General features: G+C 66.7%; 55 protein-coding genes, 1 tRNA gene and 4 pseudogenes (2 of these 60 cut by a window edge). 29 read left to right on the top strand and 31 right to left on the bottom strand.

Features of this window, described 5'->3' with window-relative positions; all coding sequences use genetic code 11:
• A protein-coding gene (locus BMG523DRAFT_RS03430; protein ID WP_023840037.1) for an AMP-binding protein crosses the window boundary here: on the bottom strand, positions 1-1118 show its 5' portion. 592 nt of this gene lie to the left of the window's left edge; 1118 of the gene's 1710 nt are visible here — the first part of the coding sequence; it begins with the start codon at positions 1116-1118; its stop codon lies beyond the left edge, outside the window.
• A 217-nt stretch (positions 1119-1335) separates the two neighbouring features.
• Between BMG523DRAFT_RS03430 and BMG523DRAFT_RS03425 the strand changes: the two genes are divergently transcribed.
• The gene (locus BMG523DRAFT_RS03425; protein WP_023840038.1) at positions 1336-2199 is read left to right on the top strand and encodes a LuxR C-terminal-related transcriptional regulator; all 864 of its coding nucleotides are present in this window, start codon (positions 1336-1338) and stop codon (positions 2197-2199) included.
• 248 nt (positions 2200-2447) lie between these two features.
• On the opposite strand, the gene BMG523DRAFT_RS22595 is transcribed toward BMG523DRAFT_RS03425, so the two are convergent.
• The 3 genes and pseudogenes from BMG523DRAFT_RS22595 to BMG523DRAFT_RS27190 all read right to left on the bottom strand — a co-directional run.
• The gene (locus BMG523DRAFT_RS22595) at positions 2448-3074 is read right to left on the bottom strand and encodes a transposase (protein ID WP_049760999.1); all 627 of its coding nucleotides are present in this window, start codon (positions 3072-3074) and stop codon (positions 2448-2450) included.
• 134 nt (positions 3075-3208) lie between these two features.
• Positions 3209-3409, bottom strand: a pseudogene (locus tag BMG523DRAFT_RS27195) (IS66 family transposase); the annotation flags it as partial.
• Positions 3410-3504: 95 nt separating this feature from the next.
• Positions 3505-3642 (bottom strand): annotated as a pseudogene (locus tag BMG523DRAFT_RS27190) (hypothetical protein); the annotation flags it as partial.
• 236 nt (positions 3643-3878) lie between these two features.
• On the opposite strand from BMG523DRAFT_RS27190, the gene BMG523DRAFT_RS03410 reads away from it, so the two are divergent.
• Both BMG523DRAFT_RS03410 and BMG523DRAFT_RS03405 read left to right on the top strand, forming a co-directional pair.
• Positions 3879-4781, top strand: a complete 903-nt coding sequence (locus tag BMG523DRAFT_RS03410) for a hypothetical protein (protein WP_043590336.1) — start codon at positions 3879-3881, stop codon at positions 4779-4781.
• An 82-nt stretch (positions 4782-4863) separates the two neighbouring features.
• Positions 4864-6357: an antirestriction protein ArdA gene (locus tag BMG523DRAFT_RS03405; RefSeq protein WP_051623751.1), complete on the top strand. Its 1494-nt coding sequence runs from the start codon at positions 4864-4866 to the stop codon at positions 6355-6357.
• 3 nt (positions 6358-6360) lie between these two features.
• On the opposite strand, the gene BMG523DRAFT_RS03400 is transcribed toward BMG523DRAFT_RS03405, so the two are convergent.
• Complete coding sequence (locus tag BMG523DRAFT_RS03400) at positions 6361-6570, bottom strand: hypothetical protein (RefSeq protein WP_043590334.1); 210 nt, start codon at positions 6568-6570, stop codon at positions 6361-6363.
• 145 nt (positions 6571-6715) lie between these two features.
• Between BMG523DRAFT_RS03400 and BMG523DRAFT_RS24165 the strand changes: the two genes are divergently transcribed.
• A complete protein-coding gene (locus BMG523DRAFT_RS24165; RefSeq protein ID WP_152987823.1) occupies positions 6716-8305 on the top strand; it encodes a HEPN domain-containing protein in 1590 nt (529 codons plus the stop codon).
• 42 nt (positions 8306-8347) lie between these two features.
• Here the strand turns inward: BMG523DRAFT_RS24165 and BMG523DRAFT_RS03395 are convergent, their stop codons facing one another.
• Positions 8348-9451, bottom strand: coding sequence for a hypothetical protein (locus BMG523DRAFT_RS03395; protein WP_043590333.1), 1104 nt, complete (start codon positions 9449-9451; stop codon positions 8348-8350).
• Between the two features lie 309 nt (positions 9452-9760).
• Here BMG523DRAFT_RS03395 and BMG523DRAFT_RS03390 point away from each other — a divergent pair, with 309 nt between their 5' ends.
• The gene (locus BMG523DRAFT_RS03390; protein ID WP_043590332.1) at positions 9761-10003 is read left to right on the top strand and encodes a helix-turn-helix domain-containing protein; all 243 of its coding nucleotides are present in this window, start codon (positions 9761-9763) and stop codon (positions 10001-10003) included.
• 1 nt (position 10004) lies between these two features.
• On the opposite strand, the gene BMG523DRAFT_RS24160 is transcribed toward BMG523DRAFT_RS03390, so the two are convergent.
• The 7 genes from BMG523DRAFT_RS24160 to BMG523DRAFT_RS03360 all read right to left on the bottom strand — a co-directional run bounded on the left by BMG523DRAFT_RS24160 (position 10005) and on the right by BMG523DRAFT_RS03360 (position 16090).
• The gene (locus BMG523DRAFT_RS24160; RefSeq protein WP_152987822.1) at positions 10005-10535 is read right to left on the bottom strand and encodes a hypothetical protein; all 531 of its coding nucleotides are present in this window, start codon (positions 10533-10535) and stop codon (positions 10005-10007) included.
• Between the two features lie 11 nt (positions 10536-10546).
• Positions 10547-11323 (bottom strand): hypothetical protein, encoded by a 777-nt coding sequence (locus tag BMG523DRAFT_RS24155; protein WP_152987821.1) that lies wholly within the window; start codon positions 11321-11323, stop codon positions 10547-10549.
• Positions 11324-11691: 368 nt separating this feature from the next.
• Positions 11692-12516 carry an alpha/beta hydrolase gene (locus BMG523DRAFT_RS03380; protein WP_043590328.1) on the bottom strand — a complete coding sequence of 275 codons (825 nt, stop codon included), beginning with the start codon at positions 12514-12516 and terminating at the stop codon, positions 11692-11694.
• An 84-nt stretch (positions 12517-12600) separates the two neighbouring features.
• On the bottom strand, positions 12601-13191 hold the full coding sequence (locus BMG523DRAFT_RS03375) for an ATP-binding protein (RefSeq protein ID WP_083494724.1): 591 nt from the start codon (positions 13189-13191) through the stop codon (positions 12601-12603).
• A gap of 8 nt (positions 13192-13199) precedes the next feature.
• Positions 13200-13547 (bottom strand): recombinase family protein, encoded by a 348-nt coding sequence (locus tag BMG523DRAFT_RS03370; RefSeq protein WP_043590327.1) that lies wholly within the window; start codon positions 13545-13547, stop codon positions 13200-13202.
• 170 nt (positions 13548-13717) lie between these two features.
• Entirely contained in the window at positions 13718-14209 is a 492-nt protein-coding gene (locus BMG523DRAFT_RS03365; RefSeq protein WP_043590326.1) for a hypothetical protein, read from the bottom strand.
• A 384-nt stretch (positions 14210-14593) separates the two neighbouring features.
• Complete coding sequence (locus BMG523DRAFT_RS03360) at positions 14594-16090, bottom strand: helix-turn-helix transcriptional regulator (protein WP_083494722.1); 1497 nt, start codon at positions 16088-16090, stop codon at positions 14594-14596.
• Between the two features lie 249 nt (positions 16091-16339).
• On the opposite strand from BMG523DRAFT_RS03360, the gene BMG523DRAFT_RS03355 reads away from it, so the two are divergent.
• The 4 genes from BMG523DRAFT_RS03355 (at position 16340) to BMG523DRAFT_RS03340 (ending at position 19943) form a co-directional block, all read left to right on the top strand.
• Positions 16340-17020: a hypothetical protein gene (locus BMG523DRAFT_RS03355; RefSeq protein ID WP_083494721.1), complete on the top strand. Its 681-nt coding sequence runs from the start codon at positions 16340-16342 to the stop codon at positions 17018-17020.
• Positions 17017-18159: a radical SAM protein gene (locus BMG523DRAFT_RS03350; protein WP_043590324.1), complete on the top strand. Its 1143-nt coding sequence runs from the start codon at positions 17017-17019 to the stop codon at positions 18157-18159. Before BMG523DRAFT_RS03355 ends, BMG523DRAFT_RS03350 begins: the two co-directional genes overlap by 4 nt.
• Before the next feature lie 13 nt (positions 18160-18172).
• On the top strand, positions 18173-18814 hold the full coding sequence (locus BMG523DRAFT_RS03345; protein WP_043590322.1) for a hypothetical protein: 642 nt from the start codon (positions 18173-18175) through the stop codon (positions 18812-18814).
• 577 nt (positions 18815-19391) lie between these two features.
• A complete protein-coding gene (locus BMG523DRAFT_RS03340; RefSeq protein WP_043590321.1) occupies positions 19392-19943 on the top strand; it encodes a hypothetical protein in 552 nt (183 codons plus the stop codon).
• 157 nt (positions 19944-20100) lie between these two features.
• On the opposite strand, the gene BMG523DRAFT_RS22590 is transcribed toward BMG523DRAFT_RS03340, so the two are convergent.
• From BMG523DRAFT_RS22590 to BMG523DRAFT_RS22585, 5 genes are all read right to left on the bottom strand, one after another.
• Positions 20101-22164, bottom strand: coding sequence for a glycosyl hydrolase family 28-related protein (locus BMG523DRAFT_RS22590; protein ID WP_160323701.1), 2064 nt, complete (start codon positions 22162-22164; stop codon positions 20101-20103).
• Positions 22165-22433: 269 nt separating this feature from the next.
• On the bottom strand, positions 22434-23372 hold the full coding sequence (locus tag BMG523DRAFT_RS03330; RefSeq protein WP_043590315.1) for a carbohydrate kinase family protein: 939 nt from the start codon (positions 23370-23372) through the stop codon (positions 22434-22436).
• 2 nt (positions 23373-23374) lie between these two features.
• Positions 23375-23812, bottom strand: a complete 438-nt coding sequence (locus BMG523DRAFT_RS03325) for an NUDIX domain-containing protein (RefSeq protein WP_043590314.1) — start codon at positions 23810-23812, stop codon at positions 23375-23377.
• Between the two features lie 115 nt (positions 23813-23927).
• Complete coding sequence (locus BMG523DRAFT_RS03320; RefSeq protein ID WP_051623750.1) at positions 23928-24596, bottom strand: YdcF family protein; 669 nt, start codon at positions 24594-24596, stop codon at positions 23928-23930.
• A gap of 95 nt (positions 24597-24691) precedes the next feature.
• Positions 24692-27391, bottom strand: a complete 2700-nt coding sequence (locus BMG523DRAFT_RS22585; RefSeq protein WP_152987819.1) for a tetratricopeptide repeat protein — start codon at positions 27389-27391, stop codon at positions 24692-24694.
• A gap of 66 nt (positions 27392-27457) precedes the next feature.
• On the opposite strand from BMG523DRAFT_RS22585, the gene BMG523DRAFT_RS24150 reads away from it, so the two are divergent.
• The 15 genes and pseudogenes from BMG523DRAFT_RS24150 to BMG523DRAFT_RS27185 all read left to right on the top strand — a co-directional run.
• Complete coding sequence (locus BMG523DRAFT_RS24150; protein WP_152987818.1) at positions 27458-28120, top strand: hypothetical protein; 663 nt, start codon at positions 27458-27460, stop codon at positions 28118-28120.
• A 186-nt stretch (positions 28121-28306) separates the two neighbouring features.
• Positions 28307-28597 (top strand): hypothetical protein, encoded by a 291-nt coding sequence (locus tag BMG523DRAFT_RS03305; protein WP_152987817.1) that lies wholly within the window; start codon positions 28307-28309, stop codon positions 28595-28597.
• Positions 28598-28837, top strand: coding sequence for a hypothetical protein (locus tag BMG523DRAFT_RS03300; RefSeq protein WP_043590306.1), 240 nt, complete (start codon positions 28598-28600; stop codon positions 28835-28837).
• Entirely contained in the window at positions 28834-29142 is a 309-nt protein-coding gene (locus tag BMG523DRAFT_RS03295; RefSeq protein ID WP_043590305.1) for a hypothetical protein, read from the top strand. The genes BMG523DRAFT_RS03300 and BMG523DRAFT_RS03295 overlap by 4 nt, the downstream gene beginning before the upstream one ends.
• Positions 29135-29269: a hypothetical protein gene (locus BMG523DRAFT_RS26965; RefSeq protein ID WP_255353842.1), complete on the top strand. Its 135-nt coding sequence runs from the start codon at positions 29135-29137 to the stop codon at positions 29267-29269. Before BMG523DRAFT_RS03295 ends, BMG523DRAFT_RS26965 begins: the two co-directional genes overlap by 8 nt.
• 2 nt (positions 29270-29271) lie before the next feature.
• Positions 29272-29496 (top strand): hypothetical protein, encoded by a 225-nt coding sequence (locus BMG523DRAFT_RS03290; protein WP_152987816.1) that lies wholly within the window; start codon positions 29272-29274, stop codon positions 29494-29496.
• 129 nt (positions 29497-29625) lie between these two features.
• Entirely contained in the window at positions 29626-30159 is a 534-nt protein-coding gene (locus BMG523DRAFT_RS03285; protein ID WP_051623749.1) for an MT-A70 family methyltransferase, read from the top strand.
• A gap of 43 nt (positions 30160-30202) precedes the next feature.
• Complete coding sequence (locus BMG523DRAFT_RS25160) at positions 30203-30361, top strand: hypothetical protein (RefSeq protein ID WP_160323699.1); 159 nt, start codon at positions 30203-30205, stop codon at positions 30359-30361.
• A 210-nt stretch (positions 30362-30571) separates the two neighbouring features.
• Positions 30572-30748: a hypothetical protein gene (locus BMG523DRAFT_RS25155; RefSeq protein WP_160323698.1), complete on the top strand. Its 177-nt coding sequence runs from the start codon at positions 30572-30574 to the stop codon at positions 30746-30748.
• Positions 30749-30812: 64 nt separating this feature from the next.
• Positions 30813-31532, top strand: coding sequence for a hypothetical protein (locus BMG523DRAFT_RS03280; protein ID WP_083494718.1), 720 nt, complete (start codon positions 30813-30815; stop codon positions 31530-31532).
• A 322-nt stretch (positions 31533-31854) separates the two neighbouring features.
• Positions 31855-34152: a type IV secretory system conjugative DNA transfer family protein gene (locus BMG523DRAFT_RS03275; protein WP_043590301.1), complete on the top strand. Its 2298-nt coding sequence runs from the start codon at positions 31855-31857 to the stop codon at positions 34150-34152.
• Between the two features lie 130 nt (positions 34153-34282).
• Complete coding sequence (locus BMG523DRAFT_RS03270) at positions 34283-35098, top strand: replication-relaxation family protein (RefSeq protein WP_051623748.1); 816 nt, start codon at positions 34283-34285, stop codon at positions 35096-35098.
• An 88-nt stretch (positions 35099-35186) separates the two neighbouring features.
• A complete protein-coding gene (locus tag BMG523DRAFT_RS03265; protein ID WP_051623747.1) occupies positions 35187-35543 on the top strand; it encodes a helix-turn-helix domain-containing protein in 357 nt (118 codons plus the stop codon).
• Between the two features lie 55 nt (positions 35544-35598).
• Complete coding sequence (locus BMG523DRAFT_RS03260) at positions 35599-36270, top strand: ImmA/IrrE family metallo-endopeptidase (RefSeq protein WP_152987815.1); 672 nt, start codon at positions 35599-35601, stop codon at positions 36268-36270.
• 18 nt (positions 36271-36288) lie between these two features.
• A pseudogene (locus BMG523DRAFT_RS27185) lies at positions 36289-37305 on the top strand (recombinase family protein); the annotation flags it as partial.
• Between the two features lie 703 nt (positions 37306-38008).
• Here BMG523DRAFT_RS27185 and BMG523DRAFT_RS03245 read toward each other — a convergent pair.
• Both BMG523DRAFT_RS03245 and BMG523DRAFT_RS25805 read right to left on the bottom strand, forming a co-directional pair.
• Positions 38009-38085, bottom strand: a tRNA-Ala gene (locus BMG523DRAFT_RS03245).
• An 82-nt stretch (positions 38086-38167) separates the two neighbouring features.
• A complete protein-coding gene (locus BMG523DRAFT_RS25805) occupies positions 38168-38713 on the bottom strand; it encodes a hypothetical protein (protein WP_051623746.1) in 546 nt (181 codons plus the stop codon).
• Between the two features lie 894 nt (positions 38714-39607).
• Here BMG523DRAFT_RS25805 and BMG523DRAFT_RS03235 point away from each other — a divergent pair.
• Together BMG523DRAFT_RS03235 and BMG523DRAFT_RS03230 are read left to right on the top strand one after the other, a co-directional pair.
• Positions 39608-40936, top strand: a complete 1329-nt coding sequence (locus BMG523DRAFT_RS03235; protein WP_023840043.1) for a phosphoribosyltransferase family protein — start codon at positions 39608-39610, stop codon at positions 40934-40936.
• 15 nt (positions 40937-40951) lie between these two features.
• Positions 40952-41185: pseudogene (locus BMG523DRAFT_RS03230) on the top strand (DUF1918 domain-containing protein); the annotation flags it as partial.
• Between the two features lie 10 nt (positions 41186-41195).
• On the opposite strand, the gene BMG523DRAFT_RS03225 reads toward BMG523DRAFT_RS03230, so the two are convergent.
• The 3 genes from BMG523DRAFT_RS03225 to BMG523DRAFT_RS03215 all read right to left on the bottom strand — a co-directional run bounded on the left by BMG523DRAFT_RS03225 (position 41196) and on the right by BMG523DRAFT_RS03215 (position 43389).
• Positions 41196-41939 carry an ABC transporter ATP-binding protein gene (locus BMG523DRAFT_RS03225; protein ID WP_043590294.1) on the bottom strand — a complete coding sequence of 248 codons (744 nt, stop codon included), beginning with the start codon at positions 41937-41939 and terminating at the stop codon, positions 41196-41198.
• Positions 41936-42772, bottom strand: coding sequence for an ABC transporter permease (locus BMG523DRAFT_RS03220; RefSeq protein ID WP_023840046.1), 837 nt, complete (start codon positions 42770-42772; stop codon positions 41936-41938). The genes BMG523DRAFT_RS03225 and BMG523DRAFT_RS03220 overlap by 4 nt, the downstream gene beginning before the upstream one ends.
• A 209-nt stretch (positions 42773-42981) precedes the next feature.
• Complete coding sequence (locus BMG523DRAFT_RS03215; protein WP_011438358.1) at positions 42982-43389, bottom strand: molybdopterin-binding protein; 408 nt, start codon at positions 43387-43389, stop codon at positions 42982-42984.
• A gap of 254 nt (positions 43390-43643) precedes the next feature.
• On the opposite strand from BMG523DRAFT_RS03215, the gene BMG523DRAFT_RS03210 reads away from it, so the two are divergent.
• Together BMG523DRAFT_RS03210 and BMG523DRAFT_RS03205 are read left to right on the top strand one after the other, a co-directional pair.
• Complete coding sequence (locus BMG523DRAFT_RS03210; RefSeq protein ID WP_011438357.1) at positions 43644-44129, top strand: NUDIX hydrolase; 486 nt, start codon at positions 43644-43646, stop codon at positions 44127-44129.
• Between the two features lie 260 nt (positions 44130-44389).
• Positions 44390-44956: a hypothetical protein gene (locus BMG523DRAFT_RS03205; RefSeq protein WP_023840047.1), complete on the top strand. Its 567-nt coding sequence runs from the start codon at positions 44390-44392 to the stop codon at positions 44954-44956.
• Positions 44957-44983: 27 nt separating this feature from the next.
• Here BMG523DRAFT_RS03205 and BMG523DRAFT_RS25150 read toward each other — a convergent pair whose 3' ends face one another.
• Together BMG523DRAFT_RS25150 and BMG523DRAFT_RS03195 are read right to left on the bottom strand one after the other, a co-directional pair.
• Positions 44984-47209: a hypothetical protein gene (locus BMG523DRAFT_RS25150; protein WP_043590293.1), complete on the bottom strand. Its 2226-nt coding sequence runs from the start codon at positions 47207-47209 to the stop codon at positions 44984-44986.
• Between the two features lie 236 nt (positions 47210-47445).
• Positions 47446-48204 (bottom strand): TetR/AcrR family transcriptional regulator, encoded by a 759-nt coding sequence (locus BMG523DRAFT_RS03195; RefSeq protein ID WP_232235089.1) that lies wholly within the window; start codon positions 48202-48204, stop codon positions 47446-47448.
• Positions 48205-48402: 198 nt separating this feature from the next.
• Between BMG523DRAFT_RS03195 and BMG523DRAFT_RS03190 the strand changes: the two genes are divergently transcribed.
• Positions 48403-49986: an MFS transporter gene (locus tag BMG523DRAFT_RS03190; RefSeq protein ID WP_011438353.1), complete on the top strand. Its 1584-nt coding sequence runs from the start codon at positions 48403-48405 to the stop codon at positions 49984-49986.
• A gap of 25 nt (positions 49987-50011) precedes the next feature.
• Here BMG523DRAFT_RS03190 and BMG523DRAFT_RS03185 read toward each other — a convergent pair whose 3' ends face one another.
• The 6 genes from BMG523DRAFT_RS03185 to BMG523DRAFT_RS03160 all read right to left on the bottom strand — a co-directional run.
• Positions 50012-50890 carry an acyl-CoA thioesterase II gene (locus tag BMG523DRAFT_RS03185; RefSeq protein ID WP_235462826.1) on the bottom strand — a complete coding sequence of 293 codons (879 nt, stop codon included), beginning with the start codon at positions 50888-50890 and terminating at the stop codon, positions 50012-50014.
• 288 nt (positions 50891-51178) lie between these two features.
• Positions 51179-51583 carry a VOC family protein gene (locus BMG523DRAFT_RS03180; RefSeq protein ID WP_011438351.1) on the bottom strand — a complete coding sequence of 135 codons (405 nt, stop codon included), beginning with the start codon at positions 51581-51583 and terminating at the stop codon, positions 51179-51181.
• Positions 51584-51745: 162 nt separating this feature from the next.
• On the bottom strand, positions 51746-52876 hold the full coding sequence (locus BMG523DRAFT_RS03175) for a family 43 glycosylhydrolase (RefSeq protein ID WP_011438350.1): 1131 nt from the start codon (positions 52874-52876) through the stop codon (positions 51746-51748).
• Between the two features lie 72 nt (positions 52877-52948).
• A complete protein-coding gene (locus BMG523DRAFT_RS03170) occupies positions 52949-54406 on the bottom strand; it encodes a SulP family inorganic anion transporter (protein ID WP_235462833.1) in 1458 nt (485 codons plus the stop codon).
• Positions 54407-54639: 233 nt separating this feature from the next.
• Positions 54640-55455 carry a DUF305 domain-containing protein gene (locus tag BMG523DRAFT_RS03165; RefSeq protein WP_011438348.1) on the bottom strand — a complete coding sequence of 272 codons (816 nt, stop codon included), beginning with the start codon at positions 55453-55455 and terminating at the stop codon, positions 54640-54642.
• A gap of 40 nt (positions 55456-55495) precedes the next feature.
• On the bottom strand, positions 55496-56660 hold the 3' portion of the coding sequence (locus BMG523DRAFT_RS03160; RefSeq protein WP_023840051.1) for an FHA domain-containing protein. It continues 326 nt past the right edge of the window; only the last 1165 of its 1491 coding nucleotides appear in the window; its start codon lies off the right edge, out of view — the gene reads right to left on this strand; its stop codon occupies positions 55496-55498.

The following is a 56660-nucleotide window of genomic DNA, read 5'->3' as shown; positions in this document are numbered from 1 at the left end:
GTGGGCACGCCCGGCAGCGGACGGCCCATCGACCCCGGCTTGACGGCGGCGCCAGGTGAGTTGCCGACCTGGGCGGTCGTCTCGGTTTGGCCGAACCCGTCGCGCAGGGTCAGGCCCCAGTGGGCGCGGACCTGGTCGATGACCTCCGGATTGAGGGGTTCACCGGCCGACAGCACCTCGCGCAGCGCGCCGGGCCCGCCGGAAAGATCGACCTTGATGAGCATGCGCCACACGGTCGGCGGCGCGCACATCGTGGTTACGCCAGCCCGGCGGAGCTGCGCCAGCAGCTTGGCGGGGTCGAACGTGCCGTAGTTGTAGACGAAGATCGTTGCTTCGGCGATCCACGGCACGAAAAACGAGCTCCACGCGTGCTTTGCCCAGCCAGGGGAACTGATGTTGAGATGCACGTCACCGGGTTGCACCCCGGTCCAGTACAGGGTGGACAGGTGCCCGACCGGATAGGACACCTGGCTGTGCTCGACGAGTTTGGGCCGGCTGGTGGTTCCGGAGGTGAAGTAGAACAGCAGCGGATCGGTGGGGGCGGTACGGGATTCGAACCGGTGCACCTCGGTGACGCCGTCGGCCTCGGTGTAGGGGCGCCAGCCGGCGGCCTCGCCACCTACAATGACACCGTTCAGGTTTTTCAGCTTGACCTTCACCGCGTCGGCGGCATTGGCGATCACGCAGGTGGCGCCGCCGCGTTCGATCCGGTCGGCGAGGTCCGTCGGACCGATCGCGGTAGTGGTGGGTATGATTACCGCGCCCAGCTTCATGAGCGCCAGCATCGACTCCCAGAGCTCCACCTGGTTGCCGAGCATGAGGATCACCGGATCGCCCTTGCCGATGCCTAACCCGGCAAGCCAGGTCGCTACCCGGTCCGAGCGACGGGCCATCTCGTCATAGGTGCACCGACGTTCCGAACCATCCTCTTCCACGATCCACAGCGCCACCCGGTCGTTGTTCCGGGCGATTGGGTCAAACCAGTCGATGGCCCAGTTGAACTGGCCTTCGAACCGTGGCCAGCGGAACTCCTCCAGCGCCTTGCCGTAGTCCGTGCGCAAGTTGATCAGAAGATCGCGGGCAGTGCGGTAGGTCTCGGTCGCGGCAGTCGACGTCATCGGCAAACTCCTTCCAACACCGCACAGAGTCGTGCCGAGCCGCCCCCGCCGGCCACCCCCGAAAGTTGGTAGCAGGCGGGGATGGCCACGGGGTGGTAGCGGAGGTAGCCGCGTGATGGTCGCGTGATGGTCACGGGGATGGCCGGTCGACGGCTTGCCTCGGCCGGGTTACTGTGACGTGCACAACATGGCGGTGTGCGCAATGAGGACGGACGCGATGAGTGACACCCGATTACTTCGTCCAGACGACCGCGCGGCCTTGCGGGCCGAGCTGCGCACCATCATCCGGCAGGGCGGAGTCCCGGTGGCATTCGCCGGTGAGGTGGGTGGCAACCGCTTGCGCCTGACGGAGTTCCTGGGCACTCGCACCACCGGCCTGCACAATCTGGAGGTCTGTCCCGGCACGGGACTGGGCGGCCGGGTGATCCTGCAGGGCCGCCCGGTCGGGGTGACCGACTACGCCAGCGCGCGGAGCATCACGCATGACTACGACCGGCCCGTCCTCCGCGAAGGTCTCGCCTCGTTACTCGCGGTTCCCGTTCACGCTGGTGGCCGTTGCCGTGCCGTCCTCTACGGCGCGGTGCGCCAGCCCGCCGCGTTGGGCGACCGGATACGGGACGAGATCGTTGCCGCGGGCCGGCGGCTCGTCCACGAGCTCACCATCCGCGACGAAGTCGATCATCGGTTGGCGATGGCCGAGTCGCTCGCGGCCGTCAGACAGCTCGAGCCCGCGCACGCCGCCACGCTTGAGGAACTTCGTTCGGTGCACTCCGAACTGAGGGCCATCGCGGGAGCCATGTCCGATTCGGCGCTCCAGCGCAGGATCTACGCGGCCGCACAACGTCTCGTCGCCGTCGGCGAGAGCGGGCCGGGAAAGAATTCCAAGGTACGCCTGTCCACCCGTGAGACCGATGTCCTCGCCCAGGTCGCGCTTGGCTGCACCAATGCCGAGGTCGCAAACCGGCTTTCGCTCTCCCGCGAAACGGTCAAGGCATACCTGCAATCCGCCATGCGGAAACTGGACGCGGGCACACGCTACGAAGCCGTCGTCCGCGCCCGCAAGGCGATGCTGATCCCCTGAAATTACCCTGACTTCGCCCGGCGGGGACTTCCGCCCACGGAGAGCCGTGCCCGGTCTTCGTCGCTGAGCTGTTCGGGGCTCTCGTGGGCGTCGTGATGCGCCGAGAACCGCGTCGAGGGTCGGGCCGCCAAGTCGTAAGCATTCACCTGGTTTAGGGATCTTGCTGTAGGTGGCGGTTCGTGGGCGTGGCTGTGGGCCGTGCAGGCGGGGCCGGCGCGGCGGGATCGGTGGGATCGGTGGGGTGCCCGTCAGGTGGGGGCGACGGCGGGTGGTGGCATCCAGGGGGTGCCGCGGAACGCGAGCCGTAGGGCGTGCAGGGCGGAGACGCTGTGTTTGCGGGTGGTGGACAGGTAGCTGGCGATCTGGAGGCGGCAGGCGGCCACGGCCGCGGAGGTGAGCCGTCCGGAGATCTTCTGCTGGGTCTTGAACGGCCGTAGGTCGCCTTCGGACTGGTTGTTCGTCGGCCACACGTCGAGGTCGAAGACGAACCGGAGCATGTCGTCTTGGCGGTCGCGCAGGCACTCGAGTAGGCAGCGGCCGACCGGCTGCTTCGCGCCCTTCTCGGCCGCGGGGACATCCCTGAGCCCGACGCGGACCGCGCCGCGGTACTCGGCGACCAGCGGGTCGCGCAGCGCGGCGGGGACCTCGGCCAGCACGGCCGCGCGGGCGAGGTTGGCCTGGTGGACCAGGCCCCGCAACGCCTGCTGGAGCTGGACCGGCCACACCGCCTCCGGGTAGGTCTCGACGGCGTCCTGGAGGTCACGCAGCAGATGGCTGACACAGAGTTGGTGCAGGAAACCGACGAACTCCTCGGCGTCGTAGAGGGCGTAACGGTCGTGGACGACGACCCCGAGCATCCGGCCGAGCAGGAACACCCAGAAACTCGCCTTGTCGCGCCGCCCAGCATGAACAGCGTGAACAGCAGCGTCGACGCGGACAGCACGTAGCGCTTCTCGCCCTTCGGCCCGACCTTCAGCGGGGTCTCGTCGAACCCGACGACCTTCTCCGCAGCGATCCGCTGTTCGATCGCGTCGACCGGCTCGGCGACCACGTCCGCGCCCAGGGCCAGCAGCGAGCGCAGCCAGCCCGCCGAGACCTCCCCCCCCCACACACACAGCTCGGCGATCGCCTCCCTGGCCCGCTCGACCGGCAGGTGCTGGCGGACCAGGAAGTACAGCGCGAGCGCACGCAACTCCGGCCCGTAAGACACCGGCGCCCCGGACACCCCGCCGGGCCGGGCGGCTTCCGCCCCGGGATCGCGTCGTCCGTGGACGGCGACAACGACGAGTTCCGCGAGTTCCGCGACACCTTCCGCTCCAGGTCAGCGACCTTCGCCGTCAGCTTCGCGATCTCCCTGGCCTGTGTCGCCACCGTCGCCCGCAACTCGGCGATCAACTCCGCCTGCGCGCGGACGAGGGCGATCAACCCCTCCCTACCCGCCATACCTAGCCTAGNCTGACGATGACCTCTGTCTCACATCATCTTGGCAGGTAGGGTGGGGAGGCTGTGTCGCTTCCGGCCGGAGTTCTACGACTGGCGGGGTCAAAGGCAAGCATGGCGACGAGTTCGCTTACTACGTCTGCGGTGGCCGTCATCAGGGCAGAAAGTGCAGCTTGCCGTATCTGCCCGCCCATCACGTGGAAGACAACGTTGTCCGTGGCTGGCCCCTATGGGTGCGGATGCACGAGGTTGACGCCGAAGCGGCAGAGGTCGCCCTCCAAGACAAGTTGAACCTTGGGAGCGCGGACCGCGCGGAGACCCGGCAACGGGCTGCCCGCCAGATGAAGGTCTTGGATGACCAACGGCGCAAGCTTGTCCAGATGGCCTATGCCGACGCCATCCCACTCGACCTCCTGAAGACGGAGCAAGACCGCATCGGCCGGGAGCAGCTGGCCGCCCAGCGGGCTCTTGCCCAAGCCGAAACCGAGCACGAAGACATCTCCGAGACCTTCCGTCAGGCCGTCACCCTGATGCGCCTGGGCCCTGCGATCTACCAGCAGGCCACCCCGGAGATCCGGCGGATGTTGAACCGGGCCTTTTTGGTGCGCATTGAACTTGATGTAAAAGAGACCGGCACGATGCTGGCCCAGCCCTGGGCATCCATGGAACGTGTGGTACGTCACACACGGGAGTTGCGGCTCGCGGATATGGCCGACGTGACATGTATCACAGAAGGGTCGGGACTGGGCCCATCCGAGGGCCCAGAAACGACGGACCCCGGCCATGAAGATCATGACCGGGGTTCGAGTATGAATCCTTTGGTGGACCTCCTTCGGAGATACTCCAACCCCACCTCTGGCTACCTCCGTGATCTTCGGACCCTCTGCACCGTGTTGGACGAGGTCGACACAGCCCCTCAGCCCAGCCTGCTGGGCAAGACCGGCCGCGGACGCCGACCCGCCGTGGGCAAGGTCACAGATCGGCTCTCCCCCGCCGACATCGAGTCCCTGATCGATCTGTACCGGGCCGGCGCGACCGCCCGTGCCTTGGCCGAGAAGTTCTCGATCAGCCCAACCTCCGTAAAGACGCTGCTGCGCGAGCGGGGCGTACGACGGAGCAGCACCCCACTTACAGCAACCTGACCGGCTACGGAAGCCCGGCTGCCCTCATGGCCGCCGGGCTTCCTGCTGCGCCAACAAGGTCAACTAAACAGGAACCACATCCATGGAACACGCACCATCACACGAAAGGATCATCAACCAGGCAGGTAACGAACCCGTCGAGCAGTCGCACGACGAGCGCCTGATCAACCGAGGCGTCGAAGCCGCCACCCAGGAGGAGCGGCCCATCGACGACCGCACCGCGCGCTACATCGCCGGACAGCTCCACGGCGGCCAGGCCAGTGCCCTCTACAGTCTGGCCAGCACCGGCAACATCATCGAGGACACCGTCTACCACGAGCTGTACCAAGACCTCGAAGCCCAGACGCCGGAGGTCGCCTCCTGGGTCGAAGCACTGCGGGCCTACTGCCAGGCCCGGCCCGACAAGGGGCCGGTGAGCGGCTGGGCCGAGCACGCCACTCTCCTTGACCGCATCGAGGCCACGCGGGAGCGCACGCGGATGCTCGGCGGGATTGCCGTCGCCCCAGAACTGCCCGGCGATGAGGAGGGACAGACAAAAGATCACGTCCTGCATCCCGACCGGCTGGAGGAGCTGTTCGGCGAACCGCCGGACGAGGAGATCGGCCGGGTGGATGAGCTGGGCTGGTTCGGTCTGATCGTCGACCACGGCACCGGCGGCGGCACGATCATCTCCCAGGACGAGCAGGGCTTTCGCTACGTCTGGGAGACGACTGACGGCGAAGCCCTCGACCAGCGGTGGCAGGCCGTCCTCCGGGAGTACCGGCGCTACGAAGACACCCTTGTCCAACTCGAACGGCACGAGCAGGACGACCGGCGTGAACGGGTCGGCTACGCCTGCCCGGAGTGCGAAGAACAGATCATCGAACACGTGGTCGGGCTTGACGAGTCCGCCTGGACACACCAGGACGGCGGGCCACTGTGCCCCGTCGTAGGGGGCAACGGCTACGAACCGGCCAAGCCGGGCGTCTGGCGAGACGGCGAAATCGTGCCCTTGGCCGACGAAGCTGACGGCGATGCCTCCTACGGTGATGGACCCCGTATCTACGTCGCCAGCCTCGCCGACTACACCAACGGCGAACTACACGGCCGCTGGATTGCCGCTGATCGTGATGTTGAAGACCTGGAGGGCGCCGTTGCCCGCATCCTGGCGACGTCGCCGGCCCGGCGGTACGGCGAAGCGGCCGAGGAATGGGCCATCCACGACTACGAGGGCTTCGAGGAGGAGGTCACGTCCACGCTGGGCGAGTGGCCGTCGCTCCAGGATCTGAGCAAGGTGGCCAAGGGCATCGCCGAGCACGGGCCGGCCTACGGCGCGTGGGTGGCGTACGTGGGCCGCGCGAGCGATGAGCTGGTGGACCGCTTCGAGGAGTTCTACCGGGGTGAGTGGGGCTCGATCACCGACTACGCCCAGGACTATCTGGAGCAGACCGAGGTCTACAGCCTCCTTGGCGATCTGCCAGAAAGCATCCGGCACTACGTCAGCATCGATGTGGAGCAGTACGCCGAAGACCTGACGAGCACGATGCACGTGGCAGATACGCCGGAGGGCGGCGTGTGGGTGTTCGACGTGGAGTAGAGGTTACGAATCAATTGCCAGCTCGGTGCCGGTGTCATGGGCTACCTGCTTGATCCAGCGCTCGTGGCGGTCGAGCTGGTGGGACATGGCCAGACGTTCGTGTTCTTCGACCTCGTGGTCTTTGGCGAGGGCGTCAAGGGCTCCCAGGATGGCGTCGAAACGAGCGTCCTGCTTGTCGAAGCGAGCTTCGACCTCACTGAAGCGCTGCTCCATGTACTTGAATAGCTTGGTGAATTGATCGTCTGACATAACTGATTAGCAGTATGCGCGCGCCCGATAATTTTGGCAATAGTATTCTCGACTTCGTTCGGGACGGAGCCGTTACAGACGCCCCGTAGGCATGCGCTAAGATTCGAACATGGAAGCACTGCGCAAGATATACGGAGACGACTTCCTAGGGCATGTCTTGAACCTGGATGACCTTGAAGTTCCCGAAGAGTCGCTAAGCGATGGCCAGCGGGAGGCAGTAGCCTGTCTGAGGCTAGCCTCGCGACGAGAGCCGGGCGACAATGATGCTCTCTTCCATTTCAACGTTGCCGCGCGAGTGGGCCACTATATCACCGAAGTCGGGACCAATCTCTGCACGTTTGCCCGCCAGCATAGTACAGGAAAATCGTTGCAGATCGAGGGTGACGATTCGCTTCTCACTCACCTGTGGAATCTCGGTAGCCAGATTTGGCCGATTTTCCTTTTGCCTCGGCAGGGCGAGCGGGAGCCACACCTGATGAGTCTGGGAAGCTTCACCTTCAACCACCCAATCGCCCTAGCGGTCTGGCAGTCCATATTGCGCGACCGGTCGCTGCGCAGACTGTTTAAGCATGCCCCGAGCCGGGTCGATGATATGCGATCCGCAACAGAGATTAGCAGCTGGATCACATATTCCACGGGACATTCAGGAACATTGCAGCTGGTCATGCTGCCTGATGTCATGCTTACCGTTGCGCGCTATCGGCAGCTCTTGCATGGTAGCAACGATCTCGGAAGTTACCTGCAAGAGATTGCAGCAGTGCTGGACGAGGCACGACAACTAAGCCGCAGACAGGATATAAGAGTGCCGTACTTCCTTGGCCTCAGCAATATGCAGCTACCAGCCGACGAGATTGCCTCGACACCTTTCGGCACCATCCGACCTGTACGCGACACCGATCAGACCCTCATATCGATCTCAAACAATGCAGGATCCCATGTCACCGCAGTAATAGAAGCATCCCATCCCTGTAAGATTCTGGAAATCATACCAACTCAGGATGCAGCAGACGATTTCGATCGACTCGAAAGACTACGCGGAACATTCGATGATTGCCGGGAGCAGGCGGAACTGGAGGTCGTAGCTTGCCGACTATCGCTGTTGCTCGCCTCAGATCAGACGATGCTTATCGCTCCGGCTGTTGTTTCAAGGGCGCTTCTTGACACCTTCAATATGTATCCCTTGCAGACTTGGAGATCACAACCACCGCAGCCTTCAGGCGTGAGCTTGCTCGATGCGGCATCGGTCGAGCGCGCGACCGAATGGTCAAAAAGGCTCACCCTCGGTAATGTGCGCAGACTAAAGATCGGAGCAAGACGAATCCTGTCGGCGGCGAGCGATCGAGGAGATCTGCTCGACAGCCTCATTGACGCCGTCATCTGCTGGGAAAACATGTTTGGGAGTACTCCCGATACGGCGTTCCGGATATGCGGGGCTATGGCATGCCTCATGCAACCCGAAGATCGCGACGCGCGCGAAGAACTGTTGCGGAAACTGAAAAGAGTGTACAGCAGGAGAAGTGACATCGTCCACGGTAGGACAGAGCTTCCAGCCTACAAGGTGCAAGAGTATCGTGATACCGCGATCAAATTTGGCCTCGAAGCGCTTCGCCTACTGCTAGTAAATTCGGATCTAATGGCCATTCAGGAATCGTCACTGAGGGCCGAACTGCTATTGCGGGCGGGAGGCTACCTAGACTAAGAGTGATCAACAGGATGGTCTTTCCCGGCCGCGTTACAGAGTTTACCGTAAAGAGCCAAATTCCCGTTCCAGCACCCACGAGAACGCCACCCCGCTCTTCGGGAAGACCCAGCCGTCATACCGGACGCTGACGGTGGGCGGGCTGGCATCCGCTGGGCTGCGGGAGACTCTCGTGGGCTGGGAGCCAGCGATGAAGTCCAAGACGTTCACGTGCCGGATGCCGCAGCCTCCGTAGCTGAAGTCGACATCGATGCCCTTGCAGGGTGCGCCGAAGTCCAGGTAGAGCAGGTGGCCGTGCTGTTGGACAAGGACGCGGTAGGTGTAGGTGATTTCCACTTCACGTGGGGAGCCGGGCTCGACGTCCAAGGTCACGGTAAAGGACTGGCCGCCGGAGCGTTTGCTCCGGCGGGTCGACCGCGGCCGACCGTCCACGGTGAACTGGAGCAGCTCGAAGGCGTCGGGCGAGGCAGCGTCGATGCCGGCAACCGGCTCGAAGTACCAGGCTTCGGCGTTCGTAGGGTCGAGGAGCGACTCGCGGTACTCGTCCGGGTCGGACGTGCAGGCGAAGCGGCGGGTTGCCTCGGTCAGCGTGACGCGGTACTCCCTGCGGATGGTCGCCACGAACATGCTGCCCTCGCCGGACGCCGGCCCCTTGGGCCACGGCGCGAGATTGACGGTGACCCGCATGTCCTGGCGGCGTTCGGTCGATGCTGTGACCTGGTGGCGAAGGTCGGAGTAGAGATCGTGAGCAAGGGCTTGGTCGCCGAGCTGTATGGCCAGGGTGTTGCGGACCACCCGGTCAAGGGTCTCCGGAGAGGCCACGTCTACCAAGGCGTCCGGAGCGAAGGCGAAGCCGTCGATCACGGCATCCCGGATGGCCGGCGCCTCCTCCTTGAGCACCTTCCGGAGACGTTCGTTGGCCCGCTCTTCTGCATCCCGTTCGTCGATGTACTGAAAGGCCACGACGATCAGGCCGCTGCCGAAGAGGGTCGAGCCGAGCTCGGAGAGCGGCAACCAGGCCAGCCATGGAGCGACGATCACTAGATCATCGTGCTGGCCGAGCACCAAGAGCAGGACGCCGAGAGCCGTGAGGATCACGGCCAGGAGGGTCAGCTTGGTGCGGTAGAGGCGTTGGAGCGGCGACATAGGTACAAGATCAGTGTAGCACATTGCTGATCTTGCTCGGGAACGTGGACGGCGCGGCACCTCCGAGGAGACGGAGGTGCCGCGCCGTGGACGACGGACAGAGGGTGCCTCAGCGGCCGGTACCCCCGCCGCCTCCGCCGTCGCCGCCACGGGCGCGCACGCGAGTCGCCATGATCATCACCTCCCCGCAAGTCTCGCCGGCCGGACGCCGGATCACACTCAGACTAGGTGCGAAGTCATGGGACGTATATGCATGGGATGTATGTTCTCTGGGCGCAGAGGCGCTAGACATATGGGGTTGGGGTCGTCATGGCGACCCCTCCGCTGTCCGCAGCCACCCAGGTGTTCGGGGAACGGGTGCGTGCCCGGCGGCACCAGCTGGGTCTGAGCCAGGAGCAGCTGGCCGACGAGTGCGGCTTGCACTGGACGTTCGTCGGCCAGGTGGAGCGGGGCAAGCGGAACATCTCGCTGCACAACATCCTGAAGCTGGCCGAGGCGCTGAAGATCGATCCTGGGGAGCTGGTGCGGGGGCTGCGGGCACCGAGTGGGTGAGTCACCGGAGATCAGACAACTTCACGGGTGACGGTGTCGGCAAGACGAGCCCTGAAAGATCAACCGTTCCCGTGTCGGATACCGCCACGATACCGTTACTACCTTCGATGGGAACCCAGTCGGTGCCGTCGCGGCCGCCCATGAACACCACGACGTTGAGTGGCATTTTCGGGTACCAGTCGTTCGTTAGTGCAAGGTCGTAACAGATCGGCAGAACAGCGCCCAAAAGGCGCTTGTCACCCTTGATGATCCGGTCGGCGCGCACCTGAACGGGAGCAGGTCCGGGTGCGTTGCGCTTAGAAAGAACGCCAAATACGACGGCGGTGCTGTCGTCGACAAGCTGCGATACCGTTGCATAGCCTGGTGCCCATATGGCATCGTGTTCAAGCCGGACTTGTTCGGCGCAAGTGACGGTACTTTCCTCCGAAGTACTAGTCCTCGGATGCTTAGCGAGCCAAGCGCCCAGGCTGACTCCAACAGCAGCGATGCCCAGCATAACTACTATTCCGGCTATGAAATTCTTTTTGCGCATTCATTCTTGCATCAGCCCGTAGGTAGGCCGTACAATTCCTCCAGATTGAGTTTATCATAGTACTGAGGCGTCACGGTCGTCCATTTAGGAACGTCCGTTCCACCGGAGTGCATGATGCTCGGCGCGGTGACCGCACAGGGCGATACGTTGCTGTGCGCTAGGCCAAGCGTGTGGCCGAGTTCGTGTGCGAGGGCAGCCGTCTTATGTGGATCATCGAGGGCCTCCATCCACGTCTGGTTAACCAGAACGTGGATCACTGTGGGCTCGATTGGAGCAGGAGGCACGATGGCCTGGTCCCGCTGCCCTGGAGGCATGACGGCAGCCGCGAAAGTTTTGGTTGGACTAGCAACGTCGTCAAACACGACGTTGCCGGTCTTACCACTCGCTGCTGGAACGATCGTGATCCCCGTTCCAAGATCGGTCCAGTCTTTTGCGGCCTGCCAAGCATTACCATAATAGCGGTGGCTGCCGGAATATGAGAACGTCAGATTGGTTGATGCCCACCGAAAGTTGTTAGTACATGGCGCGACCCTCGGCGGGAAGTTGTTGACACACTCCGGCACCCCTGCATCTTTATCGTTCGCATTCTTTCCGTCGTTGATGTAGTGGGCGTTTAGCATGCCCTGGTTAGGCGCGCCATAATTTGTCGTTGGTCGCGAGCGGTTTACGACATAGTACCAGAGTGAATCATGGTACGGTCCGACCGCCTGCCCGAATGCGTAGCACTCCAGCTGGACCCGCTCATTGGCATTGACGCCGAGGCCGGTTACCCGAGCAGTGTCGTTCACGTTTGGCGAGTTCCGAAAGTAGACGCCGTCCGGTGGTGTCTCGCTTGTATTCATGACTGTGAAAACCGGCCATGATGCAGCCTGAGATGCGGACGCCGAGGCGACAAGCGAACCTCCGCAGGTCACGACTACTGTCGCTGCCGCGATCAGCGTACGCGAAAGCCGCCCCGACTTAAGCACGATTTCCCCCGTTTGACAGGATTGATGCGACGTTCGGTCTCGATTCGGACTATATCTGGCACGATGCGTGACGGCCAGCCTGCGATCCGCAGCAGGCCGAGTTCAGTCCCCATCCGGGTACTGGGCGGCGCGAAGCGCTCACGACCGGTTGAGCTGACAGGCGCTCTGGCCCGGTAAGCAGGCCACACCTATGCCCCGCCGGTCACCCACTCCACCACCGTCCGGATCACGAACGCCTGCCACTCCTGGCTCTGCGGCTGGAGGTACTGCGGGTCGTCGTGGACGGCGAAGCCGTGCTGACAGCCTTCCACCTCCACCAGCTGGGCCTCGGCCGTGAACTTCTCCAGGGCGCCGCGTGTCGACTCGATGGGCACCAGCGTGTCCTTGGTGCCGTGCACGAGCAGCGTGGGTGCGGCGATTTCCCCGATGGCCTCGTCCGGCCGCAGCCAGAAGACCTCGTTGAGGATGGGGCGGCCGTGCTTGAGGGTCGGCGTGAAGGTGATCGCCCCGTCGTCGTTCAGCGTCCGGGCGGCCTCGTCGTCGATGCGGTCGTCGTGCCAGTACGGCCGGCTGTCGATCGTGCGCCACTTGTAGTTGAACTGCGGGTTGAGCAGCACCAGCCGGGCGACGTCCGCCGGACGCTTGGCGGCGTAGTAGCCACAGATGCCGCCGCCAAAGCTCGCGCCGAGCAGGCTAACGTGATCGGTCCCCGTGGCCTCGCGTACCGAGGTCAGGGCGACCCGGATGTCGTTGAGGATCGACGACATCGTCAGCTCGTCCTGGCGGCCCTCGCTCTCCCCGTGCCCACGGAGATCAAAGCGCAGCGATGCCACGCCGGCCTCAGCCAACCCGGCCGCCAAGCGGGTGAAGAAGCCGCCCTCCTCACGGGTGACGCCACCACCGTGGACCAGGACCGCGGCGCGTTCGGGGGTCACGTCCGGCGTCACCAGGGTCGCTGCGAGGTGCAACCCGTCGAGCGTGCGGAGCGAGGTCACGGTCTCGTGCGCGGGCATGGCACTCCTTCTGGCGTCGCGGGGGGTCGGCCACGGCCATCCTCTGGCGAACGGTCAGCCTTGACCAGAGCTACAGCCTGGCAGCTACGACCGGAGCGGATCACCGGGCGGGAGGTGCCAGTCCAGCGCCCGCAGGCCATCCGCGACCCGTTGCAGCACGGCCGGATCGTCGAAGATCTCGATCGGCGCCGGCGGGCCGGCGGGCGCTCGCCGACGAGGCAGTTCGGAAGCAGACGAAGTGGCAGCCGCCGGAAGTACCGGCAAGGCGAGGCTGCACCACACGACCTTGCCCCCGGTGGCCGGACGGTAGAAGGCCCACCGGCTACTGAGGGCCGCCACCAGAAGGAGGCCGCGTCCGCCTTCGACGTCGAGGGCCGGATCTCGGCGGACGGGCGCCGAAGGGTCAGCATCCCAGACTTCGATGATCAGATCCGTGTTGGTTCGTGTCACGCGGGTGGCGATGACGGCCGCCCGGCCAGTCGAAGCGCGGCAGGCGTTCGTCACCAGCTCGGACACGAGCAGGACCGCCGTCTCGATCAAGTCCGCCAGTTCCCACGCCTCCAAGATCGCCGCGACATGCCGCCGGGCGAGGCCCGGTGCCGCGTGATCCGCCTCGAACCGCCGCACCACATGCGCCGGCACCACGGCGACCGTCTTCCGATCAACCGTGGTCATCGCGCTGTTCACGTCCGAGGAGCAGACGAAGAGGCGCCGGAGGCTTCCACCACGAGCACCGTGCCGCCAGCGTTGCCGATCTCCACCTCGATGGCCTCGCGCACCGACGGGTGCGTGGAGAAATGGTCCACCGTGGCGACCAGGACGCCGCTTCCCTCGGTGCGCTGGAGTCTCGCCAGCAGCTCAGTCAGTCCGGGACGCACGATCCGGGCCGGCGGTATGTGCCGATCCACGTACACGTCGGCCAAGGCCAGTCCCTCGGTTACGGCGTGGGCTACGAGGAGGTCGTGGAGGCGGTCTTCCTCGGCTTCGTCGTCGTCTTCCAGCCGGATGTAGCCGAACACGGTCATGGACATCCCGTTCCTCCAGCCCGTCGAGGTGGCGACGTCCCGGACCGGGGAGTCGGCTCGACCCGGCCCGGGACGTCTGTGGCAACGGTGACCGCGGAGAGGGAATGGGGCTATGCACCCGAGGTATGGGCGGTACGCGGGCCTGGTGTGGTTCGACAGCAGGACGACGACGGCACTCAGCGAGTGTCGATCGTCGCCAACCCCGCCCAGTCCGCCATCCCGGCCGTGATCAAGGACTTGACCTTGTCCTGGCCCTCCACGCGCACGACGTCGGTGAAGCATGCGCACTCCGTCAGCGGCCGGCTTTCTGCCACGCACACCACGATGCCGGTCACCTGGAGCCCTCGGGCGGTGGCGATCAAGTTCTCGCCGACCGTCGGCAGCGGCAGCCGCCTCACCAGCTCTGCCGCGAACTGCCGCTCGATCGAGGACCGATTGAGCAGCTCAAGCGTCCGGTCGGTGACCTCAGCCAGCCCTTCGCGGAGCCGATCTTGCGCGTCCAGGATGGTCCGCGCGAGCTTGGCAAGGGCACTGCACCGGCGTCCTGACCAGCTACGAGTGAGCCGCTGCCACGTCTGGGCACTCACGTACTCGGTCGCGCGCCCAATGACGACTTCCCGAGGACTGGCGGCGATCAGGCTGATGCCCGTCTCGGCGGCGGAGCGCACCCGAAGTGCCTCACGGCTCGGAGGCGACGGAGCCGCGCGGCGTGGCGCTGATGAGGTGGCTCTTGGGCGAGGCGCCACTGGTGTGCGTACCGTACTGCGAGGCGCACGTGCATGAACCACCGACCCCGATGGGTGATGCCTACAGTGCCAACCGGCTTCCTTGACGGGATTTCTGCAACTCGTGCCGCGCTGGGTAGTCCCTCCGCACCTGAACCGAACCATACACTGAGCGTCCGGCCTGCCCCGCTACGCAAACAATAGCCAAGTTGGCCATCCGTTGATGAAGCGAGCTAGTGCACCGCATCCTTCGGATTCAGCCCGTATGCGCCGTTGACCAGAAGTCATCCGCCGAACTCGCCCAGGTAGTAGGACGTGCGCGCCTCGTTACGCGAGCATCGCCTCCCGAAACTCCCGCGGCCCCGGCCGTGAACGCCACGGCGTCAGGCTCTGTGCCACGTCCGCCAGGATGGCCGAGGTGCGTCCAGAGTTGGTGGCCCGTGCGATCTGCAAGGCGTCCAGAGCCACAGCGGCAGCCTCGTCCGGATGCCCGCTCAGGGCCAGGGCGGCTGCCCGCCGGGCACTGAACAACCCCGTATCCCGCCGCGACAAGGTGTCTGTAGCCAGGATGTCGGCGAAGATCCCGGCAGCCCGGTCGGGCACACCGGCTTCGGTGTAAACGGCGGCGGCACGGAGCTGAAGCGTGATGGCAGTGAAGTGAGTTCCGGCGTCACCGCCCATGTTCAGCGCCCGATGCGCAGCTTCCAACTTGCGCTCGATGACGACCAGCGGCTCGCCGTGAGTGGCCAGGGCCAGCGCCTCCTGCTGCAACTGCTCGGCCCGGACTGCGGGCGGCGCCGTCGTGCAGGCCCGGCCGGCGGCTTCGGCCAGGTTCAGCATGCGGGCCAGTTCGCGGCCGTCGTAGGCCATCTGTGACTTCTTGACCAGCACGTATGCCTGCATCGGGGAGTCCTGGGCTTCCTGCGCCCACTCCATCGCCCGGTCGTACCAGTACGCCGCCGAGCCGGGGTCGTGGAGATCCCGGTACAGCCAGCCGGCGAACTCTGCCCCGTCTGCACCGACCGCCAGAAGCTCCCGCCGAACTTGGGGGCGGACGTCATGGGCATGGTGCTGGATCGCGCCAAGAACGCCGAGCACCAGCGGTAAGACCCGCAGTGGGCCTGCTTCCCCGTCGTCGGTCTTGCAGCGCTCGAACTGCTGGGCGAAGAAGCCGACGACCGAACCGTCCAGGTAGCGGCGGGCGTCCTCCAGCGCGGCAGCCATGTGCCGCAGCTCATCCACGCCCGCGAAGGGTAGGAGGTGGGCGGCCTGGCGCTGCGGCGAGTCGGCGCGGCTCGTGCTGGCGATCAGGGTCTCCAGTCCGGCCGATTCGGCGGCTTCGGCGTCAATGGGCACCACAACTTCCCGGCCGCCCACCACGATCGGCAGCAGGACCGAAGGCCGGGATTCAGCCGGTGGCCGCACACGCGGTTCGCCGGGCAGGTCGAACCACAGCAGCGCGACCGGGATGCCGAGGATCTGGCTGTAGCGGATGAGCTTGCTGAGTTCTTCGGGGGCGCGGCCATTCTCGATGCGGCTGAGCTGGGCCTGCGTCAGCCCGAGCCAGGTACCGACCAGCTCTTGGGACAGCATCTGCCGGTGGTACGGGTGGTGGCGGTAGGCGAAGATCACCCGGCCCATGTGCCAGGTGGCCAGGGCGTCGCGCATCTGGTCGAGGCGCCAGAACTCCGGCGGGACGGCCGGCGGCCGAGCGTGCGCTTCCACGCTGGCGCTCTGGCAGGGGCTGCACATCGGGAAAGGGTTGTCGGCGGCGAGGCGGTGGCCGCAGCGGGAGCAGTACCGAAGCTGCTGCGCGGTCGTCATGCCCGGCCGCCCTCCCCTTGGGTGGTTGCGAGATCAGCAGAACGACCGTAACACCCGCCGTAGCTGGGTCTATGCGTCCCGCGTATGCCGGGCACCGTCCGGCGGCGTGGTCGGCGCGCTCCCAGGAACGGACGCTTGATCCGTCCTGCTCCACCGACCCGCAGTCAACAGCGATGCCACAGCGGGGACACACCATGCCGGTCAGGCTGGCGGCCCGCTACGGCGTCACCCGCGTGAAAAGGGGTTGTCATGACCCTCGCGTTGGCCGTACCCGTCTTCGGCCCGCCGGCGGCCGGCAAAACGACGCTGACCGCGACTCTCGGCCAGATGCCGGGCCGGGCCGTCTTCCGGCTGCGGGAGCACGTACCGGAAACCATCCTGGCGGCCACGGCCACCAGCGCCGAACGCCTCGGCTGGATCGACGACTTCACCGTGGTCACGGCGTTGCGCAGCTACATCGAGGCCACGGTGCAGGCCGGTGCGGCGCACACCGTGTTCTTCGACAACTTCCCTGGTACCGGCGCCCAGGTGCGGTTCTTCCTCACCGTGTTGGAGCAGCACGCGCCGGGCTGTGTCGTCCGGGCCGTGGAACTGGCGACGGACACCATGACCTTGTACCGGCGGGCTTTTCACCGCCGGGTTTGCCACCGCTGCGAACGCGACCCGATCCGCGATCCCCGGTTGCCGGCGGTTCCCAGCGCCGACGATGCCCAGCGCTGTGCCCGCTGCGGCGGCATTCTGCATCCCCGGCGCGGTGACGCACCCCGCCTGCTGCGTGCCCGTGTGCAGCGCTACCAGCAGACGGCCGCCGGAATCTGCCAGGCGTTCAGCGAGGCCGACGTGGAAGTCGTCCGGCTCGACGGCGGCACCAGCGCAGCCCAGGTCTTCGAGGACGTGACCGCCCTACTGACGAGAGGGAGTACCCCGTGACCACCGTCCACCTTGACCCGCCGCGCCTGCGGACCGATGACGATTACGGCCACGCCCGGATGCCCCGCCGAGCCGGCATGCCTGCGCCGGAGCGGATCGAGCGCATCGCGTACGGCCGGTTCCGCAACGTCTACCTGTACATCACCGAGGCGTGCCAGCTGCGCTGCGAACACTGCTACATGGGCGAACGGCTGGACCGGGCGCTCAAGCTGACCTTGCCCCAGATCCGGGACACCCTGATCACCTGGCGCCGCATGGGCGGCAGCAAGCTGACGATCCTCGGCGGCGAGCCGACACTGCACCCCAACTACGTCGATGCCATTCGCCTCGGCCGAAGCTTGGGCTACGAGGACGTCATCACGACGACGAACGCCCAGAAACCGGCGGCGCGCAAGTTCCGCCAGCTCGAACCGGAGGACTTCGCCTACGTCCAGGTCAGCCTCGACGGCGGCAGCGCCGAGACGCACGACCGGGTACGCGGGACGGACACCTTCGCCACCGCGCTGGAGACGACGGCCGAGCTGACCGGCCGCGGCTTCGACACCCGGATCATCTGCACCGTCAACCAGGCCAACAAGCCCGACGCCCTGAAGCTGCTGGACATCGCCGACGAGATCGGCGTGTCCCTGGTGAAGTTCCACGTCTTCTCGACCATCGGCGTGGGGCACGGCAACGCCGACATGGCCATCGTGCCTTTGGAGTGGGTGACGTTTTGCGACGAACTGAACCGGATCGCGCCCGACTACCGGACGCGGGTCTGGTACCAGCCGACGTACGCCCGCCGCGACCAGATGGCCCGCTACGCCGCCGAGGGCTACCAGGGGTGCATCGGCCGGACGCTGGACCGGATCTCGATCTTTCCCGACGGGCGCTGCTACGTCTGCTCCTACCTCTTCGACACCGACCTGTACTTCGCCCGGATGCAGGACGGCCAGGTGGTCCTCAACCGCGGTGACAACGAATTTGACCTCTTCACCCGGCCCTTGGTGTCAAGCGCCTGCGGCGGCTGCAAGGCATCGGCCTGCCAGGGGGGCTGCCCGGCCGAGGAGATCGTCATGGGCGGCTCGTCGTGTGCGGCCGAGGAGGACATCGTGCCGGTGTGCCGGCTGTGGAAGTCCAGCGCCAAGCCCGAAGACTGAGGAGGAGACCGAGATGGAGCACGTCATCGAACCGCTGCGTGGGCTGGACTGGAACGACATCGACGCCGTGGAGCACGCCACCCGCAAGGCGCTCACCCAGTTGGCCGACGATCCGGATCTGATCCGGGCCGCGCTTCTCGAATTGCCGAACCGGCCGGAACTACTGGCCTTGTGCGAGCACTACGACATCCTGGACAAGATCGTGCTGTACCAGAACGACGCCGGAATCCGCGTGCGGCTGCACGTCTTCCTGCCCGGCTACTTCGACCGGCCGCACAACCACCGCTGGTCGTACGCCAGCCGCATCGTGCGCGGGGAGTACCGGCACTACCTCTTCGGCGACCTCGACGTGGACGCCGAACCGGAGCCGGGCTCCCTGGCAGCGCTCCAAGTCCGCCAGGAGCAGGTTGGCGACAGCTACGCCCTGCACCACAGCATGGTGCACGCCGTGGTGGCCGAGCCGTACACGGTGTCCCTGGTCATCCGCGGGCCGGCCGTCAAGGAGCGCTTCCTGGTCATGGACCGGGGAACCGGCGAGCACTGGTGGCAGTACGGAGCCGAGCAGGAGACGGCCGGAGATGCGGCCCGCAAGCGGATGACCAGGGAACGACTGGACGAGCTGACGGGGTTGCTGCGGGAGTGGGATCTGTTCTGATCAAGTACTCCGTCGTACGAGGAGCACCTGATCCGGCTCGCCCGACGAGCCTCCAAGAACGAGGCTGCCGGCGGAGGCGAACGTACTGCTGCTTCCGCTCGTACTGAACGAGGTAGGCGGGGGTCCTGGGCTCTGGTATACAGCCTCCATGCGGATCATTGGGGGGACATGTCCGACGTGCTATGGCCGGGACTATCGGCCGATCACGCCGGTCTTGCGTCACTGCGAGAGCCAGGTAGACGAAGTCGAACGGAGCTACGGACGGCCGGATTTCAATATGCCGCTCGGGCCGCCCAACGCCTACGCGACGCCGGTATATGAGAAGGTTACGAGCCGAATCTGTGATCATGAATACGAGTACGGAGCGCTCGTGGCAACGGCTACGGCCACGTGCCGTTGTGGGCTGGCGGCAATAGGGGCATGCCGCACCTGTCGAAAGGACGTCTGTGGACGACACAGCACCCTTGCGAGCGCGCTGACGGTCGTCTGTGATGCTTGCCCAAAGACGACAACCCATGGTCTACGACCGCTGGTCTGGCGGCGAATTTTCTCGCTCAACTTGGGTCGCTGGAATACATTGTTTGAACTGGACAGGTTCACCGTCGATCTTGAAACGCTCCACAGGATCACCGACTTGTGGGAGCCGGGCGACTTTACGTCGGAAGACCGCGACGACTTGGCGCTGGTCGTACCGGCCATGATTCTCCATCACGGCCAGGGGCACCGCCAGGAATGGCTCGACTATGTGCGCGGACGCCAACAGTATGCGGCCTCCGCGGAGGCGAGCGCATCTGCGGCAGAACGTGAGGCGAAGGCAGCCGCCGCCAAGCTGCGCGAGGCAGAGGCGTGGCATGCCGAGGAACACGAGCCACTCAAGATGCCGAAGCCATCCGGTCTCGCCCGATTCTCGTATGCCGCGCGAGAGCGGCAGCTCCAGGACTACTATCGGGAGGCAGACAGGCGGAAGTCGATGTACCTCCCACAGCTGGAAATGGAACGGTCGCACCGAGATACTGTTTGGAAGAATGCGAAGTCGGAACTGGATAAGGCCCGGTCGCTGGTCGACTTCCTCAATGGGTTGGTGCCACCCGACCTCCAGGTAGGTCGGCAGCCGTCAGCTACTGCCTAGAAGGGGCTGTCTCGCCAATTGACAGCCGGGAGGCCGCAAGCTCCTATAACTCATTCAAAAACGGCGAGAGTTCCGGGACGTGGTGGGGGGTGTAGGTCGCGCTAGCTGCCCGAGCTGCGTATTTCGGGCAACTTCTGCGCACAGTTGAAGGATAATTCTACGAAAAATTCTGCGAAGCCGTCCCGTACCAATGACTCCCATCGACGGTTTCCAAGACATATTTATCAATCGCCCCAGCTCCGGTACTCATGGTTGGCGCAGTACCGCCGGGCCAGTACACGGCAGGGCTTGAGAGGCTCGGTGAGCCCGGTTTGGGCCACGTCACCGTATAAGGACCACCAGAAGCGGCCTGCACAATGAATATCGTCTTTCTTTGCGCGGTACTCAGGGCGTTTACACCCTGGAATGTGACAGTGAGGTTGCCGGTAAGCGTGGTAGAGAAGAAATCTCCGCCTCCTACAAAAAAATTGCCGCTGCTCGGCGTGAGCCCACCAATGCCAAACCCGATCGGACCTCCGACAATTAAGCCTGGATAGGAGCCGAATCCGACTCCTGCCAGGTTTCTGTCTCCAAGGATTGTTCCCGAGAAAACAAGCTGAGCCGTTGAGGGTGATGCTGCTTTCGTGAATGGGCTGTTACCTGTAGAAAAGTCCAGCACGCCGGTGCAGGCTTGTATCTGATTACTTCCGGAACCCCAGATGATAGTGGTCGGCGTGTAAGTGTTGGTCACCGTCTCAACTCCGATATCCAGACGGCACGACTGAATGCGTGAATAAGAGGTCGACGCGTTGTTGCTTGTTGAGCCTTGACCGGTTATTCTCAGCACAGCGTTACTCATGGGCGTAGTCGATGAGCTGGAGAAGTTGCCGCGAATTGACAGTGAGCCGTCATACAGAACGACGCCATTCTGCAGCACTACGCCATCCTGTCCCACGCTCGCCAAAACGTAAATATCCAAAGCTGTACGTGCGAAAGAGTTGTAGCCGGTACCGGTGCAGTTGAAAACTACGTTTGTCGCATTATCGTTCACGTGCACGATTCCGTGCAGTTGTTCCGTCCAGGCAAATGTATTGTCGAGGTGTAACCCAATCGACCCCGTTGCAGTGAAGCCCTGGATAGTAAGGTCTAACTTTGCCTGGTTGCCATCGCCAAGGTGCAGGCCAGTTGCCACTCCTCCGGCACTAAAGCCGTCGATGGTCATATCCTCAATGCCACCCATGTAAGTGTTTGCCGCTGGGACAGTCATCCGTATGCAGTCGCCCGTACCAGTATATTTAATAACCGTGGACCAGCGGCCATCACCTATGAGCCGTACGAGTCCATTGTTTACCGTGAGCGTGTTAGAAACCTTGTACGTCCCTCTGGGGAGATATATCGTTCCCCCGCCCGAGCTAATAACAAACCCTGTAGCGCTGCCGCCTGACGGTAACGCGTTGATCGCGTTCTGGATTGCCGTCGTTGAATCAGTCGTGCCGGTTGGGTCAGCACCATATGCGGTAACCACATTGATCCAATCCACTGGCGCATTAGCCCATTTCATTCCCGTACTCTGCGCACTGTCCGCCAGCAGTACCTGGCCATTACTGCCTACTCCCAGCCTGGCAGCCGTACTGGCAGCGGTGGCGGCCAATAGATCGCCTTTGGCCGTGAAGGTACTTGCCTGAATTGCTCCCACGATCCGTCCATCGTTCCCCTGGGCCGCTGTCCCCGCCGCCGTCCCGAAGCTCACGGCCAGGGTACGGTTGGCGGTCAGATCCCCACCGCCGGTCAGCCCTGCACCGGCCGAGATGGTGGTGGTCTTGTCGGCCTTGGCGTTCAGCGCTGTCTGCTGGGTGGTAGAGACGGGCTTGTTGACATCCGAGGTATTATCGACATTCCCAAGGCCCACATCGCTCTTCGTGAGGTTTAGGTCCGTCTTCACCTGGGCCGGCGTGCGGTTTGTCCAGGCCCCGCTCTTCCGTTGCAGCAGGTCATTGTCAGCCGGAGCCAGCGTGGCGATGGCCGTGAGGTCTCCACTCGCAGCCTGTTTGCCCGCGAGCCCCGGCACCGTCGGGCTCGTTGCGGTGCCGCCCAGATCCCCCGTCAGCCGCACCAAGCCTTTGGTCGTCGTGCTGGCGTCTGGGGCACCAACCGAGACCGTGCTATCCACGTAGCTCTTGTTGGCTGCCTGCGTACTGCTGGTTGGCGTGGGTACAACTGGAGACGAGCTGAACGTCTTCACTCCGGCAACCGTCTCAGCGCCCGCGGTATGAACAACGGAGCTGTCATCTGCCGCCCCACTAGCCGTAACCGCGCTCGGCTTCAGGGAGCCGTCGGTGTTGTGAGAGACAGTCAAATAGCTATTGAGTATATCTCCCCAGGTGCCATCATCAGATCCAGGAATGGGAAGCCGTGCCATAATCTTGCAGACGATCTCGCTTACGTTTCTTACAGTGTAGATCATAAAATGGGAACGATCAAGGGAGCATTTGGTGAGCGCCGCGGCCTTGCCTATACGGCGTGTGCCGAGAAGGTCATCCGGCCTTGGGATGTCGCGAGCGCCAGCAGTTCCACAAGATTCGGCATCGGTTCGTGGTGGGCTCGCGCACAACGGAGCCCACCACTGGCGGAGGCCAGGGCCAAGCTGTCCCGCATCGGCCAACCCTGGAGCAGGCCGTAGACCAACCCGCCGGAGAACGCCGCGCCCGCACAGTGGGTGTGGCGCACCGCCACCTCGAAGGCCGGCGTGGTTACAAGGTCATCCGTACCGGCAGCTACCGCGCCGGAAGCGCCGGCCGTGACCACCGCCCATGAGGCTCCCGTCTGATCAACCAGTGCCCCGGCCACGGCCGGAGCTGTTTCGTGTTCGGCGTCATCGACATTGGTCTGGATGATCAGCCTCGAACATCCCTGGACGGCAGCCGCTACCGCTGGCGAGAGGGCCGAGCCGCCGAGGTTGACCAGCAGCGGCACGCCGGCCTGCCGCGCGGCCTGAATGGCGCGCACGGCGGCCGGCTCGATCAGCTGGTAGCAGTCAACGTAGGCGAACGACGCTCCGGTGAGCGGCGCCAGGTCAACCGCGGCCAGCGCCTCTGCGACGCCGGGCAGCTGCGGGAACCAGGTACGGGTGCCGTGGTCATCAGCCACGATCACGATCTGCGGCGTGGCCAGGCCGGGCACCGTCTCGACGGTGGTCAGCACGCGGTTCCGGTGGAGCCAGGCCCGGACCTGGTCGCCCGGCGCGTCGTCGCCGATGTCGTTGCTGATCACGAGTGCCGGGACGTCGAGGGCCGCCAGGACGGCGGCGATCATCGGGCCATCAGCAGCGATGGAGGCTTCGGACCGCTGGACCTCGGCTCCATGGTTCGCCTGCGGGAAGCGCTCGACGTTCCACAGCGACGCGGCGGCCAGGTAGCTGAGGCAGACCACCGGACCGGAAGCGGTGGCCATGGCTACCAGCCGTAGGTCGAGAAGGGCTGACCGGCGGCGATGTGCTCCAGGGCGGTGCGGCAGTAGGCGATCAGGTGGTCAGGCAAGCCATCCAAGGGGAACCAGGCCAGCTCGCTGCACTTGTCGGGCTCGCGGTTGTCCGGCTCACCGTCCCAGGTGCGGACCGTGAAGAAGAAGGCCGCCCGACCGCCGCTCGACGAGTTGTGCATGACGTGGGCGAACTCGACGGCTTCCGGCTCGATGCTGACACCGATCTCTTCCTTAGCTTCGCGGATGAGGGCCGCAACCACGGACTCTCCGGCTTCGAGGTGGCCGGAGGGGAGGTGGTAGGCGCCGTCTTCGTAGCCGGTGTTCTGACGGCGGCCGAAGAGGACCTGGCCGTCGTGCAGCAGGAGGAGATGGACGTCGGCGGTGAGCTGGTGGCGGGGGGAGGTGGTCATGCCTGGACGCTAACCGGCCGCGATGGTTTCGGGTATACGCGAAGCGTATTGACGGGCGGGACCCGATAAGTCTGGGCAGCAATATGACAGCGTGGTCCCGCCACACTTTTCTAAGTCAAATCTCCGCGACACCGGCCCGTTCAACCAGTTCGAAATAAATCCCGCCGGGCTGGAACTCTTCGAGTCGGTGGATTCTTGCCTGCGGCCCCGCATGCATACGGTGTAGCCCTCGGAGTTCCCGTACGAGCTCACCGCGGATCTCGTCACGCGCGAGGTCAACCGTCCCACTTGAGAAGCCCGCAGTACAGATCACATGCTGGCCAAAGCTGTCGACCTGGAAACGCAGCTCCTCGTACAGGCGGCGGCTGCGTTCCGCCGGAGCCAGGCCAGCTACACGTGCCGCCGGTCTGAGAGCGCCCCGATCGGCCGCTATGCGGAGCGAGAATGCAGCGTTCTCCGCACCGTTGCGAGCGTCAGCCTCAAGCATGATCGCCTCGGTCGGCACGCCATCGGCAATAGCAACCGAAGCCAGAAAGACGCATTCGGATATACCGAGGTCGGGCAGCCCTCCGGAGTCTTTGCCAATCCCGCCGGAGAATATGATCTTCTTCACCAGCTTGTCTGAGTACAGACGTGCTGCCTCGCGGCCGACCGCAGCATCCGCACATGAAAATACGATGAGAATATCGGCCGGGTTCTCGCTCGTTACCACCTGGCCATGAGGTCCAGTCATGATTTTGGCCAGACGTTCGAAGTCCCGATCGGTCAAGCCGCCAGCGCTCATGCGAGAGCCCTTTCATCGGTCAAAGTCGGAGTATGACGAACTACGAGGGGCAAAGTAAGAGCAGCCGGAGAGCACCTCACCTCTTCTTCCTCGCTCTACGGCATACCGAGGCGTTCCAGCCACGCCTGAACCACGCCCTCTTCACTGTGCTCATACTCTGAGAGGATTTCCCTGGCCACCTCAAGAAGATCTCTCGCGCCGGCCACGTCGCCCATATCTCTATGCAGCAGTCCGCGGCGAGCCAGCGTCCTAGCCCGGTCCAGCCAGTTACCAAAGCGTTGAAAGAGTGCGACCGCCTCTTCATAGCTGGCGTCCGCTTGGGCGAGTTCTTCCCGGGCCAGACGAGGACTCCCAACTGATGCAGCACGCGCGATGTGAAGCTCGGCGAGACGGACAAACGCGAAGCACCAGACACGCGGATGTCGGTAGCTGCGTCGCTCCGCATCGTACTGCTTCGCATATGCGATCGACTCATGCAGAGCGCCTTCGATATCGCGGAGACTGTCGGAGTCGCCTCCACGTATAACCGCCTCTGCCAGCGAGACATTCAGCGAGGCGATCGGATTATCGCTGTTCTCGAACTGCATGTACGCGGCCCTGGCTACGGCGTAAGCTTCAACGGCGCGGGCGAGGTGTCCCGTCCGCTCGTCTGGGCTTCCGGCCAACTTCGCCAACATCAGGTGCGTGTCGGCCAGCTCCCTCTTTACCGTTACCGCTTCGTGAGCCCGCTCCGGACACTGCTCGTATAGACCGCCACTCTCCTGTAGGAGCGTGACAGCGCGTGCACAACGCTCCCGCGCTGCGACTATATCGTCCACTTCTAGATGATCGTGGAGGGCGTCAAGCTGGTCGCGAACCGTGACGAGTTCGATCCGGCCCATATTACGGCGCAGCCGGGCCTGAGCCCATAGATCACCGAGAGACATAGCCGCCTTGAGGCCGATATCGTTGAGCCTCTTCCAGTCCGACCAGTTATTGCTTGTCTCCAGGAAATAGAAGAGCGAGAAGGCGAGATGTGGTGCGCGGGCGATCGGCGGATCTTCTTGACAGGCGTCGATCGCCAGCCGTACGAGGTTCTCCTTCTCTACCGCCACCCACTGCGCCGGATTACCTCCTGTTCTTTCGCAATAGTCTTTGATCGACTGTATGCCGGCGAGGTGTACGTCGTTCGTGATAGCCAAGGATTCGATATCGACCACCGGGTTAGTACTGTTTACGGCAGTGAAAGCGTGGTTGACGCACACGTAGTATGCTGACACCAGTCGGTCTAGGGTATCTCGGCGTTCTTGGTTGTCGCCGGCTATCAGGTCCCGAGCGAACGCATGCACAAGGTCATGAACTTGGAGACGCTCGCCGCCACGGCGGATAAGGCCCACGTGTTCCAGCCGTCGGATATAAGGGAGGGCTTTCGCGACGCTGGATTCACCGGCTAGGAGCGCAATAGCGTACTCGTCGATATCCTGGTTGAACCGCAGCCCGAGCCGGCGGAACACCGGCTGCGCGTCAGGATGAAGGTTCCGGCTGTCTGGCTTCAGCTTCTCGTACGATGCCCAGAATATGCTCCGGGGATCAATCGATCCGCTCGGGTGGTACATAGTGTCGAGCGGCGACTCTTCCAGACGATCCCTCAAGCTATCAACGGGAATCTCTCGGTCCTTCATGAGTCGGGCCATGATGTCGAGCGCGAGCGGCAGCCCGGCACAATGTTCCACTACCGTCGCGAGCGCACCCGGATGATCTTCAAGGTCCGGCACAGCATACGTTCGCAAGAGTTCGGCCGACTGATCGGGGCGTAGCGGTTCGAGCCGCGCGGAGCCGACCTGAAGATTGCGCGCGAACCGGGCAAGGGGAGCCCGGCTCGTAATCAGGACCAAGCCCCTATTGTCGCGAGGTAGGAGTGCCTCGACTTGGCTCTCGGTCAGGACGTTGTCGAAAACAAGCAGAAGATCATGCTCGGTAGCAAGGCGCCGATACCTCGATAGGCGGTTGCCCTCGTCCGGCGGTATGTCCTGCACGCCAAGTTCGGCGAGAGCTTTCCCCAAAGCCTCGGAAGGTTGCAGTTCTCGGCCCGGCGAGTCTGTAGCAGAAAATCCCAGAAAATCGACGAAAGCAAACTTGGTAAAGTTTTCACTGGCTAATAGATCGGCAGCTAGCTGGTCAGCCAGATAGGTTTTGCCGACACCACCCATGCCGCTAATCACCACGATATTCGGCTCGTAGTGTCCGGCTGGGTTGCGGGTGGTTAGGTCGGCTAGATTGAGACGTTTGATGGCATCCGCATCGGCACGAGTAGGGCCCGCCGCGCTTGAGTCAGCGGACTCGACCTCTTCTGATCGTGACTCCCCGCCGTTGGGCTGCTGAGCATCGCGGCGTTTGAGGAGCGCGTCTTCAAGTGTGCCATAAATAGCGAAGTAGCCTTTCCGCTTATGTCGGTCAGAGTGCGCTTCGATCCTTAGCCTTTTCAGATGGTCTTGTCGACTCATGAGATGTGTCTCGCGCGGCACACCAGGGTGCATATTGAAGTACGCGCGGGCAATTTCAGCTTCTGGTTCTTCCTGAAAAACCTTCTTGATGAGATCGTCGAGAGCCCGCTCGACTTGATTTTCTACTTCTTGAGGCCGTCCGCTTTGGATTCCCAGGAGCTCGCGCAGCTCGGGCCCGAGGTCTCGGTAGAGGCTAGGGCGCCGGATGCCTTCGCGTTTCGCTATCCTTTGCAACGCCTTGCCGACAGTTCCTAGCTTTTCGTCAGATTCCTGCTCTTCTTTTGGCAACATTTCCCCCACTGGCTCAGGCAAAATCTTACCATATTGATGCAAGGCTCTTGCTATTAACTCCGATTTGCGCTATAACTTGCGGCAGCAATGACAGAACATACACCCGAACAGACTGAGGATCCCTACGGTCGCAACCAATATGACCCGGCCCTGGCGGAATATATACAGACGCTGCGCCCAAGTGAGGTCGTGGCAATGCATCAGGCCGCTCACGCGGCATACTATGAGCTACCTTGGGAGGCCCGGAAGGAAAGTGCAGAGAAGGCCGCAGACGAGGGTATATTTGCGGTTCTGTCCTGGCTGCCTGAGCTTAACCTACCGTTCGCCCGCGATGTTTACCAGGCACTTACCGACAGTCCGAACGTAGGCGACCGGACACGAGCTGCGGTCCTCGTGTCTTGCTTGACGCCATTCGACCACGATTTCGGTCTTGACCTATGGCGCAAACTGGCGCGCGATCCTTCCTTCCAGCCACGCAACATCGTCGATGACGAGCTGGAATTTCTTTACGATCCAGAACACCGTCACGACGATGACCTAAAATCCGCGCCTACGGAGGAGGATGAGGCGTATCTGAGAGCTAAGGGGATTACTTTTGACGAGGGCCGTGAGCTTCTGCGGTTATACATTGCGGCCGAAAACTCCGGGCCCGACAACGACATCAACATCGGATGGGTAGCCCTGCGGAGGGCACACGTGGCGCTCGGGCTCTCGCTCACAGACGAGGCGCCTGGACCAACGGCCTCGTGATCACGAGACCAAACTGGTTCCAAAACCTCATCGACTTTTCCACTCCCCTTCCAAAAGCGCACTAGCTGCTCTTCCAATTTAGTTCCAATAGTAGCGGTTCGTTTTCCTTGCCTTTGATCTTCTCTGATCTGCACAGTCCTCTCAAGCCGCCAAATCGGGCGGTACGACTGAGAGGAGAAGAGGAACGTGCCTAAACGGGATGTCGTTCCAGTAGGAAATGGCGGTTCGCTTGTCCCCCGCGAGACCGCCAGGGAGATGGTGCAGATCAACGGGGAGGTCATGCGTAACCAGGCCGCTGTGCGCGGCGTGTCCAGCGTGACCGAGTACGCACTGTCGGAGGCGGCGTACCTGACGCGGATGCGGAACCAGCTGGAGGCAGCTGTGCCGGACGCGACCGAGGCGCTGGCCCTCATCGCGAACACGGCGACCATGAGCATCGCCCGCATCGTGCACCGCTTCGGCTCGGAGGTGAGCTGAGTGACCGCGCTGATCGTGGTCCTCATGGCCGTGGCGGTCGTGGGCGCGTGCTTCGGCATCGCGTACGCCTGGAAGACGGCGCGGGAGGCCGGGATGCCCTGGCTCCGCGCCCGTCACATCCAGAACACCGCGCAGTCGGCCATGAACGACATCCGGGAGGAGACGCGGCGTGCGGAGGAGCGCATGCTGCGTGCCGCCTTCTTCCCCGGCCGTGGCCAGGGTGGCAGGTGGGGGCAGTGACCGCCCTGCTTGGCCTCGTGGCCTTCACCTTCGGGCTGCTGGTCGGCATCAGTGCCGCCGCCAGCTACTCCCAGGAGGAGCCCGGCGAGCGCGAGAAGGCGTTGCGCCACGCCCTGACGGTCGTGCGGCATGCCTCGAAGCTGCCGACGATGTTCTGGGAGGTCTGGAGCGACTACGTCGCCCAGGAGGCAGCCGAAGCCGCGGAGTTCGCCCGCGAGACGGCCGCCGAGGAAGCGAAGCAGGAGCGCGAGCGTGCCGTGCAGGCGCTGCGCGACCTCGACGAGCGGAGCGACCCCGATGACTGACCTCATCCTGGTTCTGCTGATCTTCGTGGCCTTCTGGGTGGGACGGCTCTACCAGTGGGTCAGGGATGCTCGTAACGCGATGGGTACGCCGTCGCGTCCGCGGTCGAAGTCGAAGCGGAAGGGCTGACCGTGCGTACGTCTCGGGACGAAGTGCTCGTGCGGGTACCGCTGGATGTGCTGCGGTCGGAGACGATTTCGGTCCTGACCGACTCGTACCAGACCCTGTTCATGAGCTGCTACCGCGAAGAGAAGGCCCGCCGGGAGGCTGCGGCCGTCCGGCTGGGCGAGGCGCTGGCCAATGCGGACATCCTGCCGCTGATAGCCGAGAACCACGAGGACTATCGGCCGGCGTAGGCCGGCTTCCTCGCCGATTCCCCGTTCATTAATCCCTGTCCTACCTGGTGGCAGGCTGGCGATAGCCATGCCTGCCACCAGGTGAAAGGAGTCTTTCATCTTGCATTTCCTGGCGCCAGAAAGGCCGACGTGGTGAACGCCGAGACATCGCCAACCGAAGGGGGCCGCTACGCCACGATCCTGGCCGACCCACCGTGGGACGTGGAGCAGAAGGGCGGCCGAGGTGCCGTCCGTCATTACCCGCTCATGCCCTTGGGCGCTATACAGGCGCTTCACGTCCCGCAGCTTGTACAGGATGACGCGCACTGCTGGTTGTGGGTCACGAACGCCACGGTGCACGCCGGCCGGGACGTGCTGGCCGCTTGGGGTTTCACCTACCGGTCGATCCTGACGTGGATCAAGCCGAAACTCGGCCTCGGTAACTATCTGCGGAACCAGACCGAGCATTTGCTGCTGGGTACCCGCGGACGAGCTCCGATCCGCTTTCGCGCCCAAGGTAGCTGGTTCTACGCCCCGGTACAGGAACACAGCCATAAGCCCGAAGAGCAGTACGCGATCATCGAGCGTTGCTCGCCGGGGCCGTACCTGGAACTGTTCGCCCGCCGGAAGCGCGCCGGGTGGCAGGTCTGGGGCAACGAAGTCGACAGCGACGTGACGCTGTAGGCGGTACCGCATTTTCAACCAGGAGAGAAAGGACTCTACGTAGATGGATTGGGACTCGCCGGTGGTGAAAGCCATCGTGGCGTTCACCGTGATCTGCATCGCCCTACGGGTCGCCTACGAGGCCATCCAGCCGCTGGTCATCCCGGGCGCCATCGCGGCGGCCGTGGGAGCCGTGGTGTGGCTCGTGCTGCGGCGCCGGTAGACGGCCCAGGCGCCGGGCAGCGTGTTTTCCACAGCTTCAGCAGGGGTCGTCGTGGGAGCCCTCTATTTCTCCCTTGACAATGCGATCTTGTCGCGCGCATAAGGAGAAGTAGGGGGTGTCGCCCATCATGCCCGGCCGGACTGCCGGAACGCTTGCGGCGCGTATGCCGTTCGCGCGACGCCAACAAGCAGTGCAACGACAAGGAGGTCTATGGCAAAAGGCGACAAGATCCGGGTGCGTGGGAAGCCCCGGAAGGACATCGACGTAGAGCTGTTTATCCAGGCGCTTCTGCTGGCGTGCCGGGATATCGAGGAACAAGAAGGGGACGGGGTGCGCACCTCGTCCCCGCCAGCAACCGGCCAGAGTGCCGACGGCCCGGCGATCTAACCGCCGGACCGACCCTCCAGCGGATGTATTCCGTTCTACTCTTCAGAGGAGCGTCACTACAAGCATGGACAGGACCGAACCCAAACCGGGGTCGGATTCCGTGGGCAGCGCCACGCCGTTCACCGGACGGACGGCTGTGGCGGTGCGACACGGCATCACGGGCGTGGTCTTTGTCATCGCCGTCCTGGCGTTCGCCTTCGGCTTCGGCAACGGCTGGGCGCTCGGCCTGCAATTGGGCGTCCCCGGCTGGACGGCACCGTTGGTGGCCCCGGCCGTCGACCTGTCGGTCATGGCGCTGCTGGCCGCGCTGCAGTATCTGCGGGCCAACGGCGTACCGGGACGGTTGGTCGGTCCCCGGCTTCTGCTGGTGCTCTGCGGCCTCATGACCTTCGCCCTCAACACCACCAAGCCGCTGCTGGACGGTGCGTGGGGACGGGCAGCCTTCGACGCCGTAGCTCCCGGCCTGCTCATCGGCTGGAGCGAGGTTGCACCGCGCCTCTTGGCGATACTGCACCAATCAGCCGTCCCGGACGGTCCGTCTCCCGCCGTCCCGGCCGTTCAGGACCAGGATGGGACGACTGAAGCCGAACTTCCGGACCGGCCTCGTCCGGGGACCGTACTGGCTCCCGCACTGGTGCGCCGGGCACGCCAGGCCGATGCCGCGCACCGCAAGGCCACCGGACGGCCGATTACCCGCGATGCCCTGCGCCAGGAGCTGCGGATCTCCAACGAGGTCGCCGGCCGACTGCTGCGCATCATCCGCAGCAAGACCAAGGAGCAGTAAGCGACGTTGCGGAATTTGCTACGAACTCCAGAGGTGCGAATACCATGCGGCACATTTCCCGCTTGACGGCACGCTTTTCAAACGCGCATAAGGAGAATAAGAGGGTGTCGCCCTATTGTCGGCCGAAATCCAGGCCGCCCCCGGCAGGTTCGCCGCGCGTGATGCCCACAAACCCAATCAGTTAGCAGAGGATGTATATGACAGGACGAGGTACGGTCCGGGTGCACTGTGCACCCAGGGCCAGCATTGCTATTGGCTCCGACCGCCAGACGCCCGTTCGGGCGGGGACGGCCAGCGGTCGATCCGCGGCGGAGGCCCGCCCGTGATCCCGGCCATCGTCGTGGCGGCCAGCACCCTGGTGGTGCTCGGGACCATCATCGGGATGCGGGCGCTGGACGCCCGACGCTGGCGAGCCACGCTGGTGCCCTACCGACTGACGCTGCCGAGCGGCCTCAAGCCGGAAGACGTGGCCCAGTGGCTGGCCTTGGTTGCCGCAGCAACCCAAACGCCGCGCTGGTCGCTGCTGGTGCTGCCGCCGCTGGGCCTAGAGATCGTGGCCACCCAGCAGGGGATCACGCACTACGTGTTGCTGCCGAAGGCTGCCGAGGCCCGACTGTTGAACACCATCCGGGCGGGCCTGCCCAGCGCCAGGCTGGAAGCCGCCCCGGAGTTCCTGGACCGCCAGCCGCACTACCGGATCGCCGGAGAGCTAACCATGACCTCCCGTCGCCGGCCGTTGTCGAGCGATCGGGCGGAGAGCATCACGGCCAGCCACCTGTCGTCACTTCAGCCGCTGCGTTCGGGCGAGGAAGTACGGGTGCAGTGGGCGCTGACCAGCGCCGGGAACAGCGCCCCGGTGCACAGCGCCTCGGCCCGTGCCGGCGACGGTTGGTGGAGCACCTACCTCGTGGAGGGCACCGTGCCGGCCAACGCTGAAGCGGTGCGTGCTCAGCGGATCAAGGAAGCTGATCCGCTGCTGCATGCCGTAGCCCGGGTCGGGGTCGTTGCAGCCGATCACCGGCGGGCCAAGACCTTGCTGGCGCGTACCTGGTCGACGCTGCACGGGCCGAACGCCCCGGGCGTCAGCATGGTGCGCCGCTGGCTGCCGGCCGACATCGTGGCCCGGCGGATGGAACGGCGGGCGCTGCCGTTGACCCGCTGGCCGCTGCTCCTCAGCAGTGTCGAACTACCGAGCCTGGTCGGTTTTTTGCTGGGTTCGGTGTCGCTGCCGGGCATGCCGCAGGGCGGTAGCCGCCTGCTGGCCCCGTCACCGGGGATGCCCCGGACGGGCACGGTGTTGGCGCAGAGCAACTACGGCAGCGAGGCCGTACCCCTGGCCATGCGGACGTCGGACCGCTTGCGCCACCTCTACCTCTTGGGGCCGACCGGCGTCGGGAAGTCGACCCTGATCGACAACGTGGCGCTCCAGGATGCCGCCGCCGGCCTCGCCGTCCTGCTGATCGACCCCAAGGGCGACCTGGTCGACGACTTCCTGGCCCGCGTACCAGAGAACCGCCTGGACGACGTCGTAGTGCTCGATCCCTCGGCCACCGACCGACCGGTGGGCTTCAACCTCATCGGGGGCCTGCGCACCGAGCAGGACAAGGAACTGGCCGTCGACAACGTGGTGCACATCATGGCCGAGCTGTGGCGCAGCTCGTTCGGCCCGCGGACCACGGACGTCTTGCGCAGCTCGCTGCTGACGCTGACGCACACCACGGCCGCGGACGGCTCGGCCTTCACCCTGGCCGAGGTGCCGGAGCTGCTAACGAATCCGACATTTCGCCGCTCGGTGACCAACCAGCCGGGCGTGCCGGCCGGGGTCCGGCCCTTCTGGCATGCCTACGAGGAGATGAGCGACGTCCAGCGGTTGCAGGTCATTGGGCCGGCCATGAACAAGCTGCGGGCTATCCTGACCCGTTCGCCGCTGCGTCTCATGCTGGGTCAGAGCCAGGGCTTCGACCTGTCGGAGCTGTTCACCAAGCGCCGCATCGTGCTGGCCCCGCTGTATAAGGGCGTCATCGGCACGGACACGGCGCAGTTGCTCGGCGCGCTGCTGGTGGCCCTCTTCTGGCAGCGCACCCTGGCGCGGGCCGCGGTGCCGGCCGAGCAGCGGCGGCCGGTCATGGGTTTCGTGGATGAGGTCCAGGACGTGCTGCGGCTGCCGGTCGACATCGCGGACATGCTGGCCCAGGCCCGGGGCCTTGGCGTCGGGCTGACGCTGGCGAACCAGCAGCTCGGCCAGCTGTCGGACGTCATCAAGTCGGCGGTGCTGGGCACCGTGCGCTCCTCGGTCGTCTTCCAACTCGACTACGACGACGCCCAGAAGATGGCCCAACGCTTCGCGCCGCTGACCCGGGACGACCTCATGGGCCTGAGCGCGTACGAGGTGGCGCTCCGGCTCAACATCAACAACACCACGTACCGGCCGGTGACCGGCAAGACGCTCCCCTTGCCGGATGCGCTGCGTGACGGCCGGACCTTGGCCGAAGCCAGCCGCCAGCGCTTCGGCATGGCTCGCGAGGACGTCGAAGCGGCCTTGCGCGCCCGTGTCGGCCGTCCGGATGAAACCGGTGCCGGCGGGACCATCGGCCGCCGGCGGCGAGGAGGCACGGCATGACCACCCACCCGTTCGCCCCACCGCTCGCCCACCCGATCCCGTCGACCACAGCCCGACTGTTCCCCCTGTCCTGCCGGCAGTTTCATCCTTTTCGTCCAATGACACATGACCTCCCCTATGGAGGTCACCTATGACGGCCGCCCGCTACTCGCCGGCCATGATTGAGCTGCTGGTCGATCAACTCAGCGACCGGGACCGGGCCATCCTGCACGACCTTGGCAAGGTGCGGGTGCTCAGCGGCGCACAGCTCACCCGCTTGCACTTCCACGACCTTGCCGCTACATCCCGTGACCGCACTCGCCGTGGAGTTCTGGCCCGGCTCGCCGGTCATGACCTTGTCACCCCGCTGGACCGCGCGGTCGGCGGCGCCCGTTCCGGCAGCGAGGGACACGTCTACGCCCTCGGTGTCGCTGGCCAACGGGCGGTGCCGCTGCTCGACGCCGAGGAGGACTCCGCTAACCAGCCCGCACGACCGCGGCGGCCGTGGACGCCCGGTGAGTCTTTCCTGAAGCACACGCTGGCGATCTCGGAGCTGTACGTCCAGCTCGTGGAAGCGCAGCGGGCCGGACATCTGACCCTGCTCCGCTTCGCGGCCGAGGCCGGGGCCTGGTGGCCGGATGGGGCCGGCGGCCTGGTGAAGCCGGACGCCTCGGCCTGCGTGGCGTTCGGTGACGTCGAGGACTCCTGGTTCGTGGAGGTGGAGCGGTCCCGCAAGTCACCGGAAACGTTGCGGCAGAAGTTCCGTCGCTACGTCGACTTCGCCCATGCCGGCCAGCTCGGGCCGGACGGCGTCACGCCGCGGGTGCTGGTGACCGTGCCGCACGAGCGACGCCTTCAGGAGATCCGCAGCGTCCTGGCTCGCCTGCCGCCACCGGCCGATCAGCTCTTTACCGCCGTGCTCTTTGACGAAGCGGTAACGCAAGTGGTTCGGGTGCTGCGCGAGTGAGAGGTGATAATGGTCAATAATTGACAACTTCAAGTATTGCAAGCTTGCAATTTCTGAGGGATGCTATCAGAGAAAGGAGGATCGGACTATGGGAGAACCGATACGGCCGGAATCGCTCGGCCAGTATATCCGGCGTGTGCGCCGCGATCGGGGGCTCTCCGGCGTGCAGCTTGCCGGGCTCGTCGGTGTCCACCCCTCCAACATCTCCCGCATCGAGAGCGGCGAGACGGCCACCCCTACACCGGACCTGCTCCGGCGTATCGCTGCTGCACTAGACCTCGATCTCGCCGAACTACTGGCCTACCTCGGGTTGACCGTACCGCTGACCACGCCACCGCTCCACATCTACCTCCGTACGATCTACCCGGCTTTACCAGATGAAGCGCTCCAGGAAGCCGAAGAAGCGCTGGCCCGGATTGCAGAAAGATATGAGGTTGACCGCTAAGAAGTACCACGAGAACCACTGCGACACGTAAGGCATACCAAGAAAGGGGGAAGCCTTGACTACCGAAAGAAAAGATATTCTAACCCAAGTTCGAGAGATCATCCCGCCGCGCGCCGTAACCCAGGGCGAAGCCATGATCTTGGCCGAACGGCAAGCGACGCTGCTGCTGAAGCTGCTCGACATCCGCGAAGTCCCGGTCGACATATTCAAGATCAGCGACCTGCCGAACGTTGAGATACAAGTCAAGCCCCGGCACGAGATGCCGATCATCGCCGACCTGCCGGAGACCTCCGAAGTCGGTGGCGTCACCCATATGCGCCGCGACGGAAAAACCGTCTTCACCATTAACCGGGAAGACTCCATCGGCCGCCGCCGCTTTAGTCTCGGGCATGAACTGAAGCACATGATCGACGACCCGATTGTCACCACGTCCTACGCCCGGATCGGCTTCGGGAACGCCGAGAACCATGCCCGGCAGATCGAGCGGATCTGTGATCATTTCGCGGCCTGTTTCCTCATGCCCCGGACGGTCCTCAAGCGGGTCTGGTCCAGCGGGCTACAGGACATCGAAGCCCTGGCCGGCCAGTTCAAGGTATCCATATCCGCCATGCAGATACGCCTCAAGTACCTGGGACTGACCGACGAGGAAGAACGTCCGGTCTCGGAGTACTTCCGGCTGGACGGGCCGTCGATGTACTTCGGGGCTGACTGCCCCAACGCAGCATAAGCAACGAAAGGAGGAACCGTGAGCAAGCAGAAACGACCGGTGGTACGCGGTGAGCAGGCCATTGCTTACTACCGCGTCTCGTCTACCGGTCAGGTGAATACCGACTACGACCCGGAAGGCATCTCGCTGCCCGCCCAGCGCGTGGCCTGCACGGAGCGTGCCCGTGAGCTGGGTGTCGTCCTGGTCGATGAGTACCTCGACCCCGGCAGGAGCGGCAAGAGCATCGACCAGCGGCCGGCCTTCCAGGAGATGATCGCCCGCATCAAGGCCGACCCGACCATCAAGCACGTCTTCGTCTACGCCCTGTCCCGGTTCGCTCGGAACCGCTACGACGACGCCATCATGATGATGACGCTCGAACGGCTGGGTGTGCAGCTCCACTCTGCCACCGAGCGGAACCTGGACGCCTCACCGGCCGGCCAAGCGATGCACGGCATGATCGCTGTCTTCAACGAGTACCAGGTGCGGGTCAGCGGCGAGGACATCAAGTACAAGATGGGCCAGAAGGCCATGAAGGGCGGAACGGTCACCATCGCGCCCATCGGCTACCTGAACGTCCGGGAGCAGTTCGAGGGCCGCGAGGTTCGTACGGTCATCATCGACCCGGAACGCGGCCCCCTGATCACCCTGGCCTTCGAGCTGTATGCCACCGGCAAGTTCAACTTCCACACGCTCCGGGACGCCCTCACCGAGGCGGGCCTACGCACCAAGCCGACCAAGCGCTGGAGCGCCCGGCCGATCTCGGTGCACAAGATCGGTGATCTGCTGAAGGACCGCTACTACCTCGGCCTCGTCACCTACGAGGGTGAGGAGTACCAGGGCCGGCACGAGCCGCTGGTCTCGCAAGATCTGTTCGACCAGGTACAACGGGTGCTGTTCGCCGAACGGCAGGCCGGGGCACGGCAGCGTGTCCACAACCACTATTTGAAAGGGCTCGTCTGGTGTGACCGATGCCACAAGCGGCTGATCATCACGCCTGGCAAGAGCAAGACCGGCGTGACGTACTTCTACTACATCTGCCGGGGACGGCAGGACCGCTCCTGTGACCTGCCGTACCTGCCCGTAGCGGACGTCGAAGACGCCATCGTGCGGCACTACATCAATGTCCGACTCTCCGAGGAGTTCCGGGCCGACGTCCAGGCCCGCCTCGACGACGCCCTGTCCAGCACCACGGACAGTACCCGCCGGCTGCACGCCCAGTACGAACGGCAGCTCAAGGAGCTGAACAAGCGGGAAGACGGTCTGCTCGACCTCGTAGGTGACCCGGACTGGCCCAAGGACAAGCTGACGGCCAAGATGCGGGCCGTCCGGGAGGAACGCGCCCGGATCGAGGCCCGGCTGGGCGAGCAGGATCTTCCCCTCAATGAGGGCTACGAGGTGCTGACCACCGTGCTTCGCCTCCTGGAAGATCCGCAGGCGTTGTACCGGCGGTCGGGGCTCCGGGCACGGAAGGTGCTCAACAAGGCCGTCTTCACGCGGTTGTACCTTGATCAGGTCCACGCCGGGGCTGTGGTGACCGCTGACGACCTCAACGAGCCGTTCGCTACCCCCGTGACGGCACACCGGGCCTGGAGCCTTGGGGAGGCCGTGGATGAGGTGCTGGCGGAACGCGCTGTGCGCGTGGCTCCAGCACGCGAAAGCGGCGCCTCCCTTACGGGTGACGCCGCTTCCTTGGGGTTCACTACTACCGCCTCGCCGAACATCGTCCTGGTGGACGAGTGTTCGAGTAAGGCCGTAGTGGTGGAGGTGAGGGGACTCGAACCCCTGGCCTCCTCCGTGCGAGGGAGGCGCTCTACCAGGCTGAGCTACACCCCCTGGAAGCATCTGAAGCTTACAGGACCGCGTAGCCCATGTGACGACCACCCGGTTCGGATGGACCGCCACCTCCGGCCGGCCGTCAGCTGATGCTGATGCCCTCCTTGCCCCGAGCCCTCGATCGGGCGGCCGGCACGGCGACCTCCCGGGTGAGATCTGGCTGGATGCGCTCCGACAGGGCGAGGTCCGACAGGGCGAGGCCGGACCTCGCGACGGTGGCCATCAACCGGTCGAACAGGGGGGCCGCGGCGGCTGGCCGGAGCAGCCCCGCCTCATGGCCGCACCATCCCCACACCCGAGCGCCGTCGATGACGAGCTCCTGGTCCGGCTCGGTGCCTCGGGGGAAGGCCAGCCGGGCGTCGGTCGGAACATCCGGCGTGCCGAGCGGGTGGTGCGTCCACAGCTGCAGGGACTCCTCCGGGCACCACGCCTTGTCGCGGACGGCTATCTGCCATACCGCCCGTCCGGGCCGGTACAGGGCGAGCCGGATCGCCGTTCCCCGGCAACGGAACAGCAGACCGACCCCGTCGGGACGAACACCTCGTACCTCGACGGGCACCGGGGAGCTCCCCGAGCAGACGAGGTATCCCTCGCTCCGCAACCGGGCCATCCACGACTCGAAGGTCACAGCGAACGCTGCCTTCCTGATAGTTCTCGATAGCTACACAGTGATTACGTGATGATTACGCAGTAGTTGCGCTGGTCTGGGAAGCCCCATCGGGGGATCGGCCGGTCGGGACCGGACCAGCCGCCAGGGCCGGATCAGCCCGGCTGGCCCTGGCGGCGCGGCCACAGGTGACCGGGGCGGGCAGCGGGCTGGCGTGTGACGGGAGAAGACGGAGACGGCGCGACCTGGCTCATCCGGCGGAGCGCACAGCTCAGCCGGTTATCCGGGGAGCGCACACGGAGCACTCCGGTGAACGAACCGGCCGGGGCAGGACGGGAGTCCGGGAATACGGATGATCGATAGCTGCTCCCACCGGGAGCAAAAAGATCATCCGTTCAGGTCTGGCGCCGAGCTCCGAGGCCCCTCGCGCCCAGAACGGTCCCAGAATTACAGGACCGATGTGCTCGTCGCGCGTGCGGCGAGGCTCAGTGGACGCGAGGGCTGGGACAACACCGACAGCGCCCTGGACAACAGACCTCTCGCCACGCCCAGTGAGGGGTGGAGCCGGGCTGCCAACGGAGCGTCACATCTTTATTATGCACGGCAGCCCGGCCGGGCGTCGGAGCGCAAGTGGCCGCCGGAGATCGGTTCAGGCCCATGCGGACACGGTGATTCCGGCTGTCCGGAGTGCCTTGACGATCTTCACGCCGCACGCCGCGAACCACGCGCCACGCGCCACGCGCCGCACGCCACGCGCCGCACGCCACGCGCCGTGTATCGCTCGTCTCGGGGCAGGTGCCCCGAGACGGTGTGGGTCGGTATCCCGGCGACTACCGGGGAACGACAACCACAGGACGATGTCCGGTCCGGACGGCGAGCACGAGGAGTCCGCCCGGCCGGCACGAGGAGGTTGTCGTGATCTTCGATAATCGGGAGGAGGCCGGCCGGCAGCTCGGGCAGCGGCTGGCGCATCTACGCGGCCGTGATGTCGTTGTCGCCGGGCTGCCCCGCGGGGGCATTCCCGTCGCGTTCGAGGTGGCGCGGGCGCTGGAGGCCCCGCTGGACGTCATCCTCGTCCGCAAGCTCGGTGTCCCCTTCCAGCCTGAGCTCGCGATGGGGGCCATCGCCGAGGGTGGGGTGCGGGTCGTCAACGAGGAGGCCCGGCGGCTGGCCAACGTGGGGCCGGACGAGTTCGCCGCGGTTCAGGCGCGCGAGTTGGTGGAGCTTGATCGTCGGGCCCGGCGGTTCCGGAACGGCCGGCCAAGGATCCCGCTCGCCGGGCGGACGGTGGTCGTGGTGGACGACGGGATCGCGACCGGATCGACGGCCTCTGCCGCGTGCCAGGTCGTGCGGGCCCAGGGAGCCACCCACGTGGTGCTGGCGACCCCCGTTGCCCCCCGTGACCGGATCGGCTGGCTGCGCCGGCAGGCAGACGAGGTGGTCTGCGTCCAGACGCCCGACGCCTTCTTCGGTATCGGCGAGTTCTACGCGGACTTCTCCCAGACACCGGACGAGGAGGTCGTCGACCTGCTGCGCCGGGCCGCGCTGACGATGCCGGTCGGCGGCGCGGTAGCCGACCCGTCCGGCGGCGACGTCGAGGTCGACATCCCCGTCGGTCGAGTGCGGCTCGCTGGTCGGATCACCGTGCCCGACCCGTCCCGGGGAGTGGTCGTCTTCGCCCACGGCAGCGGCAGCAGTCGGCACAGCCCACGTAACCAGTTCGTGGCCCGCGACCTCAGTGCCGCGGGGCTCGCGACCCTGCTGTTCGACCTGCTCACCCCGGACGAGGAGCGTGACCGGGCGAACGTGTTCGACATCAGGCTGCTTGCCCGGCGGCTGATCGATGTGACCGGTTGGCTGCGCGGCCAACCGGTCACGGCTACCCTCCCCATTGGTTACTTCGGCGCCAGCACCGGCGCCGCCGCGGCGCTGCGGGCCGCCGCGGAAGGGGGGTTCCCCGTCGCGGCCGTCGTGTCGCGGGGCGGCCGACCGGACCTGGCCGCGGCGCAGCTGACCGCGGTACGCGCCCCGACGTTGCTCATCGTCGGTGCGCGGGACGATCTGGTCCTCGAGCTGAACCGGCAGGCCCAGGCCCGACTGCTGGGCTGCGAGAACCGGCTGGCGATCGTCCCGGGCGCCACGCACCTGTTCGCCGAGCCGGGTGCCCTGGAGCAGGCGGCCGCGCTCGCGCGTGACTGGTTCGTCGATCACCTGGCGTTGGCCGGCCATCCCGGTCGCGCCTGACCGGGTACTGACCTGCCCTCCGCGCGACGCCGGGCGATGCGTGCCCACCCGGGCGACACTCTGGTGGTCCACCGTCACACCACCCGGCAGCCGGATCGACTCGGCGAGATCTTCGAGGTGCGCTCGGTGGCGGGGGATCCGCCGTTTGCGGTCCGCTGGTCCGGCACGGGGCACGTCAGCTTCGTCTACCCGGGTCCGGATGCCGAGATCCGTCACCGCGACGAGGAGGCATGCGGCGGGGCCGGCTGAGCGGACCGGATCAGGCCTGGTCGACGACCCGCCCCGCATCGAGGGCGAGGATGCGGTCGGCGAGAACCTCGGCGTCCGTGGGATCGTGCGTGACGATGAGCACCGGAGCCGCCAGCGTCGGTAGCACATTATGCAGGAAGGACCTGACCTCGCGGCGGGTCGCGGTGTCGAGCGCGGCGAGCGGTTCGTCGAGCAGCAGCAGTCCGGGCCCTGATGCCAGCGCCCGCGCGAGCGCCACCCGTTGCCCCTGGCCGCCGGACAGGGCATCCGGTCGCCGGTCGCCGAGATGGCCGATCCCGAACCGTTCCAGCCAGGTGTCCGCGGACGCCCGGGCGTGCCGCCGGCCCTGACCGAGGCGGGCCCGCAGGCCGAAGGCGATGTTGTCGCGGGCCCGCAGGTGTGGGAACAGCAGGTAGTCCTGGAAGACCATGCCGACCGGCCGCTGTTCGGACGGGACGAAGCGGTGCTCGGCCGGGTCGTCGAGAACCTCGCCGGCGAGGGTGATCCGGCCCTCGTCGAGCGGGAGGAGACCGGCCAGGGCCCGCAGCAGCGTGCTCTTGCCCGCCCCGCTGCGGCCGAGGACGGCGACCGTCTCCCCCCGTGCCACGCTGACCTCGACGTCGAGCACGAACTGGCCCCGTCGCACCGTCATCAGCGCGCTGAGCCCGCCTGACGCCGGATCCAGGCCGGGGGCGGAGGGCGCCGCCCGCGCCGAATCTCCGGTGACGGTGTTCACGGGATGCCCTGTGTTCACGGGATGCTCCGCTCGAGCGCATCGGGGGCGCCGTCACGCGTTCCCCGGTTGCGTAAAATTCGCCGGGTGCCGGGGAACCACCGGCCCCGCAGCGCCACCAGAACCCCGACGCAGACCGCGAGCAGTACGAGTGACAGCGCGATGGCGGTGTCCGAGTCCGTCTCCAGCGCCAGGTAGACCGCGAGCGGCGTGGTCCGGGTGGTCCCGGGGAAGTTGCCGGCGAACGTGATCGTGGCCCCGAACTCGCCGAGGGCGCGGGCCCAGCACAGCGCCGCGCCGGCGGCCACCGCCGGCGCCGTCATCGGCATGGTGACTCGGCGAAACGTCATCCACGGCCCGGCGCCGAGGGTGGCGGCGGCGTCCTCGAACCGCCGATCGGCGCTGTTCAGCGCGCCCTCGACGGACACGACGAGGAACGGCATGGCCACGAAGGTCTGCGCGATCACCACGCCGACGCTGGTGAACGGGATGGTGATGCCGAACCAGCCATCGAGGTACTGGCCGACGATGCCGCGCCGACCCAGTACCAGAAGTAGGGCCACGCCGCCGACCACTGGCGGCAGCACGAGCGGGAGGGTGACCAGGGCACGCAGCAGAGACCGGCCGGGAAAACGCGTGCGGGCCAGCAGCCAGGCCAGGGGGACACCGAACAGCAGCGACAGCACGGTCGTGGCGGTGGCCGTCTCCACCGACAGGAGGAGGGCCTGCCGGACCGCGATCTCGGTGAGCAGATCGGGCAGGGCGGACCAGGGAGCGCGGACGAGCAGGCCGACGAGCGGCAGGAGCAGGAACAGGCCAGCGATCCCGGCCGGCACCAGCAGCGCCCAGGACATCCGGCGGCGCGTTTCCCGGCGAACCGTGCGGCGTGGATGTCCGCCGGTCCGCGGGTCACCCGGCCGGGGTGCCCGATCGCGCGGGCCGAACCGGCCGCGCGGGCCGAACCGGCCGCGCGGGCCGACGGCCCGTTGCTCCGGCTGACCCCCTCGAAGGAGCGAACCGCCGCGGGTCGACACGGCGGGCAGGCCCTTCTCGCTGATCGGGGTCAACGACGCTCGGGAAGCTCGATGACGACGTTGGTCGACTTCACCGCGCCGACCGCGAGGACGCCGGCTTCCAGCCCGAGTTCGTCGGCGGCCTCCCGGCTCATGAGCGAGACCAGGCGATGCGGGCCGGCCTGGATCTCGACCTGGGCCATCACCGTGTCGCGCACCACGCGGGTGATAATCCCGGGGAAGCGGTTACGCGCGGATTCGGCGACGACCGGCGTCTGGGCGGCGGTCTGCTCGGTCGCCAGATCCTTGGCGAATCCGGCCAGGGTGCCGCCTTCGATCGCCCGGCGGCCGGCGTCGTCCAGGACGGTTGGCAGTCGGCCGCTGTCCGCCCACCGGCGGATGGTGTCGTCGCTGACACCGAGCAGCGCGGCGGCCTCGCTGATCCGGAATCTCGGCATGGGGTGATCGTACCCGCATCTTCGGGGGAGCTGCGACGCATGATCCGAAATTACGGAGAAATCACAGAGAAATATCCGCTCCTGCGGGTCGGGCGGCGAGGTGGTCGGATTGACGGGACCGTGTCCTCGACCGACCCGATGTCGGCCGGATGACCGGTTGGCGCATCACGATCCGGTCCGGCGGGGCACGATGCGGAGGTTGCCCTTCTCGGCCCGACTCGCCCCCTGCCCGACTCGCCACTCCTGGAGCACCCGTGACACCGCTCGCTTCCAAACCGACCGCCACCACGTCCTACGGTGACCCGGTCGCCGGCCCCGTGCGGATCAACGCGCGCGCGCTGCTCGTGGCGGGTGATCGGGTGCTGCTCGCCAACGAGCGTGGCCAGAAGTCGTTCCACTTGCCGGGAGGCCGGGTTGAGCCGGGGGAGACCGTGCAGGCGGCGCTGCGCCGGCTGCTGAACGAGCAGGCCGGTATCGAACTGGACTACCTGACGTTCGTGGGCGGCATCGAGAGCATCTCGATCGAACGCGGTGGGCGGACGGGGGTGCTCGACGTCGTCTTCGCCGCTGACCGGTCGTGGGGCGCCGACTTCGGGAGCAGGCTGAATGATCTCGACATCGTCTCGGTGTCCCTTGGGAGCCTGCTCGACCTGGAACTAAGGCCCGCCGACCTGCGCCGACTGGTCCCCGCCTGGCTCACTAACACCCGTCCGGCCTGGTACGGGTCGGCCAGCCGCTGACCGTAGGCGCGCATCCTCACCTTCGCACGGTTGACCTCATCTCGACTTCAGGTTCTAGCGTTCCACGCCCGCACGCCCGCACGCCTGCGGGTCGGAATGCGGTCGGATGCAGGAGCCAGGCGACCCCCGCCACAGCCCCGTGACAGGCCCGATCCGGTGACGAACCGCCCTGGCCCCGGATCCCCTTGGGTACATTCGCCCGGTGTTCTCTCGACGCCGACCCTGGCCGTCGCGGTCCGCATCGGGCGCTGCATCGCGCGATGGTCACCGCTGTTTCCGTCGTCACCGCCGGACGGGGTGACAACGGCATGGTCGTCATCGGGGTGACGGGTCACCGCGGGCTCTCCGGCGGGCAAGCCGAATACACGGCCGGCGAGATGCGCCGGGTGCTGGCGCCTCTCGCCGCGGCCGGGTTGACCGGGATCAGCTGCCTGGCCGAGGGAGCAGACACCATCTTCGCCGACGTGGTCCTCGAACTTGGGGGCCGGCTCATCGTCATGATACCCGCGGCCGGTTACCGGGACTTTCAACCCGCTACGCATCGGCGCAACTACGACCGGCTGCTCGGCCGCGCCACCGAGATACGCAGCCAGGACCGGGCGAAGCCCGATCTGCCCAGCCTGATGTCGGCGAGCCGCCTTCTGGTCGACGCATCCGACCGGGTTCTCGCGGTGTGGGACGGTCTGCCGGCGCGTGGCTTCGGGGGGACGGCGGACGTCGTCTCCTACGCGCGCTGGCGACGCAAACCCCTCCAGATCATCTGGCCCGACGGTGCCGTACGGGCGGGGGCGACCTCCGTCGCCGGCTCGGGCGAACGACAGCGGTAACCGGCGGAGGTCGCCGCGGGGCCTGGGCTACCGCGGGGCCAACGTCACGACGTCCACCTGCACCGGGGCGAGACTCCTCCTGGCCGGAGCCGTCGTGGCCGGTGGCCGGGTCGTTGCCGGCCGGGTCGTTGCCGGCCGGGTCGTTGCCGGCCGGGTCGGGGGCTTGGTCGCCGTGGACGTCACGGAAGCTGCGCTGGCGGTCGTTGCCGCGCGGGTGGTCCGGCCACCGGTGGCCGGGGTGCCGGTGGTCGGGGTGCGGGTGGTCGGGGTCCTGGCCTCGATCGGCCCGGCGGCCACTCCTGCCGCCGCTGCGGACGGCCTGGTCGGCACCGGCGGGGCGGCGGCGAGAACGGGCGGTGCCTGGTGCGCAGGCGGGGAGGCCGCCGACGCCGGGCCGCCGGAGGAGCGCCCGGGCGGCGCGGACCTGCCACCCGCCGCGAGGCGCAGGGTGTTCAGAGCGAAGTCCTCCGCCGCCAGGTCGTTCTGCTGTTCCTCTTCGGTCGGGCCGAGGACGGATCCGCCGCCGGGGGCGCTGGGCCCACCTGAGCCGGGTTCGTCCACGGCGAGCTCCTCCGTGGCGGGGCTGCCTGACGCGGCGGGCCGGGGGGCGGCTGGTGTCCGCACGGGCGGGCGGCCCTCGCGGGATCCGGACCGGCCGCTGCTCGGAGTGTCCACGGTGCCGCCGTCGTCCGGCTGTGACTCGTGCAACGGAGCACGCGCACCCGTGGTCACGTCGTCGGGCGAGGAGTTGAGCCCCGCAGCGGTGGCTGCGGCGGCCACAGCGGCCACCGCGGCCACCGCGAATGCGGCGACCGGGCGCATCCGGGACCGGCGAGCACGAACGAGCGGGTCCGCCGGCAGGCGTTCCACCCGTGGCTCGGCCGCCCGCCTCGCTGATGTGGATCTCACCGATGCCGCTCGCCCGGAGTCCGCTCGCCCGGAATCCGGACGCGGGGAGGCCTCCCGGCGCTCCGGCGGTGGCAGTGTCGGGGTCGGGGGCAGTGTCGGGGTCGGGGGCAGTGTCGGGGTCGGTGGCAGTGTCGGGGGCGGTGGCAGTGTCGGGGGCGGCGGCAGTGTCGGGAGCGGCGGCAGTGTCGGGAGCGGCGGCAGCGCCCGGGCGGCCATCGGGTCCGGGACACTCCCGGTGGGGCTCGGTGCCCGCCGACCGGTGCTGTGCCGCCCGCCCGTGGCCGTCCTGAGGGGAGCCTTTCCGGGGGGAGCCGTCCGGGTCGGTGGTCGAGGATCGGTAGGCTCAGGCCGCGGATCCGCGCCTGTCGTCGCGGCGCCCGCCCGCCCGCCGTGAGCCGTGGCGGCCTGTCGGCCACGGCCCCACGCCGCTCGGGTCGACCGCGGCTTCGATCCGGCGAGCAGCGCCAGCAGTTCGGTGGTATCGGGCAGAGAGGCCCCATCGGCCTGTCGCACACGGGCGAGCGCTCGCCGCACCCCCTCGCCGATGGGAGCCGTGTGCTCCGACCGGTCGGCGCGGCGTCGTCCGGCCCGGGCCGCGGGTTCGACAGACCCGCTGGGCTTTCCCGTCGCGGCCAGATCGACGATCCCGGCCCACGCGACGATGTCAGCGGCGGGGCCCTCCCAGCCACCCGCCGCGGGACCGTAGCCATAGCCGGGCACATAGCCGGGGCTGCTGGGGGGAGGCCACAGGTGGCCGGAGCGCCCGGCGACGATGTGCGGCGTCCCGGGCGCCGTCCCGCCGGCCGAGCCGGCCGCGGGGGACAGCAGCAGTGGCCGCAGGGCCGCCGCGACACCCAGGTCTACCAGCCGCGGCCCGGTAACGGAGAGCACGACATCCGTTGCCGTCAGGTCGCCGAGTGCGCCGACCGTGCGGTGCGCCGCATCGATGGTCTCCAACAGGGTCCGGGCAAGGCGGTCGATCTCGTCCGAGGACAGCGGTCCGCGTTCGGTGAGCTCGCGGGCCAGGGTCGGGCCCCCGACGAACTCCGTGACCATGTAGGGCCGCTCGGCGGCGGGCGCGGCGTCGAGCACGCCGCAGGTGTGTGCCCCGGCCAGCACGCGAGCGCGGTCGATCGCCGCCGCGAACCGGGCCCGCATGTCCGCGCGCAGGGCGTCGCCCGGGTGCAGCGCGCGGACCGCGACCTGCGCGCCTCCGACCGCACGGCTCAGATAGACGATGCCGGTGATGCCGGCGTCCAGCCGACCGAGCAGCTGGTAGGGCCCGAGTGAGGTGGGCTCGCCAACGGCGAGCGGCGCGACGTGACGAGGTAGCCGAGCGGTCATGGTGATAATGCCCCGAATGCGGCTCGTGGACGGTCAGCGGCGTTTATTCTCTCCGACGGTAGCTACTCCAGTCGTGTCCGTGAAGACCGCTACGCCTCCTTCTTCGCCCTTCTTCGCATCCGCAGCGAATTCGGCATCCGCCGTGACGTCGGCGGGCACGGGGCACGAGCGCAGTGATCATCGTCGGCGGAACATCGCCCGGCTGTTCCCCGGTCGGCTACGTCCCGGCCGACCGATCATTGGTCGGTTGGCGGCTCCGGCGCGTACGCGACGGCGATCCCGTCGAGAAGCCATTTCAGCGCCTGCTCGAAGCGCGGCGCCGTGTATCCGCAGCCGAGGGCGGCGATGGCGCGCAGCCGTGGGTACTCCTTCTCGGCGGTCTGTGCGTCCTCGGCGCTCTGCGCGCGGTTGAGGACCTGGGCGTCAAGGACCTGGACGGAGAAAACCGGTTGCGCCGTCGGGACACCGGGGCGATTCTGGGCGTCGGCCGCCGGAGGCCGTCGGCGGTCGAAATCCTCTCGGTCGCCGAGTTCGCGCAGCGTGCAGCCGACCACCAGATCATTAAGCGAGTGGATGATGCGCAGCTGGTCCTGCGGATCATCGGTGATCTTCGAGGCGACGGTCAGGCACTGCTCGATGTGCCGCAGCTTGTTGGGACCGAAACCCCGGCGGATGCCGATCCGAAGGGCCCAGGGATGTTCCTGGAAGGACCGCCTCGCGCGCCGGGCGATCTGGGTGAGGCCGTCCCGCCAGTCCTCGGGAATCTCGTCCAGCAGATGCCCGGCCAGGAACGCGTCCCACATCAGGCCGGTCAGTTCGTCCTTGTCCCGGACGTGGTGGTAAAGCGTCATCGTCCCGACGCCCAGATGTGCGGCGATCCGCCGCATCGACACCGCCGCGAGCCCCTCCGCGTCGGCGATCTCCATCGCGGCCAGGGCCAGCCGTTCACCGCTCAGGGGCGTCCGGCATCCCGGTGGGGTGGACACCCGTGCCATCGGCTTCCCCGGGGGCCGCCCCGGGGCCGCACTCGGCGGCGCCGCCATCGCCACTCACCTCCTGGCAGGACGCCTCCTGGCAGGAGGCACGGGCTGCCATTTTGGCGTTGGTACATCGTACGGCGTAGGGTTGGCCCAGCGTTCGTACGGTGTACGAAGGCTGGAGCTGTACGAAGGCTGGAGCTTGGAGGTATTCGGGTGAGGGCAGATTCGGACGAGGGTGGTTCGGGTGAGGGTGGTGCCGTGGTCGGCAGGACCGCCGGTACCGGGGCGGGCGCCTCGCCGGAAGGTGGCGCACCGCCGGGCCGGCGGATTCCGGGCTGGGCCGTGCTGGCCGTCTGCTGCCTGGCCCAGTTCATGGTCGTTCTGGACATTTCGATCGTGAACGTCGCGCTGCCGTCGATGCAGACCGATCTCGGGATGACGGCGAGCGGCCTGCAGTGGGTGGTCAACGCCTATACGATCGCGTTCGCGGGTCTGCTGCTCTTCGGCGGCCGGGCGGCGGATCTGTTCGGTCGCCGCCGGGTGTTCGTGGCCGGGCTGGCGCTGTTCACCCTGGCGAGCCTCGGCGGTGGTTTTGCGCGGACCGAGGCGCAGCTCATCGTCGCCCGGGCCGTGCAGGGGCTGGGCGGGGCCGTGCTCGCCCCGGCGACGCTGACCCTGTTGATGACCTCCTTCGCCGAGGGGCGGGAGCGGACCCGGGCGTTGGGCGCGTGGGGCGCCACCGCGGCCAGCGGCGGGGCGCTTGGCGCGATCGTCGGCGGTGCGCTGACCGAGGTCGCGAACTGGCGGTGGGTGCTGTTCGTCAACGTGCCGATCGGCGTGGCGCTCCTCGTGGCCGCCCGGCTCGTGCTCGTCGAGTCGCGGGGCCAACTGAGCCGGCTGCGTGATCTCGACATTCCCGGCACGGTGACCGTCACCGGGGGTCTGGTGCTGTCGGTCTACGTCATCGTCCGCACCGAGAGTTCCTCCTGGACGTCCCCGGTCACACTCGGGATGCTGGCCGGGGCGGTAGTGCTTCTTGCCGCGTTCGTGGCCGTCGAGGTCACGACCCCCGCCCCGCTGGTGCCGCTGAGCGTCTTCCGCTACCCCGGGCTCGCCGCGGCGAACTCGGTCGCAGCCTTCCTCGGCGCCGCTATGTTCACGATCTTCTTTTTCCTTACCCTCTTCCTCCAGCAGGTTCAGGGTTACAGCCCGCTGCGCGCCGGGGTGGCCATGCTCCCGATGCCGCTCATGATCATCGTTGCCTCGCGGATTGTCACCCGGATGATCGGGCGGCTCGGTCCGCGGCCGATCATCGTGTTCGGTCTCGTGAGCGGAACGGCGGGTCTGCTCTGGATGTCGACGATCACCCGGGACGGCTCGTACTGGGTGCACGTGTTCGGCCCGGTCCTGATCGTCGGGCTGGGGGTGGGGTCTATCATGGTCGCGATGGTCGCTGCGGCCACGGCGGGCGTGCCGATGCGCCTGGCGGGCCTCGCGTCGGGTCTGATCAACACCAGCCGCCAGATCGGCGCGGCGATCGGCCTCGCCGCGGTGTCGACGATCGCGACCAGGCATACCGACGGCCGCCTCAGGCACGGGGCCGCGCGGCTTGACGCGCTGGCCTCCGGCTACTCCCTCGGGCTGTTCATCGGCGGCTGCGTCCTCGCGGTCGGGATCCTGGCCGCGCTGCTGCTGCCCCGTGTCCGGCGGCCCGAGCCGGAGCCGCCCCTCGGCGCGACGGAGAAGACCGCGTCCGGGGCCTCGGATGACGAGGACCAGGCACTCGCGGAGATCTGATCCATTTCTATCAGCCGTGCGGACATCAGATCGCGGATCCGCGCAGCAGCCCGACGAGCTCACTGCCCGCGCGTAGCTCCCCGTCCGGGCCGAAGACCTCGACGCGACCGATCGCCCGGCCGTGGCCCGCGTGCAGGGTACGCACCCGGAACAGATGCCAGTCCCGGACGTCCAGGTCGTCGTAGAAGGTCACATTCTGCGATAGGACAGCGACTGCCAGGCGCTTGGTGGGGGTCAGGCCGGTGACGGCCAGCAGGTCGGACAGCGGCAGCAACTCGCAGCTGTGCGCGATGAACGCCCTCCACAGGGACCGGTCCTCCGGCGCCTCGGGGATGCGCTGCCATTGGTCCAGCTGATGGGTGTCCGCTCGGGGAAGCACCCGAACTTCCCAGGGCATCATCGGACGGTCAAGGGGGCTGGCGTGCTGCGGGCCGAGGAAGTCGGACTCGGTGGAGCGCAGGCGCAGGAAGTCCGGCTCCGGGGAACGGAGCATCACGTCCGCCCGGCAGATCTGCAACGAGTCCTGCCGGAAGGTCAGGGCCAGGGAGTCGATCGACCGCCCGTGGGCCAGCCGCTCGACGTCGATCCAGACCGGTTGGCGGCAGTCGCCGGGGCGCATGAACACCGTTTGCAGGCTGTGCGTGATCTTGTTGGGGGTCATGCGCTCGGCGAGAACGATCTGCTGGCCGAGCAGCTGCGCCCCGAGGACGCCGCCGTGTGTGCTGGGCAGGCATCGGGCCGGCACCGGCGGAACATCCCCGCCGAGGTCGAGAACTGCCAGTAGTTCACTCAGAGTGCACTGGCCGGGCGCCGGCACCGCATCGACCTGATCCTGCGTGCTTGCCCGTTGCTTGGGGGCCTCGCCGGCTCGTGCGTCCGTTGTCTCCGCGGATTGTGTACCCACAGCGCACCCTTCCCGTGGACGCTCGCCAGGTGCGGATGCCGCGGACGCCCGCGCTGGACGCCCGCGCTGGACGTCCAGGTCGGGGGACCGCGACCGGTCGCTGCACTCTCTGGCGAACTGCCACACGTGGATCATGACTCCGCCCGGCGCGGAGCCTCGCGGCAAATATCGACCTGTTCGCCGCTGACCGCTGGCCGCAGTGGCGCACGCCACGTTCCATCGAGCCCATATGACCGATAAAAGGTGCTCCTTATCGGTCTGCTCGCCGATTTCGGACTGTTCCCGATCTCAGACTGCTCTGGAATCTGCTTCGAATCCCCCGTAGGGACGGGTGATGATCTCCATGCCGTGACCGGCCGGGTCCAGGAAGTACAACCCGCGTCCGCCGTCATTATGATTGATCTCGCCCGGGTGCTTGCGCTGCGGATCCGCATAGTAGGTGATCCCGGCCCGTTGGATCCGCTCGAACGCCGCGTCGAACTCCTCCTCGGAGATCAGGAACGCGTAGTGCTGCGCAGTGATCGACCCAACCGGGGCGGTGGCGAAGTCCAAGGTGACACCGTTTGCGGTGACGACTGGGATGAACGGCCCCCACGCGGCGCCGACCTCGAGATCCAGGATATCCGCCAGAAACTCGGCCGATTCCCGGTTATTCCGGGCATGCACAATAGTATGATTCAGTTCGACTGGCATATGGAACTTCTCCGTAAGTCGCTTGGTCTGTAAGGCGCTTTGTTCGCGAGTCGCTCTGTCGGCATCTCCATGGCCTCGTGGTCCTCGGTGGAGATGCCGGGAATGCCCGGATTCGGAATGTCGTAGTCCGCGAAGACGACGGGGAGCCGGCCCACCACCTGGTTATCCCATCCGGTCCTCGCCGTCTACCCGATCCTCGTGCTGCCGGCGGCGCTCGTGGGGCGGGTCACGCTCATCCGGATCAAGCACCCGTCCCCGGACGAGGGAATCGACGTGCAGCGTCACCGCGTCCCGGGTGACGTCGAGCGGAGCGACGACGAACCGACCGATCGGCAGGTAGACGCCGTCGGGTCGGGAGTCCCAGCTGTGCAGCCCCACCCACCAGCGGTCCCGCGCGTCGGTGAAGGCATGGGCCCCGCTCGGTCCGAAGCCGACCTTTCCCCCGGTCAGCATCGGTTCGCCCGCCGGCAGGCAGGGCCCGAGCGGCCCTTTGCACGACGCGGTCGCCACCACCTGCCGTCCACCGAGCGACGACGCGGCCGAATAGAGCAGATGGTGACGCCCGCGGGCTGAGATCATCGATGGTGCCGAGATCCGCCCCTGCTGCCAGGACAGGCTCGGGCGGAGCATGACGGCGGGTTCGCCGGTGAGCACGAGTCCGTCGGACCGCAGCCGCGCCGCCCACAGGGTGGGCGGCGCGCCGTGGTTCCGGTCCGAGCCGCCGCCCGCACCGGGGCTTGCCCAGGCCAGGTAGGCGCGTCCGGCTTCGTCAACGAAGGGACTCGGATCCGAGCTGCCGCCGTCCGCGGTCTGGCAGATGAAGGGCGCGAGGGAGGTGTCGACGAACGGACCGTCGGCGGAGTCGGCGGTCGCCGCGGAGATACAGCGGACGCCGAGGCCACGCACGGCCGTCGCGTAGTACATGACGAACCCGTGGCCGAAGGCGCCGACGGCAGCCGGGCCGAGGCCGCCCGCGGGGTCGGCCCAGGGCGGCAGGGCGCGCAGCGCGGCCGGCTCGATCGTCCAGCTCCGGCGGTCCCGGCTGGAGAGCACGTCAACGGTGCCGGGGGAGTCCGGGTCCACACCGAAGGCATAGGTTGTCCGGTTGCGGGTGATCAGGGACGGGGCTGAGAACTCGATCCCGGGGACGAGGACGGCCCGGGAACCCGGGCCCGGACCGGACCTGGCAAGGTACAACCCGCCTAGGACGATGATGATGACGACCACGGCGGGCTGGCGCCGGACGAAGTCGATCAGACCCTGAGCGAGCCCGGCGCCCTTCTCTCCGGCCATCCCGCCACCATCCTCAGGGCAAGTATCTGAGTAAGCATCTAATGGCAGAGTGTATTCGCGGTCAGCTCGACCTCACCGGACGCGGGTCGGTGCCGGTTCGGTCGGTGCCGGTTCCACCTGCGCCGGCTCGGCGGACAGCTTGTGCAGCAGAGCGGCACTGCGGGCGTTCACCCCGACCAGGTTCACCTGCGTGCCGCGTTCGCGGTACTTCGCGCGCACGTCGTCGAGGGCGGTGACCGCCGCCGAGTCGAGAAGGTGGGCCTCCGAGAGGTCGATGACCACCCGTTCGGGGTCGCACGCGTAGTCGAAGGCGTTCACCAGATCACTGGTCGATGCGAAGAACAGCGTGCCCTGGACGACGTAGATCCTCTCCCGGCCCTCCGGGTCGAGCACGCTGGTCACCAGCGCCAGGTTCGCGGCCCGGCGGGTGAACAGCAACGCGGCCAGCATGACGCCCACCCCGACGCCGTAGGCGAGGTTGTGGGTGGGCACCACGACGGCGACGGTCGCCACCATGACCGCGGTCTCGCCGCGGGGCATCCGGCGCAGCGTCGAGGGCTGGATGCTGCGCCACTCGAAGGTCATGACCGACACCAGGATCATCACCGCGACCAGCGCCGACATCGGGATGACCCGCACGAGGTCGCGCAGCGGGACGACCAGCATGAGCAGGAAACCGCCGGCGGCGAAGGTCGACAGCCGGCCCCGCCCGCCCGAGTTGACGTTCACCATCGTCTGGCCGATCATGGCGCAGCCGCCCATCCCGCCGAAGAACCCGTTGACGATGTTGGCGACACCCAGGCCCCAGGATTCGCGGTTCGGGTCATGCGTGGTGTCGGTCAACCGGTCCACGATCTGCGCGGTCAGCAGCGTCTCCACCAAGCCGACGGCGGTGAGCGCCACCACGTACGGGGCGATGATCCGCAGTGTCTCCCAGGTCAGCGGCACGTCGGGCACACCGGGGACGGGCAGTGAGCTCGGCAGCCGGCCCTCGTCGCCGACGGTAGGGACGGAGATGTCGAAACCGGCGGTGACGAGGGTGAGGACCGCCACCGCCACGAGCGGCGGCGGGACCGCTCTGGTCAGGCGGGGGAGAGCCAGCAGGATAGCGAGGCCCGCGGCGACGAGGGCGTAGACCTGCCACGACTTGCCGATCACGTGCGGCATCTGCGCGGTGAAGATGAGGATGGCCAGCGCGTTGACGAAGCCGATCATCGCGCTCTGCGGGACGAACCGCATCAACCGTGCCACCCCGAGCCGGCCGAGCACAAACATCAGCAGGCCCACCCCGATGGTCGTCGCCAGCAGGTAGTTCAGGCCGTGATCGCGGACCAGGGGGGCGGCGACGAGGGCCATGGAGCCTGCCGCCGCCGAGATCATCGCCGGGCGTCCGCCGGTGAACGCGATGACCACCGAGATGGTGAACGACGCGAACAGACCGACCTTCGGATCGACCCCCGCCACCACGGAGAAGGAGATCGTCTCCGGGATCAGCGCGAGCGCGGTCACCAGGCCGGCGAGCAGTTCCACCCGGATGTGACGAACTCCCGGCCAGCGGCCGGTGCGGCGGCGGGAGTACCAGGGGCCGCTGGGGGCCGTCCGGCGAACGGAGCCCCCGGCGTCGGCGGCCTCTCGGGCGGTTACATCAGGCACGGCGGCGGCCTCCCCTGCCCTGCGACGAGGGGGCTGCCTTCCCCGAGTCCGGTTAGTCCCACCCGACTATACAAAGCCGGTTTCGTCGTGACAGTAGGTGGGTTCGCCGGTCAGGCCCGAGGCGCGCCGAGGCGTACCAGATCGCGCTGCATCTGGTCGATCTCCATTGACTGGGCGAGCACCATCGCCCTGGCCATCGCCCGTACCCGGTCCTCACCGGCGTGCATCGCCGCGTACTGGGCCATGGCCAGCCCCCCCTGATGGTGGTGCACCATCAGGGTAAGGAAGAGGACGTCGAGGTCATGGCCCCGGATCGAGGCCAGCCGTTGCAGTTCGGCGGGGGTCGCCATGCCCGGCATGCGCGCGGTGTCCCGCGGGTCGCTGGACGCGTCCTGCGCCGCACCCCCGGCCAGGCCCGGCAGGTCCATGCCGGGCATGGCGGCGCCAGGCCCGGCATGACCGTCATGCCCGCCCGAGGCGCCGTTGACGGTGCGGGAGTCCCGCATCCACCGCATCGGTGTCCCGGAGGTGGACTGGGGCCGCCCCCATCCGGACAGCCATGAGGACATGATGCCGATCTCGCGTTGCTGGGTCAGCGCGATGTCCTGGGCCACGCTGCGGGTGTCCTGGTCACCGCCGTGACTGAACTCGATCATGGCCATCTGCACGGCCTGGGCGTGATGCTCGGACATGTCCCGGGCGAAGCCGACATCGACCGACCCCTCGTCCGGTGACCGGCTGGCGAGGTTGCCCAGCGCCGCGCCGGCCGCCAGCAGGCCGGCCAGCACGGCGAGCACCATCGGCGTCCACCACAGCCGGCTTCGGGCCCAGCGGCGCCGCGGCCGCGCGTCACTCCCGCGCGCCGCATCGCCATCGCTGGCCGGCGGGTCGTTGCCGGCTGGCCGGTTGTCGTCCGTCGTCGTCATGATCCCCTCGGCTGGGCGGGTGGGTTGCCCGGGCAGGTGGTCAAACGTGCAGGTGGGAGTTGAAGACGAACGTCCGCTTGCCCACCTGCACGCGGGTGCCGGGGATCAGGGGAGCCGGCTGGTGCGGGCTCAGCGGCGTCCACACGGTCGCCTCCGGCGGGGCGATGTAGGTGCCGTTCGCCGAACCCTGGTCGGTGATGACCGCGTCCCAACCGTTGAGGGTGATGACGGCATGCACCCGGGAGACGGCGCTCTCACCGTCCTCGACCGGCAGCGCCCGTGCCTTCCCGGCCCGGACCGCATCGTCGCGGTCCGGCTGGCGGCCGATCACCAGGTCCATGTCGACGTTCATGGTCTGGCCGTCGTCGAAGACGAGGACGCCGACGGGCGGCCGGGGACCCCAGACCGTGCGGGTGTTCTGCTGGGCGAGCGACAGGCCGCACTCGGAGCAGTACGGCGCCTGCGGGTGGTTGAAGTGGCCGTTGGCGCACAGCACACCCTCGACCTGAGGCTCGCCGCTGCTCGGCAGCATCGTCGGTGCCTCGTCGTCCTCGATGAGGTCGGAGACGGTGAAGCTCTGGCCCGGGAGCTGGGTCAGGGCGTCGTGCTCGTCGTCGGTGAGGTCGTCGCCCAGACCGTCGGAGAGGCCCTCGCGGTGGCCGACGGGCCCGGCGTGGCCGTGCCTGCCACCCAGATCGCTCCCGGCACGCGGGACCGAGTCACGCTGGGCCAGCTCGGTGGGCGGATCTTCGTCGAGCTCGTCGAGCTCGTCGAGGTCGGCCGCCTGCGTCGGTTCGGCGGCGGCGCGGCGTCGATGGGCCTCCTCCTCCTTGCTGAGCAGGGGGGCGAGCGCCGGCGGGGTGGTCGGCATCGGATCGGGGGCGCGGGTTCCCGGCGTGGGGATGGGCGCGGCGCCGGTCATCGGCTCCCGGACCGGATCGAATCCGGCGAGCAGCTGCTCGGCGGAGGCCTTCGGCGCGGGCAGCGACGGCGTGTCGCTGAGCAGCAGACTCACCCCGATCCCGGGCACGGCCCCGATGCGCAGGTCAAGCGGGAAACCGAGATCGCCGAGCCCGCCGGGGAAACCCGTCGGCCCGACCAGGCCGGTGGGGCCGACGTCGATCCGGCTGATCTCGGTGGGCAGTAGCCGGTCGACCCACGTGGCCGAGTCGACGCCGGAGAGCGTCACTCCGCAGCTGCCCGTC

Origin of the sequence: Frankia sp. BMG5.23 (assembly GCF_000685765.2) — a bacterium.
GTDB classification, from domain to species: domain Bacteria; phylum Actinomycetota; class Actinomycetes; order Frankiales; family Frankiaceae; genus Frankia; species Frankia casuarinae.
Note: the sequence above shows the minus strand (reverse complement) of the source record. Positions and strands in the feature narration are given on the sequence as shown.

Bases quoted from the DNA above. Each gene is read 5' to 3' on its own strand.
- BMG523DRAFT_RS03425 (WP_023840038.1), top strand. From the start codon at position 1,336: ATGAGTGACACCCGATTACTTCGTCCAGACGACCGCGCGGCCTTGCGG.
- BMG523DRAFT_RS03410 (WP_043590336.1), top strand. From the start codon at position 3,879: ATGCACGAGGTTGACGCCGAAGCGGCAGAGGTCGCCCTCCAAGACAAG.
- BMG523DRAFT_RS03405 (WP_051623751.1), top strand. From the start codon at position 4,864: ATGGAACACGCACCATCACACGAAAGGATCATCAACCAGGCAGGTAAC.
- BMG523DRAFT_RS03400 (WP_043590334.1), bottom strand. From the start codon at position 6,570: ATGGAGCAGCGCTTCAGTGAGGTCGAAGCTCGCTTCGACAAGCAGGAC.
- BMG523DRAFT_RS24165 (WP_152987823.1), top strand. From the start codon at position 6,716: ATGGAAGCACTGCGCAAGATATACGGAGACGACTTCCTAGGGCATGTC.
- BMG523DRAFT_RS03395 (WP_043590333.1), bottom strand. From the start codon at position 9,451: ATGTCGCCGCTCCAACGCCTCTACCGCACCAAGCTGACCCTCCTGGCC.
- BMG523DRAFT_RS03390 (WP_043590332.1), top strand. From the start codon at position 9,761: ATGGCGACCCCTCCGCTGTCCGCAGCCACCCAGGTGTTCGGGGAACGG.
- BMG523DRAFT_RS24160 (WP_152987822.1), bottom strand. From the start codon at position 10,535: ATGCGCAAAAAGAATTTCATAGCCGGAATAGTAGTTATGCTGGGCATC.
- BMG523DRAFT_RS03380 (WP_043590328.1), bottom strand. From the start codon at position 12,516: ATGCCCGCGCACGAGACCGTGACCTCGCTCCGCACGCTCGACGGGTTG.
- BMG523DRAFT_RS03375 (WP_083494724.1), bottom strand. From the start codon at position 13,191: ATGACCACGGTTGATCGGAAGACGGTCGCCGTGGTGCCGGCGCATGTG.
- BMG523DRAFT_RS03370 (WP_043590327.1), bottom strand. From the start codon at position 13,547: ATGTCCATGACCGTGTTCGGCTACATCCGGCTGGAAGACGACGACGAA.
- BMG523DRAFT_RS03360 (WP_083494722.1), bottom strand. From the start codon at position 16,090: ATGACGACCGCGCAGCAGCTTCGGTACTGCTCCCGCTGCGGCCACCGC.
- BMG523DRAFT_RS03355 (WP_083494721.1), top strand. From the start codon at position 16,340: ATGACCCTCGCGTTGGCCGTACCCGTCTTCGGCCCGCCGGCGGCCGGC.
- BMG523DRAFT_RS03345 (WP_043590322.1), top strand. From the start codon at position 18,173: ATGGAGCACGTCATCGAACCGCTGCGTGGGCTGGACTGGAACGACATC.
- BMG523DRAFT_RS03330 (WP_043590315.1), bottom strand. From the start codon at position 23,372: ATGGCCACCGCTTCCGGTCCGGTGGTCTGCCTCAGCTACCTGGCCGCC.
- BMG523DRAFT_RS03325 (WP_043590314.1), bottom strand. From the start codon at position 23,812: ATGACCACCTCCCCCCGCCACCAGCTCACCGCCGACGTCCATCTCCTC.
- BMG523DRAFT_RS03320 (WP_051623750.1), bottom strand. From the start codon at position 24,596: ATGAGCGCTGGCGGCTTGACCGATCGGGACTTCGAACGTCTGGCCAAA.
- BMG523DRAFT_RS24150 (WP_152987818.1), top strand. From the start codon at position 27,458: ATGACAGAACATACACCCGAACAGACTGAGGATCCCTACGGTCGCAAC.
- BMG523DRAFT_RS26965 (WP_255353842.1), top strand. From the start codon at position 29,135: ATGACTGACCTCATCCTGGTTCTGCTGATCTTCGTGGCCTTCTGGGTG.
- BMG523DRAFT_RS25160 (WP_160323699.1), top strand. From the start codon at position 30,203: ATGGATTGGGACTCGCCGGTGGTGAAAGCCATCGTGGCGTTCACCGTG.
- BMG523DRAFT_RS25155 (WP_160323698.1), top strand. From the start codon at position 30,572: ATGGCAAAAGGCGACAAGATCCGGGTGCGTGGGAAGCCCCGGAAGGAC.
- BMG523DRAFT_RS03280 (WP_083494718.1), top strand. From the start codon at position 30,813: ATGGACAGGACCGAACCCAAACCGGGGTCGGATTCCGTGGGCAGCGCC.
- BMG523DRAFT_RS03270 (WP_051623748.1), top strand. From the start codon at position 34,283: ATGACGGCCGCCCGCTACTCGCCGGCCATGATTGAGCTGCTGGTCGAT.
- BMG523DRAFT_RS03265 (WP_051623747.1), top strand. From the start codon at position 35,187: ATGGGAGAACCGATACGGCCGGAATCGCTCGGCCAGTATATCCGGCGT.
- BMG523DRAFT_RS03220 (WP_023840046.1), bottom strand. From the start codon at position 42,772: ATGTCCTGGGCGCTGCTGGTGCCGGCCGGGATCGCTGGCCTGTTCCTG.
- BMG523DRAFT_RS03215 (WP_011438358.1), bottom strand. From the start codon at position 43,389: ATGCCGAGATTCCGGATCAGCGAGGCCGCCGCGCTGCTCGGTGTCAGC.
- BMG523DRAFT_RS03205 (WP_023840047.1), top strand. From the start codon at position 44,390: ATGGTCACCGCTGTTTCCGTCGTCACCGCCGGACGGGGTGACAACGGC.
- BMG523DRAFT_RS25150 (WP_043590293.1), bottom strand. From the start codon at position 47,209: ATGACCGCTCGGCTACCTCGTCACGTCGCGCCGCTCGCCGTTGGCGAG.
- BMG523DRAFT_RS03195 (WP_232235089.1), bottom strand. From the start codon at position 48,204: ATGGCACGGGTGTCCACCCCACCGGGATGCCGGACGCCCCTGAGCGGT.
- BMG523DRAFT_RS03180 (WP_011438351.1), bottom strand. From the start codon at position 51,583: ATGCCAGTCGAACTGAATCATACTATTGTGCATGCCCGGAATAACCGG.
- BMG523DRAFT_RS03175 (WP_011438350.1), bottom strand. From the start codon at position 52,876: ATGGCCGGAGAGAAGGGCGCCGGGCTCGCTCAGGGTCTGATCGACTTC.
- BMG523DRAFT_RS03165 (WP_011438348.1), bottom strand. From the start codon at position 55,455: ATGACGACGACGGACGACAACCGGCCAGCCGGCAACGACCCGCCGGCC.